Here is a 57,671-nt window from a genome sequence, read left to right as displayed (position 1 = left end):
CCTCCTGGGCGTGCAGGTGGGCGAGCACGACGGCGGGCATGGCCGCGCGCAGGCAGGCGAGCAGGCTCGCACCCGCCCCGGCCAGTTCCCCGGGCTCCGCGACCTCGGTCAATGCCTGCCACCACACGTCGGCGCCGATCAGATAGGCGGCGATCACCGCCTCCAGGGGCACGCGTTCCTCGGCCCGGCGCGCCGACCACTCGATGAGCCGGGTCAGGTCACCCGGGCCCATCGCGCCCTCGTCACGCAGTCCCCGCAGCAGCAGGCCGTGCACCGCCACGATCGACCGGGTCACCTCGCCGTCGAGGGTCTGGCGCGGCAGCGCCCCGTAGAACGGCACCTCCGCCGAGCAACGCGCGACCACGGCCGCGGTGAGGTCACCGGCCAGGGAGGCCATCCGGGCGTGGAGATCGGGCATCGGCGAATCGTCACATCGCCCGAACCCCGCCGTCAACGCGTCACAGCCGATCTTGGAGGCGTGGGCCGGGCGATACCCTGGAGCGGGTGGCAACGCCCACGGCCCCGCGGCCCCTCGGCGGTCGCGCGCCCGGCCCGGTTCCGGGGCCGGCCACGGATCTGAGGTCCAGTACCCGACCCTGCGGGTCGGGTACTGGACGCCGGAGTCGAGCCGGTATGTGGACGTCGACGGCAGGGTCCTGCCCCCGCCGGACGGCGGCGACCGCGTGGCGACACGCGTCGACCACGACGGTGCCCCGCTCGCGCTGCTGGTGCACGATCCGGTGCTGCTGGACGACCCCGAGCTGGTCGAGGCCGCCTGCGCCGCGGCCGCGCTGGCCCTGTCGAACGAGCGGCGGCCGTCTGGACCGTGTCGCTCTGCACGTACATCACGCGTGGAGCCTTCGCGGACGGAGCAAACCACCTCGCCCTGATCATTCCCAGCGTCGTGGCCGCCGGGCTGCTGGCGGTCAGCGCGAGACACCGCAATGACACACGACAAGCGCTGCAAGAACCTAAGAGGTATCCGCAGCTATAAGGCAAGATTACGAAACTATTTCGCAGGAGCCTTGTGGAACGAGGCATCGGAGTCCTACTGTCACCTCACCCTCGTGGCGTTCGCTCCGCCCCGAGTGCCTTCAGGTGTTCACCCCCCGACAGAAACGAGCATCCGATGTCACGGAGCATCACAGGAGCTGTGGCGAGATGGACCGGCAGGCCACCGCGAAGGGCGCCGGTGGTGGTCGCGGCGGTGGTCGCGGCCTCCGTCGGTCTCGGCGTCGGTCTCGGCGTCGTGCCCGGCGCCCCGGCCCTCGCCGGCACGGGCGGGGCACCGGCTCCCGTGGTGACGCGCGCCGCCCTCGACCCGTCGCTCGTCGCGGGCCGGGGCGCCGACGTCGCCTTCGCCGAGCAGGAGGCGGAGAACGCCACGACGAACGGCACGGTCATCGGCCCGGACCGCGCCGCGTACACGCTGGCGGGGGAGGCGTCCGGCCGCAGGGCGGTCAGGCTGACGCCGGGCCGGCACGTCGAGTTCACGCTGCCGAAGACGGCCAACGCGATCACCGTGCGCTACAGCATTCCGGACGCCCCCGACGGGGGCGGCATCACCGCGCCGCTCGACGTCACGGTGAACGGCAAGGGCAGGAGGGTGATGACCCTCACGTCGCAGTACTCGTGGCTGTACAACCAGTATCCGTTCACGAACGACCCGAACGCCGACCTGCTGCACCCCGACTGGTGGATCACCGAGTGCGCCTGCGTGCCCAGCGCCACGACACCCGCCCCGACGATCACCAAGCCGTTCCGCCCGACCCACTTCTACGACGAGCAGCGTCTCCTGCTCGGCAGGACGTACCGCGCGGGTGACAAGGTGCGGCTCACGGTCCCGGCCGGGAGCAACGCGGCGTGGACGGTCATCGACCTGCTCGACTCGGAGCTCGTCGGCGCGCCGCACGTCAGGCTCGTCGCGGCGAACGTGCTGGCGTTCGGCGCCGACCCGCTCGGCCGGCGCGACTCCGCCGACGCGATCGACAGGGCGATCGCCTTCGCCAAGCGCAACCGCCTCAAGGTCTACATCCCGCCGGGCGTCTACCAGGTGAACCGCCACATCATCGTCGACAACGTGACGATCGAGGGCGCCGGCAACTGGTACACGATCATCAAGGGCAAGGAGGTCACCCTCCCCGCCCCGGCCCCCGACGGCTCGGTGCACACCGGTGTCGGCTTCTACGGCAAGGACGCGGCGGACGGCGGCAGCAGGAACGTGCACCTGTCCGGCTTCGCGATCGAGGGTGACGTCCGCGAGCGCATCGACACCGACCAGGTGAACGGCATCGGCGGGGCGCTGAGCGACTCGACCGTCGACGGCCTCCACATCCACCGCACCAAGGTGGGCATGTGGTTCGACGGGCCGATGAGGAACCTGAAGATCACGAACAACATCATCGTTGACCAGATCGCCGACGCCCTCAACTTCCACGGCGGCGTCACGGACTCGGTCGTGTCGAACAACTTCACCCGCAACACCGGCGACGACGGCCTCGCCCTATGGTCCGAGAAGATCGCCAACGCCCGCAACACGTTCGACCGCAACACCGTGCAGACGCCGACCCTCGCGAACGGCATCGCCGTCTACGGCGGCACGGACAACACCGTCTCGAACAACCTCGTCGCCGACCCGATCCGCGAGGGCAGCGGCATCCACGTCGGCTCCCGCTTCGGCGCCGAGGCGTTCGCCGGAAAACTGTCGATCAAGGACAACACCACGGTCCGGGCCGGCACGTACGAGCTGAACTGGAACATCGGCCTGGGGGCCATCTGGCTCTACGCGCTCGACAAGAACATCGAGGCGGACATCCAGGTGGTCGGCAACCACTTCCTCGACAACACCTACAACGCGATCATGCTGGTCAGCGACTGGGGCGTGAAGGACCTCTACTCGATCACGAACGTCCACTTCAAGGACATCAGGGTCGACGGCACCGGCACCTCCGTGGTCAGCGCCCGGGTGAAGGGGTCGGCCTCCTTCGAGAACGTGGACGCCCGCAACGTCGGCGCGGTCGGCGTCAACAACTGCGGCTCGTTCAACTTCCCGCCCACCGGTTCCGAGTTCTCGCTGACGGACCTCGGCGGCAACGACGGGGGCGGCACCACCGGAGCCTGGCTCGCCCCGTGGATGCTGCCGAACACCATCACCTGCGACGACCGTCCGCCGGTCGTCGCGCCGCCGGCGCCGTCCCCGTGGTGATTCCGCGGTGATCCTTCGCCACGGCGCGTCTCCGACGTCGTCCACCTGATCGGCCGGTCGCCCGGGATCCCCCGGGCGGCCAGCCGTTCCCGGTACCCCGCCGAGGTACGCGTCTCCACGACGGGCGGCCCGACACCTCGGCGACCCGGTGGGCCGGTGACCGGTCAACGGAGCGTCAGACGCCGCGGCGCATCGCCCTGGTGCCGATCACCAGGCCCACCGCGGCGACGGCGCAGGCGCAGAGCGTCCCGTACAGCACCGACGGGTCCGCGAAACGGCCGGAGAACAGCGCCCGCTCCGCCTCGACGACGTAGGAGACCGGGTTCAGCGCGGCGACGGCCCGGAGCCACCCCGGGCCGGAGTCCACCGGCAGCAGCACCCCCGACAGCAGCATCAGCGGGAACACCACCAGCTGGGTGACCCCGTAGAACAGATCACCGCCCGGGCTGGACGCGATCGCGAGGGCGAAGGAGAGCGCGCCCAGGCCGATCCCGAACACGGTCAGCACCGCCAGGCCGGCCGGCACGCCCGCGAGGTGCGGGCGGAATCCCAGAGGCACCGCGAGGGCGATGATCAGCGCGGCCTGGGCCAGCAGGATGGCGAACTCCTTCATCGTCCGGCCGATCAGCATCGCCGTGCGGTTCAGCGGGGTGACCAGCATGCGCTCCATCGAGCCGCCGATCAGATCGATCAGCAGGGAGTATCCGGCCATCATCGGCCCGGACAGGCACATCATGATCAGAATGCCGGGCACGAACCACTGCCACGGCGAGCCCTGGCCCTCGAAGTTTCCCGTTCCTCCGAGGAGCGGGCCGAACAGGAACAGGAAGAGCAGCGGCTGGCCCATGGTGAAGAGGAGCCCGAGGGGTTCGCGCACCACGGGGGCGAACTCGCGGGAGAAGACGGTTGCGGTGTCACGGAAGAACTGCACGCTCACGATGTGGCCTTTCTGGCCGGTGGGGGGAGGGGGACGGTCAGACACCGCTCGTGCCGTTCGAGGGCTCGCCGGTCTCGGCAGGGGGCTCGCCGGTCTCGTCGCTCTCGCGCAGGCTGCGGCCGGTCAGCGCGAGGAAGACGTCGTCCAGCGTGGGACGGGCGGTCTCGGCGGTGGCGACCTTCACCCCGGACGACTCCAGCGACCGGAGATACTCCGGCAGTGCCGCGCCCGCGTTGGGCACCCGCAGCCGCACTGTCGTCCCGTCGACGGTGACCGCGCCGGGACCGGCGATCCGCCCGGCGATCCCGGCGGCCCTCGCCGCCCCCGGCTCGTCGTGGAGGGTGATCGTGACGCGGTCACCGGCCAGGTCGCTTTTCAGCCGCTCGGCCGTCCCGTCGGCGATGATCCGGCCGTGGTCGATGATGACCACCCGCTCGGCCATGCTGTCGGCCTCCTCCAGGTAGTGAGTGGTCAGGAAGAGGGTCGTGCCGTGCAGCTCGCGCAGCCGCAGGATGTGCCCCCAGATGTCGGCGCGGCTCTGCGGGTCGAGACCGGTCGAGGGCTCGTCCAGGAACAGCAGCTCGGGCCGGTGGACGAGCCCCAGGGCGATATCGAGGCGGCGGCGCTGGCCGCCGGACAGGGTGCCGGGCTTGCGGGCGGCCAGCGGCTCCAGGTCCAGCAGGCCGAGGATCTCGTCGGCCCGCCGGCGCGCCTCCGGCGGGCGGAGGCCGTAGCAGCGCGCCTGGGTCACCAGCTCGTCGCGGACGCGGAAGTTCTCGCCCGAGCCGCTCTTCTGGCCGACGTACCCGATGCGGGCGCGAACCCCGGCCGGGTCCGACACGACGTCGCGGCCCGCGACGATCGCGGTTCCCGACGTCGGCGGGAGCAGGGAGGTCAGCATCCGCAGGCTGGTGGACTTCCCCGCACCGTTGGGGCCGAGAAAGGCCACCAGCTGGCCCGCCTCCACATCGATGTCGAGGCCGCGTACGGCGTCGACGCTTCCCTTTCTCACCTTGAATCGCCGGGTCAGCCCTCGGGCATGGATCATCGTCCCCTCCTCGGGGTGGGCGCGGGCGGTGGGTGGCATGCCGAATGAACCCCTGGTCGGGGGCTCGGTCGGAGATGCTCCATCCTTGACCGGGCGATCCGCGTTTGGCAAACGTGAAACGTGTGTTCACGTTCTGCCTGACCTGCGGAAACGCGCCCTCACGCGGCGTGCCGCACGGCCTTGCCGATCTTCGCCCCGAGCCGGTCCAGGCGCCCTGACGTGGGCTTTTCGCGAATCCCGCAGAAGAGATGAAAAAGATGCGGATTTCCGCCGTGAGCCAGCCGGACCCCGTGCGTTCCGGCGGTCAGTTTCCCCCGGAACGCACGGCGACATGGGCGGGACCGGGCTCCGGGGAGTCCTCCCGGTGGCGCTGGAGCAGGCTGTCGAGCGCCCACGGGCCCGCGCCCAGTACGGCGATGAGCAGGAACGACCAGCAGAACATCGCCGAAGGCTCACCGCCGTTGCGCAGCGGCAGGAGCTCCTGCGGCAGGTGCACCACGAAGAACGCGTACGCCATCGAACCGGACGCGAGGATCGCGGCCGGACGGGTGAGGAGGCCGGCGAGGACGAGACCGCCGCAGAGCACCTGGACGAGCGCGGCCCACCAGCCGGGCCAGACCGCGAAATCGACGGCCCGGCCGGTGGCGGGGTTACCGCCGAAGACGCCGAACATCGACGCCACGCCGTGGCAGAGGAAAAGGAAGCCCGTCACCATGCGGAAGAGCGAGAGCACCGGCCCGCCGAATCGGTCGATCTTCATCGATTCACCCCTGTTCCCGCGACGCGAGGCCGACCCTCGTCTCAGCCTCGCATCGCCACCGCCAGGGAACGCGCCCCCGCGCGCGTCCTGGTGATCCTCTGCCAAGATTTGGCGTCGCCCGGGGACCCGGCACGGGGGAAGGCCGAGGCCTGCCGCTCTGCGTCGCCAACCGGTGCTCCAAGTAAGAACGTGAGGCGGTCCCGGCCACCGGCCGGGACCGCCTGCTTTCGGGCGTGTGCGGGAGGTACGGGTCAGAGGTCTTTCCAGGACAGGGCGAGCGTGGTGTGGCGCTTGCGGATGAGCAGCCCGCCGTCGGGCGGGTCACCCCGGTAGGCGTCGATGCGAAGCCCCGACGTCATGGGCCTGTCCGCCATGTCCCACGCCTGGATGTGGGCGACCAACTCGCTCGCCAGCCGCATCCTGTCCGGACCGTGGCCGCGCGCGATCAGGGTCCCGTCCGGTGACGGCTCCAGCAGGCAGAGGTTGTCGCGCTCGACGATGCCGACGGCCATCCTGAAGCCCGTCATGTCGAGCGGGGGCGAGGCCAGCCACCCGGGCCGCGCCTCCGAGATCGTGCACCAGCGGGGCTCGTGCACCGCGAGCCACAGGCTCAACCCGTCGAGGAGCTGGGAGAGGCCGGCGCTGATCTCGGTGGACAGCTCGACCACGGGTCCGTCGAGCGCCCCCAGCACGTCGCCGATCTCGCTCGCCTCGGGCAGCGAGATCGCCAGGTCGGACTCCCGGTCCAGCACCAGCGTCGTCTCCGGACCGGCGAAGGGGCCGCGCATCCGCATGAACCCGCAGGGCAGCACCGAACGGCTCGTCCAGTGCCCGTTGTCCCGCTCCATCGCCACCGAGCGCTGCACCCCCCGCAGGTCCAGCGGGGCGACGAGGCGCCCGCCGGGCGCGAGCTGATCCAGCCACGCCGGGGCGAGATCCCACACGCCGACCGTGGCGATCACCCGGTCGTAGGGCGCCTCCGGGGAGAACCCCTCTGCGCCGTCGCCGCACACCAGCCTCACCTCGGGGTGGCCCGCGGCCGCCAGGTGCTCACCGGCCGCCGCCACCAGGTCGGGGTCGATGTCGACGCTCACGACCAGGCCCTCCGGTCCCACCAGATGGGCGAGCAGAGCGGCGTTGTAGCCCGTTCCCGTCCCGATCTCCAGCACCCGCTGTCCCGGCCGCACGCCGAGCTGGTCGAGCATCAGGGCCATGATCGCCGGCTGGGAGGAGGAACTGATCGGGCGGCCCTCCGCGTCGCGCTTGGTCACGATCGCGTCGTCCTGGTAGACGGCCTCAGCCGCGAGCCGCGGCAGGAACACATGGCGCGGCACCGCCCGCAACGCGTCGGCCACGACCCTGCTGATGCCCCGCGTGCGTACCCGCGAGACCAGCTCTTCCCGTAACGCGTGCCACTCAGTCATCGCCGACCTCCGTGCCGTATGCGTAGTGCCCTGAGTTATATGCCCCCGCACATGTCGAACGTCTCCGTGGTGCGCCGTCTCCCGGCCCCCTCCGTGCTGGAATCGGGCGGGAAAGCGCACGGGTCCGGGCGCCGTGACGGTACCCCTCATACGGGTGCCGCGCAACGCCCACGCGGGCGCGAAATTTCTGCGCCCGATTGGCTGAGAATGGAAGAGAACGGCTTTAACATCCCAGCATGAACAGCGATTTCGACTTCCTGCACGGCACCTGGGACATAGACAACCGCAGGCTCCTCAAACCGCTGAGCGGAGAAGACGAGTGGGAGGAGTTTCCCAGCGTCGCCGTCTGCCGCGGTTTCTTCGACGGCGCCGGCGTCTTCGACGAGATCACCTTCCCCACGAAGGGCTTCAAGGGGGCGTCGATACGAACCTTCGACGTCGAACGCGAACTGTGGGCGATCTACTGGGTCGACAGCAAGACCGGAGTCATGCACAATCCCGTCTTCGGCAGGTTCGCCGACGGCAAGGGCGTGTTCCACGGCGACGAGACCCGCGAAGGCACGCCCATCCGGATGCGGTACACCTGGTCGGAGATCACGCCGACCTCGGCCCTGTGGGAGCAGGCGTTCTCCGCGGACGGGGAGAAGACCTGGGAGACCAACTGGACGATGAGGCATACCCGCCGCGCGTGACACGGCACAGGGCCCGGGTGGGTGGAGGGCGGAATCGGCCGCCCTCCACCTTCGGCCCTGGGAGCGTGGACCGCTGTCCGGCATTCGGGGGACGGAGCCGGACAGCGATGAATCTATGCGTCCACCAGCGCGATGTATGCGTAGAAATGCATGCTTACTGCAGGCAGAACTCGTTGCCCTCGGGATCGGTCATGACCGTCCAGTACTCGCCGTGCTCCTCCACCGTCCGCACCTCGACGGCCCCCAGCGCGACGAGCCGTCCCACCTCCGCCTCCACGAGCTTGCGGCGCTCCTCCAGCGGCGTGCCGGAAGGACCGCCCACGTTGACGTCCAGGTGGAGGCGGTTCTTGGCGGTCTTGCCCTCGGGCACGCGCTGGAAGTAGAAGCGGGGCCGCCCCTCGGCCGGGTCCACGATGGCGGACCGGTTGGAATGCTGCTCCTCGGGGATGCCCTGGGCGTTCGCCCAGGCCTCCCAGCTGTCGAACCCCTCGGGAGGCGGCTGGAGGCGGTAACCGAGGGCCTCCGCCCAGAAGGCGGCGAGCGACGGCGGATCGTGGGCGTCGAAAGTGAGCTGGATGTCCATGGAAACCCCTATGCCCACTCGGCGAGGATTCTGGCCTCCTTCTCGGGATCGATGCCGTGCCCGCGGAACGACCGCTCCGCCGGGGGGACGTCGCGCAGCCACGCCCAGGTGTCGCGTACGGTCTCGGCGACCGGGCGGCAGGTCAGCCCGGCCGCGAGGGCCTTCGCCGACGACGTCAGCCAGACCGCGGCGAACTCGGGATCGTCCGGCGCCCAGACGGGGAACTCCGTCCACGGCCGCACCTCCCGGTCGAGCAGGAACCGGTCGTCGGCCCAGACGAACTCGGCGTCGGAGCCGGTCACCGCGCGGCACTCGGCCAGCCAGCCGCCGTAGGTGACGTTGCCCGGCACCCCGCCGGCGAGGAACCGGTCGGCCTTCCCGGCCTCGGTGCGGTCGAGGACGAACGTGGCGAGGTCACGCACGTCGATGACCTGCATCGCGCGGTCCGGGTCGCCAGGTGCCAGGACCCGCCCGCCCCGGGAGATCCGGTCCAGCCACCAGGGCAGGCGGCCCACGTCCTCGTACGGGCCGAGGATGAGACCCGGCTGGACGATCAGAGCGTTGCCCTCGAAGCCCTCCTCCACCGCCCGCTCGCACCCCGCCTTGAGCATGCCGTACTCGCCGTCCTCCGGCCCCGCGTCCGGCGCGCACTCGTATCGTGGCGAGCTCTCGTCGCACTCCTTCACCGGGAAGTCGGCGAGTGCCGAGATGCTGGAGATGTACGTGTAGACGCCCGCCCGGCCGCTGAGCCGGCGCACCGACTCGCCGACCACCCTCGGGATCCTGCCCATGACGTCGATGACGGCGTCCCACTCCCGGCCCTCCACTAGGCGGTCCAGGTCGGCGGGCACCTCGCGGTCGCCCCTGACCGCCTCCACGCCCGGCAGGTCCACCCCGCTGCGCCCCCGGTTGAACGTCGTGACCTCGTGCCCGCGCCGCAGCGCCTCTTCCGTGATCGCCCGGCCGAGGAAGACCGAGCCACCGATGATCAGCATTCTCATAGCGCCTCATCCTGGGCGCCCGGCCGGTGCGTGACCACAGGCTTTCACCCGTGGCGCAAGGCATCCGCTCAGAGCGGACGGCTCGCGGTCGGAGGATGCTCCAGCAGGTGCACCCGGGCGGTGCCGATGTCGAAGTACATGCCGACCAGCTCCAAGTGCCCGGCCCGGAACAGCCGGTCCACCTGCGGGTAGGTCCGCAGGTTCTCCAGCTGCTGGATCACGTTGACCCGGCAGAGGCGGTCCAGCGGCCCGTCGTCCTCACCGGCGCTCTCGCCCGAGATGAACCTCGCCAGGGTGTGGTTGCCGTGGCGCATCCAGCGGCCGAACGCGGGCAGGCCCGCCGCCTTCTCGCCCCCGCTGAGCAGCGCGGCCATCGCCCCGCAGCCCGAGTGCCCGCAGACCGTGATGGTGCGGACGTTGAGCGAGCCCGTGGCGTACTCGATCGCCGCCGCCACCGAGTCGTCCGCCGGCACCGACCCCAGCCGGGGCACCAGGTTGCCGAGGTTGCGGACGGTGAACAGGTCGCCGGGACCGCTGGCGGTGATCAGGTTCGGCACGATGCGGGAGTCGGCGCAGGTGATGAAGAGATGCGAGGGCTCCTGCCCGCGGGCCATGTCGTGCAGGAGGGGGCGGACCAGCGGAGCCGTCCGCCGGTGGAACTCCCGCGCCCCGGCCAGCAGGTCGGGCACGGCGGGACTCACGGGGCCGTCGTCGCGGGGCGCGTGCCGGGCGGCGAGCAGCGGCTGGCGGTTCGTCCGCTGCCCGTTCCGCCGGTGGGACCAGGGCAGCCACCACCGGTCGGGAGCGCGGGGCGGCGTCTTGGCGGGGAACACCCGGACCCCGCTGGCCGCCATGGCGTACCACTCGTCGTGGATCTCGTCGATGTTCACGGTCCCGCCGGCGCGCTCGTACTCGTTCCGCCAGTCGTGGATGGCCTCGAAGGCCGCGTTGTCCATGAAGTCGATGTTCAGGTCGAGGTCGACCGCGGCCCCCGCGGGGATGGCCCGCAGCTCCGAGGTGAGCGTGGGCACCCCCAGGAAGGTCAGCGAGCCGGCGATCACCACGTGCCAGCGGCCGTCGGGCTCGGCCATGGCCCGCACGGTCACCCGGGTGAGGCGGCGCAACGCGAACAGCGCGGCGAGACCGAGGCCGACCAGCACGCCCTCGGCGAGACCGAGCAGCACCACCCCGGCCATCGTGACGACGTACACCGGGACCTCGCTGTGGCCGCGCAGGTTGCGCAGATGCCCCATGTTGACCATCTGCACGCCGATGAAGACCAGGAGCGCGGCCAGCGCCTCCATCGGGATCAGCGCGATCATCCACCCCAGCCCGACCGCGAACAGCAGGATCCAGATCCCGTGCATGATCGTGGACCACCGGCTGCGGGCCCCGGCGCGGACGTTGGTGGTGCTGCGGACGATGACCCCGGCCACGGGCAGCCCGCCCAGCGCGCCGGTCACCATGTTGGCCACGCCCTGGCCGGTGAGCTCCCTGTCGAGGTCGGAGCGCCTGCCGTCGTGCAGCTTGTCGACCGCCACCGAGCAGAGCAGCGACTCCACCCCGGCGAGCAGGGCCACGAGCAGCACCGCCCCGATGATCCCGTGCCAGTCGCCCTGGGGCCAGACGGGGCCGGCCCAGGAGTCCAGGCTGGCCGACAGGTCGATCCGGGTGACCTCCCAGCCGAGCGCCCAGGCGGTCACCGAGGCGACGAGCAGGGCCGCCAGCGGCGCCGGGAGGTTCCGCAGCTGCTGCGGCAGGCGGGTCCAGGCGACCAGGACCGCGATGGTCAGCAGACCGGCGAAGACCGCGTGCGTGTGATTGTGGATGATCTGGTGGGGCAGCTCGATCAGGTTCTCGATCGCGGAGCGCTGCGGGCTTCCGCCGAGCACCACGTGCAACTGGGCGAGGGCGATCACCACGCCCACCCCGGCCAGCATGCCGTGCACCACGGCGGGGGAGACCGCCAGCGCCGAGCGGGCGACCCGGCAGACGCCCAGCAGCAGCTGCAGGGCGCCCGCGAGCAGAGTGATCATGCAGGTGGCCCGCCAGCCGTACGTGACCACGAGATCGGCCACCACCAGGGAGAGCCCGGCCGCCGGCCCGCTCACCTGGACGACGGAGCCGCCCAGGAAACCCGCCACGACGCCGCCCACCACACCGGCGATGAGTCCCGCCGCAAGCGGCGCTCCCGAGGCGACCGCGATGCCCAGAGAGAGGGGTACGGCCACCAGGAAGACCACCAGGGAGGCGGGCAGATCATGTCGCAGCACGGGGGCGAGGCCACCCGCTGTCAGAACACCGTCGCTCTTCGTGTCCGTCTCCATGGGGCAGACCTTACGGTGCTGCCCCTCGCCATCCGGGTGTTTACCCGAGGCCTTTACGGAGGACGGAAAGAATCAGCGGTAATAGTCGGGGTAGTCGGGCTCCTGGGCCCGGTGGTGGTTGCCCCGAGAGCTTGCCCGGCCTCGTGCGTCGGAGCCGGTGGCCGCGGCCTCGGGGGCCGGCGCCGTGCCGTAGAGCTCGCCGTAGCTCGGCCAGCTCGCCGCGTCACTCCCGTTGGGAGTGCCGGGCTCCGGCCAGGCGGCCGGGCTGACCGGGCTGGCCTGTCGGGGCTCGTAGCCGTATCCACCCGGCGATCCGCCCGTCGCCGCCCCGCCCCGCGGGTCGGCCGGACGGTCCGGGGTGGAGGAGAAGGTCCGGGAGGGGCCGGTCGAGGTGGAGACCGCCGGGCTCGGGCCGGTGATCGCGTCGTCCTCGATGGTGGCCCAGCCCGAGCTGACCTCGTACGAGCCGGAGGGCGGAGCGCTGTAGACCGGCGTCTGGTAGGAGGAGTAGGAGGGGCCGGGGTCGTCGAGGATGTCGGCGGTGTTCGCCGCCGGCCAGCCTCCCGACGAGGGGTTCGTGGCCTGAGCCCACGGGTTGTCCGCCGGGTTGCCGGTCTTGGGCGGCTGCGACGGGGTGCGGTAGGAGGCGGCGAGCGGGTCGGGCGCGGCCGCGGCGGGGAAGCCGCCGCTGGTCGTGGGGCCCATGGGGGGCATCGGGGCACCGCCGCCGGGACCGGCGCCGGGACGGCCGCCGGCCGGGCCGGGCCGGGCGCCGGGAGCGCCGTTGCCGGCCGCGGTGGAGGCGGCGCCGCTGGGCCGGGAACCCGCGCCGTTCGCCGCGGAGCCCGCGCCGCGGCGGGAGTAGGAGCCGCCGAGCGGGTCGTTCAGCGGGTCGGGCCGGGTCGGGCCGTTGCCCTGGGCGGACCGGGGCGAGCCGCCGCCCTGGGCGGACCGGGGCAAGCCGCCGTTGCCCTGGGCGGTCGGCTGCGAGGACGCCCTGTTGCCGCCGCGACGGGAGCTCGCCCGCGAGGGGCGGGCCTCGCCGAAGGCGCCAGGAGTGGGAGCCGCGAAGGTCACGGTCTTCTGCTCGGCGAGCGAGGCGGCCGTGGGAGCCGGGTTCGGCTGGACCGGGGCCACCAGGTCGGAGAGACCGGAGGGCAGCGAGGCGGAGGCGATGGCCGGTTCGGCGGCGGGCCTGGCGGGTGGGGCCGAGGGGCGTTGCGGGGTGCCGCGGGACGGCTGGGGCCTGGTCGGCAGCGGGGCCTGCACGGTCACCGCGTCGGCGTCGACCTTCTGGTCGTCCTGCTCGACGGGACGGCTCGCGCCCATCCGAGCCGCCAAGGACCCTCCGAAACCGCCCTCGTCGGCCTGGAGCCGCGTCCAGTAGTCGTCGTCGTAGTCGTCCACCTGGCCGAACTCGTTCAGCCCGCGCTTGCCCCGCGAGCTCGGCGGCCGCGGCTGGCGTGGCGGCTTCGGCTCGTCGAACGGGGTCAGGTCGGGGGTGAAATGGTTCATCTTCGGTTCTCTGGTGGCGAAGTCGTCGCTGGACATGGTCGGAGTCAGCGCCTCCTTCTCCGCCATCTCCCGCAGACGCTCCGCGGGGAGTGCGCTCTCCCTGCGGTTCATCGACCGCATTCCCAGTGCCACGACGACGAGCACGAGGAGCACGACGGCGACCAGGCTTACTACGACCGCGATCATTGCACCACCCTCAAGGCCATGGCCTTACAGCGGCGCCGGTGAGGTCGCGCGGCCATCGACGCGACCTGCCCCCATGCATCACCTGCGCTCGGACATTGGATCTGATTGTGTCGGACCACTATGAGCGTTGTCACACCCTAAGTGAAGAATCGGTAACCATTACTACCTCCGGTGTTTGGCCAGTCACTCGATGTGCGCCGCGGTGAGCCGTCCCCAGGCGATCGTCTTGTCCGCGATGCTCTTCAAGGTCTTGTCGAGGAAGGTTCCCTTACGAAGATCGACCTTGCCGTCCAGCGCGTAGACAGTGAAACGATAGTTCTCCTGGGCGTCGCACGGAGGGCTATAGCCCACCTTGCCACTCGTCGTGCTCCCTTCGACGGCTCCCACCGGGACGCTACCCTCCGGTAGCTCATTAGTCCGCGGATCGATATCGAAAACGACCCAGTTCACCTCGCCGCCGGTCCGGGAGTTGTTGTCCACCACGATCGCGACGGACTTCGTTCCCTCCGGCACGCGGGACCAGCGGAGCGGCGGGTTACCGGCCGAACCCTTGCACGAGTAGTCGGACGGCAGGGGGCCGCCGTCTCTGACCTGAGGGCTGGAGACGGCGATCGGCTCCAGCTGCAACCGTTCCGTCGAGGCCATGCCGTTGGCCATCCCGCAGCCCGAGGACATGACGACGAGCGCCGCGGCCACCGTCACCTTCGAGATGTGCCGCGGGCGGCGCGTAGACGTTTTCGGCTGCCCCATGCCCGATGATGCTACGCGGGTCTGGAAGATGTGCAGACCGGATCGCGAGGTTCTGTTGCGGGGAAAAAGCCGGAAATATGGGAAAATCGAGGGACGGAAGGGGCTGGAGTGACTTCCAAAACGAGTTTCGCCCGCCCGCCGGAGTGGCGGGCCCGGAGCCTCAGTCGCCGCCCAGTTCCCGGTAGGGCTTCCTGAGCAGATCGACCAGAGGGATGTGCCGCACCTTGACCGCGGGCGGCTCGAGAGCCCGCAGCAGCAGGTCGGCCGGGGCTCCGGCGACGTCGGGCCGGGGCCGCAGGCGGTTCAGGGAGACGGCGGGGGAGTAGAAGTCCCCGATCCGCTCCTCGAAGGTCTGTTCCTCGGAAGTCCGTTTCTCGAAGGTTCGTTTCCCGGAGGTCCGCTCGTCGGCGGTTAGTTCCTCGGAGGTTCGCTCACCGGCGGTTAGTTCTTCGAAGGCCCGCTTCCTGGCGGTCCGTTCCTCAGAGGTTCGCTCTTTGGCGGTCCGTTCCTCGGAAGCTCGCTCCTTGGCGGTCCGTTCCCCGGAGGCCCGCCCGTCCAACGGCCTGCCGCCGGATCCGGTGTCGTCCATGTCAGCTCACCGCCCCGGGACCGAGCCGGAACAGCTCGCGCAGCTGGTCGGTGGACAGGTCGGTGATCCAGTCCTCGCCGGTGCCGACCACGCTCTGGGCGAGGGCCTTCTTGCGTTCGATCATCTCGTCGATCCGCTCCTCCAGCGTGTCAAGGCAGATGAACTTTCTGACCTGGACGTTTCTGGTCTGGCCGATCCGGAAGGCCCGGTCGGTCGCCTGGTCTTCGACGGCGGGGTTCCACCAGCGGTCCACGTGGACGACGTGGGTGGCGGCGGTCAGGTTCAGGCCGGTGCCGGCCGCCTTGAGCGACAGCAGGAACAGCATCGGCTCGTCGTCGTTCTGGAAGCGCTCCACCAGCGCGTCGCGTCTGCCCTTGGGCAGCCCGCCGTGCAGCCACAGCACCGGCCGGTCCAGGTGGGCGGCCAGATAGGGCTGCAGCAGGGCGCCGAACGCGGCGTACTGGGTGAAGACCAGGGCCTTGTCGCCCTCCTCGACGATCTCCTCGGCCAGCTCCTCCAGTCGGGCCAGCTTGCCCGACCGGCCCGCCAGCCGTGAGCCGTCCTTCAGCAGCTGGGCCGGGTGGTTGCAGACCTGTTTGAGCTTCGTCATGGTCGCCAGCACGTTGCCACGCCGCTCGATGCCGGTGGAGGCGTCGATCTTTCCCAGCATCTCGCCGGTCACGGCCCTGTACAGCTCCGCCTGCTCCGGGGTAAGGGTGCACCAGACCTTCATCTCCTGCTTGTCCGGCAGGTCGGAGATGATCGAGCGGTCGGTCTTGAGCCGCCGCAGCACGAACGGGCCGGTGGCCCGCTTCAGCGCCGCGGTGGCGTCGGGGTCGCGCCGGGTCTCGATCGGCTCCTGGTAGCGGGTCCTGAACCGTCTGGCCGGGCCGAGCAGGCCGGGGTTGCAGAACTCCATGATCGACCAGAGCTCCGCCAGGTGGTTCTCCACCGGCGTGCCCGTCAGCGCCAGCCGGGTGCGGGCGGGAATGGACCGCACCGCCCTGGACTGCTGCGCCGAGCTGTTCTTGATCGCCTGCGCCTCGTCGCAGACCACCCGCTCCCACCCGAGTCCCGCGAGCGCCCCCAGGTCCCGCAGCGCGGTGCCGTACGTGGTGACGACCAGGTCGGCCTCCCGCACGGCGGCGGCCAGCTCCTCGTCGCGCCTGCGCGTGCCGCCGTGGTGGACGTGGACGCGGAGCGACGGGGCGAACCTGGACGCCTCCTTCTGCCAGTTGCCGATCAGCGACATCGGGCAGACCAGCAGCGTCGGGGCGGGCGTACCGGTCTCGCGCTCGGCCAGCAGGAGCGAGAGGGCCGAGATGGTCTTCCCGAGGCCCATGTCGTCGGCCAGGATGCCCCCCAGGCCGAGCCCCGACAGGAAGCTCAGCCAGGACAGGCCGCGTTCCTGGTAGGGGCGGAGGGATCCGCGCAGCGCCCGGGGCGTGGCGACCGGGGTGAGACGGCGGTCGGCCTCGCCGGAGAGAAGGTCGCCCAGCAGGCCGTCCGCGTCGACCGCGATCAGCGGCAGCCTCTCGTCCCCGCCCTCCACGACCTCGCGGATCACCTCGCTGACGGTCCTCTCGCCGCCGCCGCGCTGCTCGATCACCTTGAGGGCGGCCTTGACCTGCTGGTCGTCCAGCTCGACCCACCGGTCCTTGACTCGTACCAGGGGGATGCGGAGCCCGGCCAGCCCGGCCAGCTCCTCCGCGCTGATCGTGTGGTCGCCGACGGCGACGTCCAGCCGGACGCTCACCCGCCCGCCGAGGCCGAACCCCTCGCCCCCGTCGTCGCTGCCGTCACCGCCGTCACCGGCGAGCGTTCGGGTGGTCAGCTTCAGGCCCAGCCCCTGCCGTCCGGCCCAGGCCGGCAGCCGTACGCCGTATCCCGCCGCCCTGAGCATGGGCGCGCCGTTGCGGAGGAACGAGAACGCCCAGGCCGTCTCGACCGTCAGGGCGACCGGCTCGGGGGCGCGCAACGCGACGTGGAGGTCGGGATGAAGGCGTACGGCCCGGCCGAGGCCGGCGCGGATCAGCTCCTCGGGCCGCTCGGGCAGCCACGGCGCCCGCTCGCCGGCCCGGATCCGCTCGGCCGACAGATACCGGGCGGGCCCGCGGTCCTCACGCCCCCGGCCGGTCCCGCCGTCCTCTCCGCTCCCGTCGCCTTCGCCTTCCCGGTCTCCCGGGTGCTCCGCGAGGCTTTCGCCTTCCCGGTCTCCCCGTCGCTCCCCGTCGCCTTCGCCTTCCCGGTCTTCCGAGTGCTCCGCGGGGCTTTCGCGTCCCCCGCCGGGGGCGGTGTCCAGGTCATCCGCCGGGGAGAGGCCGAACTCGACCCTCCAGGAGTCGCCGTCGTCGGCGGGTTCGATGAGCCGGAAGCAGACCCTGACCGGCCCGTCCAGCTCGTGCGCCGACGTGAGCCAGCCGGTCAGGGCCTCGCCGAGCTCCGTGACCTCGTCCTGCCTCGCACCGGGGAGCGAGGCGTCCTCGCCGGTCAGCGCGTACAGCCAGCGGTCGGGCAGGGCGGTCTTGGGGCCGGGACGGTTGCCGAGGATCAGGCGGCCGGGCAGCGAAAGCCGCGCCGCGCCGTCGACCAGGGCCTCCAGAACCTCGCCCAGCACCTCCCCGGCCGGTCTCTCGCGCACCGCCGCCCTGCACACCGGCGGCATCGCGCCGGCGAGGCCGGGCAGCGCGGCCAGGTCGGCGCCGGTCAGCACCGGGCGCCAGCGGGCCGCGTGGACGTCGCCCTCGAAGGCGAGCTGGGGCAGGATCCGGCCGCGCCGGACCAGGCCGCGAGCGTGCTCGGCGACCACCGCGAGGTAGCGCAGCGAGAGGGCGGGCTCCCAGGCGAGATCCTCGGCGCCGCCCGCGCTTCCGGCGGTGAGACCGGCGGGGACGGGGCCGAGGTCCGGCAGCGAGCCGAGCAGGCCGAGCGCGCCGGCCGGCCGGAACAGCAGGGCGGGAACCCGCCAGGCGGAGATCCTCGGATTCCGGGCCCGGCTCGCCAGGCCGGACTCGGGAGAAGGCAGCGGGCCCGAGGTCGAACCGGGGAGCAGGACGACCAGCTCCCCCTCGACGACCGTGGTGTTCATCAGGGTCACAGCGCTCCCGCCGCTCCCGCCGCTCCCGCCGCTCCCGCCGCTCCCGGCACTCGTGACGCCCGGGATACGCGCGACGGCGGGGACGCCCGTGGCTCCAGGGGTGCCCGGGACGGCCCCCTGGAGGCCCGTCCCGCCCCCGCGGCCCCCGCCCGCACCTCGGGGGAGGACCCCACCCGAAACTTCGCTTAGAGGCTCATTCACGGCTTCTTTTGATAAATCCCCCGAAACGCCACCGAGGGCGGCGGCCAGCGCGGTCGTGGACGCCGCGAAGGGGTGCGGGCGCAGGGCGGCGCGGGAGACGGACGCGGGGGTCCGGACGGTGTCCTCCGCCCAGACCCCCACGAACCCGTCCACCCACACGCCATGGACCACGAGCACGTGTGACCACCCCTGGTTCTTCGTCGCATAGCGGGCGTCACCCCCGAGCCCGGCCTGCCGACAGACTAGACGTGGCTGCGGAACGCGCGGATCGCCAGCGGGGCGAAGACCACGGCGAAACCCGCGGCCCAGAGCAGCGAGAAGAAGGTGGCCTGGCCGACGTCGCCGCCGATGAGCAGGCCGCGGATGGCGTCCGCCAGATGCGTGACGGGGTTGATGTCCGACCAGGTCTTCAGCCAGGACGGGAAGGTGGCGGAGGGCACCAGCGCGCTGCTGGTGAAGGTGAGCGGCATCATCGTGGAGAAGGAGATCATCTGCACCTTCTCGGGGCTGGAGGCCTTCAGGCCGATCAGCACCGACATCCAGGACATCGCCAGGGCGACCACGACCAGCAGGGCCAGCGCACCCAGCAGGCCGAGGACGCTGGTGGTCACCCGGAAGCCCAGCACCATGCCGAAACCGATCAGCAGGGCGAACGCCCACACCTGCTTGACGGTGTCGGCGATGATGCGTCCCGACAGGGGCGCGGTGCGGGCGATGGGCAGGCTGCGCAGCCGGTCGAAGACGCCCTTGGTGATGTCGGTGTTGAGGCCGATCGCGGTGGACAGCGTGTAGAACAGGGCGTTCTGCACGAGCAGGCCGGGCAGGGCGAACTGCAGGTAGTCGCCGGTGGATCCGGAGATGGCGCCACCGAAGACGTAGGTGAACAGCAGCAGGAACATGATGGGCTGGATGCTCAGATCCAGCAGCTCCCACGGGTTGTGCTTGATCTGGACCAGGCTGCGCCAGGCCAGTGTCATGGTCTGCTGCAGCGTGGCCAGGGGAGTGACGCGCCTGGCGGCCACCTGCGGGATGGTCGTCGTCAGCGTGGTCATGCGAAGATCTCTTCTTTCTGAGGGGTGCCCTCGTCCTTGGGGTCGCTCTCGTCGTCGGGCAGGCGGCCGGTGAGGGACAGGAAGACCTCGTCCAGGCTGGACTTGCGCAGCGCGAGCTCCGAGGCGATGACGCCCTGGTCGTCGAGGAGGCGCACGATCGCGGGGACGACCGCGGGATCGTGGACGGGGGCGGTGGCCCTGCCCCCGTCGAGATCGGGCGCCTCGCCCAGCACGTCGGCCATGATCTTGCCCACCAGGTCGAGGTGCTCGGCCCGCAGGGGGCGCACCTCCAGGACCTGGGCGCCGGTGGTCGCCTTGAGCTGGTCGGAGGTGCCGGAGGCGATGACCTTGCCGTGGTCGAAGACGACGATGTCGTCGGCGAGCTGGTCGGCCTCCTCCAGATACTGGGTGGTGAGCAGCACCGTGACGCCGTCGGCCATCAGGCCGCGCACCACGCTCCACAGGTCGGTGCGGCTGCGCGGGTCGAGCCCGGTGGTGGGCTCGTCGAGGAAGAGCACCTGGGGGCGGCCGACCAGGCTGGCGGCCAGGTCGAGGCGGCGGCGCATGCCGCCGGAGTAGGTCTTGGTGGCGCGCCCGCCGGCGTCGGACAGGTCGAAGCGTTTCAGCAGCTCGCTCGCGCGTGCCCGGGAGTCGGCACGGGTCATGCCCAGCAGGCGGCCGATCATCATCAGGTTCTCGACGCCGGTGAGCATCTCGTCGACGGCGGCGTACTGGCCCGTCAGGCCGATCAGCGAGCGCACCTGGTGTGCCTGGCGCGTCACGTCGTAGCCGCCGACGCTGGCGGTGCCGCCGTCGGGGCGCAGCAAGGTCGCCAGGATGCGCACCGCGGTGGTCTTGCCCGCCCCGTTGGGGCCCAGCACGCCCAGCAGCCGCCCCTGTGGCACGACGAGATCCACCCCGTCCAGCGCTCGGGTCTCCCCGTAGCGCTTCACCAGGCCCTCGGCCTGGATCGCATAGGTCATCGCTCGCACCTTTCAGTAATCATCGGACCTCCAGCATGCACTGCGGCCCCGACACTTTTTGAGCCTCAGCTGGGCCGGAGACGGGGAAACCTTGGTTGATCGCCGAAATGCGGCCGACGGGGGGCGTCCTGCCGAGGCGCCCGTTTCCCGGCCCGCCGCGCCGCTCTCCCCGGTGCCCGGGGGAGTCCCTTCCGTGACGCCGCCGGAACGCCCTGCCGGGACAAGAGCGTTTAGGCTGACAGCGTGAGCGACCGAGCCGATGAGCACAGCGCCGCCTCCGAGGAGGCCAAGGCGGCCGGTCTGCCGGGTGAGCGCCGCGCCGGCGCTCCCGGGCGCACCGGCGTCTCCCTGCGCGCCCCCGCCAACCCGGTCTCCCGCAAGGCCATCCTGCTGTGGTTGCTGGAGGGACTGTTCTGGTCCGTTCTCCTGGCCGGGGGTTCCTTCTTCCTGGCCGGGTGGATCGACGAGGACCCGTGGTCCTGGCTGCCCGGGTGGGCGCTCGACAACATCCGGTGGCTGCCGTGGCTGGTGGTGCTGCTCCTGGTCCCGGGCACGCTCGTCGAGCCGTTCTGGCGGTACGCCGTGCACCGGTGGGAGCTCAGCGGGGACGTCGTCTACGCCCGTTCCGGGTGGCTCAGCAGGGAATGGGTGTTCGTCCCCGTCAGCAGGATCCAGACGGTCGACAAGGCGCAGGGCTGGTTCGAGCGCCTGCTGGGCCTGGCCACGGTCGAGATCCGCACCGCCTCCCACGCGGGCTCGTCCACCATCAAGGGTCTTGAGTACGAGGTCGCCGCCGGACTGGCCGAGAGCCTCGCCCGCCGCGCGGAAGAGCTCAGGGACGACGCGACATGACCGAATCCTCCTCCGGCTCCAGCCGTCCGCCGACCGACCGTCCGCCGGCCGCACACGTGCCTGAGGGGCGTCCGCCGGCTGGACCCGACCCGCAGGCCGGGCCGGACGGTCCCGCGGCGGGCGCGTGGACCGCCCCCGACGACGGCGGCGCCCCGGGTTCCCTCGGTGGCGTGCCGGGCCACCCGCCCGTCCAGGGCGGTGACGGGCCGGGTCTCCCGCAGGTGCCCGGCGGCGACGGGCCGGGTCTCCCGCGTGTGCCCGGCGGCGAGGTGGCCGCGGGAGCCGTACCGGGAGGGGCCCCGGTCCCGCCGGGCGCGGAGGGGACGGGAGGCGTGCCGGCGGAGAGGACGCCGACGGAGAGGCCCCTGCGGCTCAGCCCGAAGGTGCTGCTGACCGATCCGATCAGGATGCTGCCCTCGCTCCTCCTGCCGCTGGCCGGTGTCCTGTTCCTCGGCGGTTTCTCCCTCGGGTCGTTCGGGTGGGCGGCGATGGCCGTCGTCGGCTCCGTCGTGTTCGCGGCCGTGCGCTGGGCCACCTTCACCTACCAGATCGTCGGCGACAGGCTGGAACTCACCCGGTCGCTGATCAGCAGGTCGGTGCGGACGATCCCGCTGGAGCGGATCCGCGGCGTCGACGTCAGCGCCCCGCCGCTGCACCGCCTGCTCGGCATCGCCGTCCTGCGGATCGACACCGGCGCGGGCGGAGACGAGAAGCAGGAGGGCGAGCTCGACGGCGTCACCGTCGAGGAGGGGGAGCGGCTCAAGGCCGTGCTGCTCTGGCACGCGCGCGCCCGGACGGCGAGACGCGTCCGGGCGCGCGGGGCGGCTTCGGCGGCAGGGACCGCCTCCGGTTCCACCGAGCTCACCGCCGGCGTGCCCGGCCCGCCCGGCGTGCCCGGCCCGCCCGGCGTGCCCGCCGGGGCGCGGAAGGGAGCGGCCGGATCCTCCGCTCGCCACGAGGTGGGCGACACGACCCCCGACCGGGTGTTCTTCGTGATGCCGTGGAAGTGGCTCGCGTACGGCCCCCTCTCCGGCGCCTACCTGCTGACCCCGTTCGCGCTGGTGGCCGGTGCCGTGGGCCTGGCGTTCCAGTGGGGCAGCGAGTTCAGGATCGACAGGCGGGTCGTGGTGGGTGTGGGGGAGTGGATCTGGCAGCATCCGCCCCTGCTCGTCGCGGCCGTGGTGCTGCTGGTCCTGGCCATGCCGGTGATCGCTGTGATCATGTACGCGGTGTTCAACTGGGACTTCACCCTCCGCGCGAGCGAGGGATACCTGATCGCCGGGCGCGGTCTGATCACGCGCAGGAGCGTGTCGCTGGAGCGGCGCAGGGTGCGGGGGTTCGAGTTCGTCGAGGGACCGGCCGAGCGCCGGGCGGGGCTCGGCCGCGCGTGGGCGATAGTGACCGGTCTCGGCGACTCGGAGACCCGGGGCCAGCTGATGCCCGTGGCCCCGAGGGACATCGTGCTCGACGTGGTGGGCGAGGCGGTCGGCCCGATCGCCACCGGGCTGCGGCCGCACCCGCCGGCGGCGCGCAGGCGCAGGCTGTTCCGGGCGATCTTCCCGTGGGCGGTGATCGCCGCCTGCACGGTGCCGGCCGCCCTGCTGTGGTCGGGGCTCTGGTGGGTTCTCGCGGCGCCCGCCCTGCTCCTCGCGCTGCTGGGCGTACCACTCGGCCTCGACCGGTACCGGTCCCTCGGTCACACGTACGACGGGAGCCGCCTGTCGGTCCGGTCGGGGTCGCTGCGACGCTCCCAGGCGGTGGTGGAGGAGCGGGCCGTGGTCGGCTGGACCCTGAGCCAGACCTGGTTCCAGCGCCGCGCCGGCCTGCTGACCGTGACCGCGGGCGTGGGGGCGGGCGCCGGCGGCTACGCGGCCCTCGACGTCGGCGAGGCCGAGGGGCCCGCCTTCGCCGCGGAGGTGACCCCCGCCTGGCTCACCCCGTTCCTCATTCCGGATATCCCAGATATCCCAGATACTCCGGACGCCGCTGCCGCTCCGGACGCCGCCGGGGGCGGCTGACATACGACGAGGCGGGGACGACCGGTGTCCCGGTCGTCCCCGCCTCGCGCGGTGCGGTCAGTCCTGGCGGCGAGCGCCGAACATGATCTCGTCCCAGGTGGGCACGGACGCGCGCCGTCCCCGGGACTTCTTGGCAGGCCGCGCCGGAGCCGGTGCCGGCTTCGGCGGCTCCGCGGGCTTCTCCGCCGCGGGCTTGTCGACCTTGGTCTCCTGCATTGCCCCCGTGTCCCCCTGTGTCTCTTGCCTGCCCGGCTCGGCCTTGGCCCGCTCGTCCACGCTGACGCGCGCCGCCGGTACAGCTATCGAACCCTCCTGGGCCGATCCGGTCTCCGGCGCGGGTTCGGAGGCGGGGGTCTCCTTCGCCGCGACGGTCTTCTCCGCTTTCGCGGAAGCCTGCTCGACGGTCTTTCCGGCGGCGGGGGATCGCTGGTCGGCGGGGCCGGACGGGACGGCGGCCGGAGCGGGCTCGGCCGGCTCGGGCGTGGCCGCCGCGGGGGGCGGCGAGGGCTTCGCGACCTCGGCGACCTCGGCGACCTCGGGAGTCTTCACGACCTCCGGGGTCTTCGCCACCTCCGGTGCCCGCACGACCTCCGGCGCCTTCGCCGCCGCGGGCTCGGCCACGGTCTCCGGCCCGGTGACCGCTTCCCCGGGGGGAGTGGCCGGTCCGTGCTCGGGAGACGGCTCTCGCGGGATGACCTGCTCCCCCGTGACGGATCCGTGCGCGGCGGGCGCCGGTTCCGGCGCGGCCACCGCAGGCGGTTCGGCCGCCGTCGCGGCGGGCTGAGGCGCTGGGACGGGCCGCGGCGCGACGGGCGCCGGGGGCTCCGGCTCCGGGGCGGTGAGCGGCTCGTACGCGGCCGGTGTGACCGGCTCGTACGCGGCCGGCTCGTACGTGACAGGCTCGTGCGCCGCCGGGGTGACCGGCTCGTACGGGGGCGGGTACGGGGCGAGGGGCTCGGGCAGCACCGGCTCGGGGGGCCTGACCCGCGTGACGGGGTCGGCACCCTGGGCCGCGGGGGAGGCTGGCTCGGGGGCCCTTTCCTGCTGGTGCCCGGCCGGGTCGGGAGCGCGCAGCGGCGGCACCGACACCCTCGGCGCCTCGTATCCGGCGGGGAGCGGGGGCATGGGCGGCTGCTGGTAGGCGGCAGGGGACGCCGAGGGCGCCGAGGGCGCTGCCGGCGCGGGGGGCGTCGAGGACGCGGGGGGCGCTGAGGGCTCGACCTGGGCGTAGGCGGGCCGGGGCTGGACAGGGGTCTCGTGCCGCAGGACCGAGGGGAAGGCCACCGGTGGCTGGTTCAGCGGCTCGGGGGCCAGCGGCGGCACCGGCGCGAGCTTGGCCACGCGCGGAACGAACGGCGTGACCGTGGTGTCCTCGAACGGCTCGACGTCCTCGCCGCTGGACAGCCGCAGGGCCTCGTCGTCGTGGGGCGTGATGTGGCGCCGGCGCGGGTCGAAGAGCCACTCGGCGTTGCGCGTGTGACCGTTCCACACGAAACCGAGCTTGATGCGCCACATGTTGTCGTCCCGCTTGGCGGAGTCCCACTCGATCTCGTCGGCGGGGACGCCACGGCGGGTCAGCCGCTCGGCGACCAGGTCGCCGAGGGTGGGACCGGGAGCGGAGTCGCCGGGCAGGCGTACGGCGCAGCGCTGCGCCTGCTGTGCCATGTACTCACGTTCCTGGAGCACGGGGCCCTCGAACCACCGCACGCGCTCGACCGGGATTCCCGCCGTGTTGGCGATCTCCTCCGCGGTCTCGCCGGCACGGATCCGGGCCTGGATCTCCTTGGGGCGCAACGGACTCTCCACTTCGATCTCGTACTGGCCGAGACGGGAGAAGTTGCCGCGGACGGCAGCACGGAGCCGGTCGTCGACGGGCAGCGTGAACCGGGTTCCCCGGCCGGCTGTCGCCAGCACGAGATAGGTCCCGTCCTCACTCACCGCGACGAGTCGGAGCTCCTGCATGCGAGTCCCTTCGTCGTCGTGCTCAATCTTCCCCCGGACCCTTGAGTCTCTCGCGTGTGCCGGTTGCCTGCCAGCACCGTACCCGGCATGTCCGAACATCGCCTTCCTGGATGGGGCTCGCAGCGATGTGACGCCGGTCACATTTGCTCCATTCATCTAATTACAGGGCACCGGTCTGGAGCAGCAACTTCGGGGTCCTCAAGGGATTCTCACGGATAACACCGGGAACCGCTGCGGACTTCCACCAAGAACCGGGAGATGGCGGTGAGGCCGGTCCGCCGGTCCAGGGCGGGTATGCCGCGATTGCGGCGATATGCGGGGGCCGGTCGTCGCGGTCCGTGACGACGGGACGCGGCGGCGGCTGACATGGACGGCGGGAGAAGGTCATCTCCAGCGGACTCCCTCGGGGTCGAGCGGCACGGGCGTCTGCGAATCTGCCCCTCGTGCGCGCCAGGGAACGACGGGACACGCGGACGCGTCGCTCTTCGAGCGAGCCTTTGCGCCACCCTTTACCGAAAGCTGGCGAGAAGCGGCCGATTCGGGGGAACGGGGCGCGACCCGGGGACCGTGCGACGGGGGAGGCGGAGGGCGCCGTCCCTCAGCCCAGGACGGTGTCGAGGTGGTCGTTGGCGAAGACGCGGCCCGGGTCGAGAACATCCCGTACCGCCAGGAAGTCAGCGAAACGGGGATAGACCTGTGCCAGGTAGGCCGCGTCGCGGGTGTGCAGCTTGCCCCAGTGCGGCCGGCCGCCGAGCCTCGTCATGATCTCCTCGACGCCCTCGAAGTAGGCCGGGTTCGGTGTCGGCCGGTAGACGTGGCAGGCGAGATAGGCCGAGTCCCTGCCGTAGGCGGTGGACAGCCAGGCGTCCGAGGCCGGGGTGACCCGCACCTCGATCGGGAAGCTGATCTTCCATTCCCGCCGTTCCAGCAGGTCGCGGACCTCGCGGAGGGCCTGCCCGAGGTGCTCGCGCGGGATGGCGTACTCCATCTCCAGGAAGCGCACCTCCCGCACGCTCGTGAAGACCCGGTGCGAGGCGTCGGTGTGGGCCGAGGCCGACAGCGTGGCGGCCGAGAGCGCGTTGAGCCGGGGGATGGCGCCCGGGTAGCGTCCGCCGACCCCGCACAGCGCGCCGAACAGGGTGTTCTCCATGAAGTGGTTGTCGAGCCAGTATCTCAGCGCGGCCGGGGGCCTGGCCGGTCCGGGGCTGCGGTTGTTGCGCTTGGTCAGGCAGGTGTCGGTGTGCGGTAACCAGAAGAAGTCGAGGTGCTCGTTGCCGGCGACGAGCGTGTCGAGGGAGCCGAGGATCGCGGTCAGCGTCATCGGCTCCCGGACGCAGCGCAGCAGGAAGGCGGGCTCCACCCGGAAGGTCACCGCGGTCACCACGCCGAGCGCGCCCAGGCTCACCCTGGCGGCGTCGAACAGGTCCCGCTCGGCCACCCCGCGGATCTTCCCTTCGCCGTCGCCGCGGACCGTGACGATCTCCCCGTCGGCGAGCACCATCTCCAGCGCCAGCACCTGGTCGGCCATCCCGCCGACGTCCCTGCCGGTGCCGTGGGTACCGGTCTGGATGGCCCCGGCCACGGTCTGGGCGTCGATGTCGCCCATGTTGGCCAGGGCCAGGCCCATCCGGTGCAGCTCCCGGTTGAGGGCGCAGACCGTCGTCCCGGCCTCGGCCGTCACCCAGCCCTCACCGCTCTCGCGGATCCCGGTCAGCGCGCCGGGACGCAGCAGGAGGCCGTCGGTGAGCGCCACCGGGGTGAAGGAGTGGCCGGTGCCGGTCATGCGTACCCGGCGGCCCGCCGCGGCGGCGTCCCGCACGGCCCGCGCGACCTCCTCGGCGGAGGCGGGCGCGCGGACCTCCGCGGGGGTGGCGGACTGGTTCCGGGCCCAGTTGCGGAAGGTCTCGCCCATGGTCACTCCTGCCCCGCGGGCGGCACCCGGCCGGCCGGGTGCGCCGGCGCCCCGCTCGGGGGGAGGCTCGCCCGGGATCAGGGGGGTCGCCGCCGGCTCACGTTCGTGTGGTTCGCCAGCGAATATGAACGATACTCACGATCACTGCTGGGCGACAGGGGTTCGCAGCCAGGCGGAGCCGCCGACGCCGATCGTCACGGCCAGCAGGGCGCAGGCGAAGGAGAATCCGTAGGCGTTGGAGGCGCCGAACGTGTCGGTGAGCCTGCCCCCCGCCCACGCGCCGATCGCCACGCCGAACCCGACCGAGGTCGAGATCCACGACATCCCCTCGGTGAGCAGGCCCGCCGGGACCAGCTGCTCGGTCAGGCTGTAGCCGGTGATGATCGTCGGGGAGATGGCCAGCCCGGCCAGGAACAGCGCGCCCGCCATGAGCCTGATGTCGCCGATGAGCATGATCGGGGTCAGGCCCGCCGCGAACACCGCGAGCGAGCGGACGAACCTGCTGCTCAGCGGGATGCTCCACCGCCGCGCGCCGTACCAGAGGCCGGAGACCAGGCTCCCGCCGGCGAACGAGGCGAGCAGCAGCCCGGCCGCGGCCTTGGCGCCCCGTTCCTCGGCGAACGCGACCGTGATCAGGTCGACCGAGCCGAACACCGCCCCCATCGCCAGGAACGCGCCCGACATCAGGGCCACGCCGGGGATGGTGATCGGGGTGCCCGAGCCGGTCTCCCTGGGGCGGACGGGCGGCTCCGTGCCGCGCTGCAGGGCGAAGGCGATGCTGCCCGCGACCGTGCAGGTCAGAGCCACGATCAGGCCCGCGTACGGGTTGATCATGGTGGCCAGGGCGGTGACCAGCGCCGGGCCCGCGACGAAGATGACCTCGTCGGCGACCGACTCGAAGGAGAACGCCGTGTGCAGCCTCGCCGACCCGGCCAGCAGGTGCGACCAGCGGGCCCTCACGAGCGAGCCGAGCGAGGGCGCGGTCGCGCCGACCACGACGCCGGTGGCGAAGAGCGTCCAGCGGGGGGCGCCGTGGTGGGCGCAGAGCATCATGCCGGCCAGCGTGGCGCCGTGCGTCAGCGTGAGCGGGATGACTACTCTGGCCTGGCCGAACCTGTCCACCAGGCGCCCCGACAGCGGGGCCGCGACGGCCAAGGAGACGCTGACGGTGGCCGCGACCGCGCCCGCCGTCGCGTAGGAGCCGGTGAGCGCCTTGATGAGCAGGATGATGCCGATGCCGAGCATCGACATGGGCATCCGCCCGAAGAATCCCGCGACGACGAAACCCTTGACGCCGGGCGTGCTGAAGAGCCCCCGGTACGGCCCGACCACCGATCATCTCCTTGCTGCCCCGCGCGTGGAACAGGCCGACGATTTCGCACAGAGCCGCCGATCGGCAAGTGTTTTTCCGGGCAACGGCTCACGACACGGTCCGTTGGAGCTAACGTGAGCGCGGTGTCACGTCTTCCCGGGTTGCGGTTGTTCGTCCCAGTAGCAGTGGTCATGACCGCCCTTCTCGCCCTCGGCGGCGTCGCGCTCGCGGTGATCAACGCCGGTCGCCCCTCCGCTCCCGCCGCCTCCGCGGCCTTCGGCGAGAGCGCCGTCGTGGAGTCCCGCATCAGGGACCTGTCGGCGATAGCGCCGGTGGCCGCCCCTCCCACGGTCCCGGCGGGCTCGGCGAACCCGAACCCGAACCCGAACCCGGACTCCGAGCTGGATCCGGACGCTCCGGCCGGAGAGGACCCGGCTCCGCAGAACCCGGACCCGCGGGATTCGGGCTCGCGAGACCCCGCCTCCCCGGGACCGACACCCGGGCCGGAAGCCGGGCGGACCCCCGTCCCCGAGCCGGGGACGACGGGAGCTCCCGGACTCGCATCCACCCCGCCCAGGCTGCTGGTCATCTCCCCCTCGACGCTGACCGAGCAGACCAAGGAGGACATCTCCCGGCTCAAGTACGTCCAGAAGGTCGACTCCTTCGACGGCGGGGCGGTCAAGGTGTCCGGGGTCGGGCTCAACCTCATCGCGGTCGATCCGGACCGCTTCCGCGCGTGGGCCCCCAGGGCCGTCGCCGAGCAGCAGGGGATCTGGAACGCCCTCACCAGGGGGGAGTTCGTCGCCGACAGCGCGGCGGCACGCCGCCTCGGACTGGTCCTCGGCTCGGAGTACCAGGTGGACGGCGGCCCCCGGCTGCGGGCAGCGGCCTCCGCCGGGTTCGGCCTGCCCGGCGTGGACGGCATCGTGGGGGAGGAGACCGGCCGCAGGCTGGGCCTGCTGCCGGGCGTGGCGCTGCTCGTGCACAGCTCGGAGAAGGCCGCAGGCGTCCTCAGGACGCGGGTGGGCAGGCTGCTCGGCCCGGGTTCCCAGGTGGTCGCCGTCGGCGCCCGCACGGTGAAACCCACCCTGAAGCCCACCACCGGCGCGACGACCGGGAGGGCGGGCACCGGCCGGGTGCGGCGGGTCGCGGTCGGCAGGCCGGGCAGCTACCTGGAGCTCTACCGCAAGGCGGCCGGAGTCTGCCCGGGGCTCTCCTGGACGGTCCTGGCCGCGATCGGCCAGGTGGAGAGCTCGCACGGGCGCAACAACGGCCCCTCCTCGGCGGGCGCGCAGGGACCGATGCAGTTCATGCCCGCCACCTGGAAGGCCTACGGGGTGGACGGCGACGGCGACGGCATCGCCGACATCTGGAACCCCTACGACGCGGTCCCCGGCGCGGCCAATTACCTGTGCGCCAACGGGGCGGGCCGGGGCGGCAAGAAGCTGGAGAAGGCCATCTGGTTCTACAACCACTCCTGGTCGTACGTCGCCAAGGTCATGGGCATCTCCCGGGGCTACGCCGCCGCCTACCCCTGAGGTGCCCGCGCCCGTCTCCAGGGCACCCGCGACCGGCCGGCCGTGCCCGCGACCGGCCGCGCCCATGACCACTCGCGGCCCCGTGACCGCCCAGAGCCCCGCCACCGGGTCAGAAGCGAAGCCAAGGCCCCCATGAACGCCAGGGCCCCATGACCGCCTGCGGTCGCACGGTCACCCGCGGCGGCGCGGCGGGGCCGGGCAGCAGGTGGCCGCGCACGCGACGGGCTCGGGCTCGGCGAGCAACTCCCCGACCATCGAGACGAACCGCGGGTGGGTGCCGGCCGTGGACGCCCTGACCAGCGGCAGGCCGATCTTCCTCGCCGTCTCCGCGGCCTCCACGTCGAGGTCGTAGACGACCTCCATGTGGTCGGAGACGAAGCCGATCGGCACCAGCACCACCGCCGGGGCGTCGACCTCCAGCAGGTGGTCGCAGACGTCGGGTTCCAGCCACGGGATGTGCGGGGCGCCGCTCCGGCTCTGCCAGACCAGGTCCCACGCCCTGCCGCCACCGTCGCCACCGTCGCCGCCCTCGTCGTCGCCGCTCACCTCGGCGGTGACCAGCGTCGCCGCCCGGCGCAGCTGCGCCTCGTACGCCCCGCCGCCGGGTCCGGCCGTCGCGGCCATCGAGGTCGGGATGCTGTGCGCGGTGAAGACCAGCCGCGCGGAGTCCCTGAGCCCGGCGGGCAGCCGGTCCAGGGCCTCGCGGGTGCGGTCGGCCATCGCCGCGACGAACCCGGGGTGGTCGAAGTAGTGCCGGAGCTTGACGACCTCCGGGGCACCCTCGACCGCGGCCCTGGCGAACGAGATGTCGTCGATGTACTGGCGGCAGGCCGAGTACGAGCTGTAGGCGGCGGTGACGAAGGCCGCGGCCCTGCGCACGCCGTCGGACGCCATCCGGCGGAGCGTGTCCTCCAGGTAGGGATGCCAGTTGCGGTTGCCCCAGTAGACCGGAAGGTCGATGGTCGGCTCCACGGCCGCGATCAGGTCGCGGCACTGCTGGTTGATCGGGCTGGCCCCGCCGAAGCGCTGGTAGTGCGCCTCGACCTCCAGCAGCCGCTCACGCGGGATCCCCCTGCCCCGGACCACGTTCTCCAGGAACGGCATCACGTCGTCCGGCTTCTCCGGTCCCCCGAACGAGACGACGAGAAGCGCGTCGTAGTTCCCCATGGCATTCATCAAACCGCATGCCGGGGTGTCCTCTTGCCTGGTCACCTTGAGTAGTTCGTTATCAACAAGGTTTGTGGATGCATGTTCGGATGCATGTTCGGAGACGATCGCCGAGGTAGGTTCGAAACCGTGACCCCATTTAACGACATCCGCGATTATGTCGGCGTGCCGCGGGTGGCATCCCTGCGGCTATCCCTCGATGGAGCGCGCTTGGTCAGCGTGGTGCAGGCGCTCAATCCCGACGGAAAATCCTACGGAACCTCCCTGTGGGAGATCCCTCTCGACGGACGCCGGCCGTACCGGCTGACCAGATCCGTCAAGGGCGAGGCGGGGGCCGCGTTCACGCGGGACGGCGACCTGCTCTTCGGCTCGCGCCGGCCCGACCCGACCGTCAAGGAGGCCGACGAGGAGGTCCCCGCGCTCTGGCTGCTGCCCGCGGCGGGAGGCGAGGCCCGGCAGGTCGCCTCCCGGCCGGGGGGCATCGCCGGATTCGTGACCGGCGGGAAGACCGTGGTCTTCGGCTCCGACGTGCTCCCCGGCGACGAGGCGGACGAGGCCGAGCGGCGCAAGACCCGCAAGGACGCGGGGATCAGCGCGATCCTGCACGAGAGCTACCCGGTGCGCTACTGGGATCACGACCTCGGCCCCGGAGAGCCCCGGCTGTTCGCGGGCACCCTGGGCGACGGCGAGCGGCTGACCGAGGTCAGGGACCTCACCCCGCAGCCGGGCAAGGCGCTGTCCGGCCCCAGCGCGTGCGACGTGACACCGGACGGCTCCACGGTCGTGACGACCTGGGGCGTGTCGATGCCGCGGGGCGAGCTCCGCTTCGAGTTGGTCGCCATCGACACGGACGACGGCGGCGCCCGGCGGATCCTGGCCGCCGCGGACGAGCACGACTTCGACGGGCCGGTCAAGATCTCCCCCGACGGGCGCCTGGTCGCGTGCGTCAGGAACAACCACGCCGACATCGACCGGATCCCCGAGAGCACCCTGTGGATCGTCGACATCGCCACCGGAGAGGGCCACCCGGCGGGCGGCGAGCTCTGGCCGTCCGACATCGCCTGGGCGCCCGACTCCCGCTCGCTGCTCGTGGCCGCCGACGACCGCGGCCGCCGCCCGATCTTCCGGGTCCCGGCCGACGGGTCCGCGCCGGAGCGGCTCACCTCCGACGACGCCGCCTACTCCTCGCTCAACGTCGCGCCCGACGGTGCCGTCTACGCGCTGCGCAGCGCCGTGGACGCTCCCGCGGCCCCGGTCAGAGTGGCCCCGGACGGCACGGTCGGGAAGCTCGCCTCCCCCGCTCCCGAGCCGGAGCTGCCCGGCACGCTCACCGAGGTCACCGTGACCGCCGACGACGGCGCGGAGATCAGGGCCTGGCTGGTGCTGCCGGAGGGCGCCTCGGCGGAGAACCCCGCCCCGCTCCTGCTGTGGATCCACGGGGGCCCGCTGTCCAGCTGGAACGACTGGTCCTGGCGCTGGAACCCGTGGATCATGGCCCAGCACGGTTACGCCGTGCTGCTGCCGGATCCGTGCCTGTCCACCGGTTACGGGCCGGACATGATCCGGCGCGGCTGGGCCGACTGGGGTCCGCGCACCCACGCCGACCTGATGGCGATCACCGACGCCGCCCTGGAGCTGTCCCAGGTCGACCCCGCCAGGACCGCCGCCATGGGCGGCTCGTTCGGCGGCTACATGGCCAACTGGGTCGCCGGGCACACCGGCAGGTTCAAGGCGATCGTCACCCACGCCTCGCTCTGGAACCTCGACCAGTTCGCCGGCACCACCGACGCGTCCATGTACTGGCAGCGCGAGTTCGGCTCCCCGGGAACCAGCCTGTACGCGAAGCTCTCCCCGCACCTGGCGCTGGAGAACATCTCCACCCCGATGCTGGTCGTCCACGGGGACAAGGACTACCGGGTGCCCATCGGGGAGGCGCTGCACCTGTGGTGGGACCTGCAGCGCTCGGAGGTGGAGTCGAAGTTCCTGTACTTCCCCGACGAGAACCACTGGGTGCTCAAGCCAGGCAACGCGGTTGTCTGGTACGAGACCGTTCTGGCCTTCCTCGCGCAGCATGTCCTCGGGCGCGAGTGGAAGCGCCCGGAGTCGCTGTCGTGAGCCCGGCGCGGCGAGCGGGGGTCGCCGTGCGGCGGGGGCGGGCCGGGCAAGGACCAGGGGGACGGGCGGGGAATGCCGTACGCCCGGCTGGGCATATGGGGGCGGCGGGTGCCGTCGTGGACCCGTTGGAACGAGTGAGGAGCGGATCGTGGACAGCGCCGTGACCTTCGGCCGGCTGGCGGAGGAGATCGCCAGGGAGGCCGGCGAGATGCTGCTGGCCAAGCGGCCGCCCCGTCCCGAGGTGCTGGCCACCAAGTCCAGCCCGACCGACGTGGTGACCGCCCTCGACCGGGCCTCGGAGGAGCTCATCCGAGACAGGATCAAGGCGGTCAGGCCCGACGACGCGATCCTCGGCGAGGAGGGCGGTCCCACCGGCGAGGGCAGGGTCCGCTGGGTCGTCGACCCGATCGACGGGACGGTCAACTTCCTGTACGGGGTGCCCGAGTGGGCGGTCAGCATCGCGGTCGAGGTGGACGGCGAGGTGATCGCGGGAGTGGTCAACGTCGTGCCCCGCGGCGAGGTGTTCACCGCCGTCAGGGGCGGGGGCGCGTGGCTGGCGGGGGAGCGGCTGAGCTGCAACACCGGCGTACCGCTGGAGCGGGCGCTGATCGCCACCGGGTTCGGCTACGAGAGCGGGCGGCGCGAGGTGCAGGCGGAGGTGCTCCGCCACGTGCTGCCCCGGGTGCGCGACATCCGCAGGGGCGGCTCGGCCGCCTCCGACCTGTGCGCGGTGGCGGCGGGGCGGGTGGACGGCTACTACGAGCGCGGCCCCCAGTACTGGGACTACGGGGCCGGCGGCCTCATCGCCGCCGAGGCGGGGGCCAGGGTCGGCGGGCTGGAGGGCAGGCCGGCCGGCCCCGGCCTCACCCTGTGCGCGGCACCCGGCCTGTTCGAGGAACTGCACGACCTGCTGCTCCCGCTCGACCCGGAACGCGACGCCTGACCCCGGGAGGGGCGCCGGCGGTCCCGGCTCCGGCCCGTGAGGGGCCCCCGGCCCCGGTCGGTAGGGCTTCCGGCCCCCGGTCGATGGGGCTTCCGGTCGGTGGGGCTTCCGGTCGATGGGGGCGAGGGGAGAAGGGCACGAAAAAGCCCCCCGGCCGGTGGGCCGGGGGGCTCCTTCCCGTCAGCGCTGGATGGGGACGCCGTTGTCTGTGGCCAGACGGTGGAGATCCTCGATCTCGGCGGTGAAGGTGTCGGCGAGGTAGTCGTCGCCGGAGGTCCTGGCCTCCTGCAGATTCCTGCGTGCCTGGTCGAGGCGGTGTTCGATTGTGGTGGTGAACTCGCCCATCTCACCTTCTTTCTCACGGGCTCATGGGGACGGAAGATACCGCGATAGAGACTGGAACCGGCTGTACCCAGGGTGAACCACGAGCTAAACCTGTGTGTTTCCGACATCACACGGAGTGCCCGCTCCTGTGAGGGCCTTACCGTGTGCTTACAGGTGGTGAGGGGAGAATGGGGAGCCGGGCCGGCGGTTGCTCAGGGAATGTGACGGGAGGTGCCATAAGCCGTGCGAGTGCTTGTGGTGGAGGATGAGCGGGTGCTCGCCGACGCGATCGCGACCGGGCTCCGGCGCGAGGCGATGGCCGTGGACGTGGCCTACGACGGCGCCGGGGCGCTGGAGCGGACGGGATACATCGACTACGACGTCATCGTCCTGGACAGGGACCTGCCCAAGGTGCACGGCGACGAGGTCTGCCGCCGCCTCGTGGCCTCCCGCACCGCGTCCAGGATCCTCATGCTGACCGCCTCCGGCGACGTCGACGACAAGGTGGAGGGGCTGGGGCTGGGCGCCGACGACTACCTGGCCAAGCCCTTCGTGTTCGTCGAGCTGGTCGCGCGGGTGCGGGCGCTGGGCCGCCGTTCGGCCCCGGCGCTGCCGCCGGTGCTGGAGCGGTCGGGGGTCCGCCTGGACCCGGGCAAGCGGCTGGTGACCAGGGACGGCGCCGAGGTCGCGCTCACCAAGAAGGAGTTCGCGGTCCTGGAGGAGCTGATGCGCGCCGAGGGCGCGGTCGTCAGCCAGGAGGACCTGCTGGACAAGGCGTGGGACGAGAACATCGACCCGTTCACCAATGTGGTGCGCGTCACCATGATGACGCTGAGGAAGAAACTGGGCGAGCCTCAGGTGATCGAGACGGTGCCCGGGGTCGGGTACAAGTTGTGAGCACTCCGGCAGGCGGGGGAGAGGAACGCCCGAGGTTCGTCCCGGTGGGCGAGAACCGCGAGTCGGTGCCGACCCACCCGATGATCAGCCCCCATTCCGAGCGGGGCGCCTGGAAGAGCGAGCGGCTGGAGTCCGGGCCCCCCGCGAGGGAGGGGAGGTCGGCCGAGCGGCCCCCGCCGCCGGCCGGCCCGCCCGCGTGGGACGGGCCGCCCCCGGTGGGTGCCGCCCCGGCGCCGCGGACCCCGCTGGCCCGGCTACGGGCGATCATGGACCGGCTCAGCATCCGGTGGCGGCTGACCATCACCTACGCCGTGCTGTTCTTCACGGCCGGCGCCCTGCTGATGGCCGTGATCTACCTGATGGTGGGCTGGGCGCTCTACGGGGCGTGGCCGCCCTTCCCGTACGACGAGCTGAGGCAGCTCGTGGGGCCGGACATAGCGACCAACTTCAAGCAGGAGTGGTACTGGCAGCAGCACGTCGCGATCACCGGGGCGCAGCGGGAGATGCTGGCCCGCTCGCTGCTCGCCCTGCTGGGAGTCGGCATCCTGGCCGTCATCATCGGCTACATCGTCGCCGACCGGGCGCTCAAGCCCATCCAGCAGATGACCGCCACGGCCCGCAAGCTGTCGGGCTCCACGCTCGCCCACGAGCGGATCGACCTCAAGGGGCCCGACGACGAGCTGAAGGAGCTGGCAGACACCTTCGACGCGATGCTGACCAGGCTCAATGTGGCCTTCGACACACAAAGAAGATTCGTGGCCAACGCCTCGCACGAGCTCCGCACCCCCCTGACGATCAACCGGACGGTCCTGGAGATCGCCCTGGGCGATCCGGAGGCGTCGGGTGACCTGAAGGCGCTGGGCCGCACGCTCCTGGAGGTCAACGCCCGCAACGAGCGCCTGATCGAGGGCCTGTTGCTGCTGGCCCGCAGTGAGCGCGAGCTGAGCGTGCGCAAGCCGGTGGACATGAAGGACGTGGCCGAGACCGTCGTCGACCAGCTCGCCGCGCGGGCCGAGGAGGCCGGGGTCACCGTGATCCCCGAGCTCCGCAGTGCCGAGACCGTCGGCGATCCGGTGCTGCTCGAACGGTGCGTGGCCAACCTGGTGGAGAACGCGATAAAGCACAACCTCTCCGATTCCGGACGTCTGTGGGTCAGGACGGGAATGGTGGAGGGTGCCTTGGTTGTTCAGGTGGCCAACACGGGGCCGCATGTGCCCGCGTACGAGGTGAACAGCCTTTTCGAGCCGTTCCGGCGGCTCAACGCCGACCGGGTCGACTCGGACAAGGGGGCGGGGCTCGGGCTGTCCATCGTCCGCGCGGTCGTGCGCGCCCACGGGGGCAACGTGACCGCCGTACCCAGGGACGGAGGAGGTCTGGTGGTCACCGTGCGACTTCAGTCACGTTGATCCGGCGGGGGGCGTCTCGTTCACGCCGTACATGTGGTTGGATGTGCCGTCGAACACGGTGGTGCATGCCGCCGATGCTGTGGTTTACGCCATATTTGGCTAACCGTGGCCATTGGCAGTACGTCCCTCACGTGTAGGGAGGTTCAGTGACCATTCCGGCGGGGTACCGAAGCAGGAATCTCTCTGGCGGATCGGGCACAAGTCGTGCCTCTCGAACGTTACACACGCGCGAGTGAGCGCAGACAGATAGATGAGGGGGATGGAGCAGACCGATGGCTACCGATTACGACAGCCCACGCAAGACCGACGACGACCTCAGCGAGGACAGTCTTCAGGAACTGCAGGCCCGCCGTACCGACAAGTCCTCGGGCAGCATCGACATCGACGAGACGGATCTCGCCGAGTCGCTCGAACTGCCGGGCGCGGACCTGTCAAATGAGGAGCTCTCGCTCCGGGTGATTCCTCGTCAGGCCGACGAGTTCACCTGCGCGCGCTGCTTCCTGGTGCACCACCGCAGTCAACTCGCCGTTGAGAAGAACGGCCAGCAGATCTGCCGGGAATGCGCGGCTTGAGATGATTCCGATGGCCTGTCCGAGGTGTGCTCTTCCAGGTATGGGTAGGGCCTCAGGACAGCCTTGAGGAGGTTCCGAGACATGACGTCAGAGAACAGGCGGACCGGTGCCGCGCCGGACGACTCCACGGCCGAGGAGTCGGACGGCGCGCCTGATCACAAAGGGGCCGCGGACGCCGGTCCCGATCACGAAGTGGCCGCAGAAGCCGGTCCCGATCACGAGGGGGCCGCGGACGGGGGGTCCGGCCGGAAAGTGCCCGTGGACGACGGTCCCGATCACAGGGCGGCCGCGGACGACGAATCCGAGCGGGAGGCGGCCGCGGGCGGCCGGTCCGACCAGGAGGTGGCCGAGCTCGTCGGCAGGCTCGCCGATCCGGGCGACATGGACGGGGCCGAGCGGCGGCGGCTGCTCGGCCGTCTCACGAAATCACTGGCACGAGGGGCGAAGAGGGCCAAGGAGTCGGGAGAGGGCCGGGGCCGCTGGCTGACCGACGTGTTCATGGCCGTGGCGCCCCGCATCCCCATCCGCGATCTGCACACCCTTTCCGAGCATCATCACGGTCTCACCTCCGAGGCGCTCGCCGACGATCTGGTACGCACCGCGACCAAGGCGACCATGGCGGTCGGAGCCATCGGCGGGGCCGTCGCCGCCGCCGAGTTCGCCGCTCCTCCCCTCCTGCTCTCCGCCCCCGCCCAGCTCGTGGCCGAGACCCTCGTCGTGGCCGCGATCGAGGTCAAGCTCATCGCCGAACTCCACGAGGTGTACGGGATCCAGGTGCCGGGCACCGGCTCCCAGCGGGCCATGGCCTTCGCGATGGCCTGGTCCAAGCAGCGCGGTGTCGACCCCATGGCACCCGGGACGATGACCGTCGCCCTGGGCACCGCGGCCAAGACCGCCCTGCGCAACAGGCTGATGCGCACCCTCGGGCGCCATCTCACCACCTTCGGCCCGTTCCTCACGGGCGCCGTGGCCGGAGGGTTCCTCAACCGCGCCGCCACGAAGAAGCTCGGCGAGGTCGTACGGGCCGATCTGAGGGTCCACCGTGCCCTCCCGCCTGGGAAGTCATAGAAACCTCTCAAACGGGTAGTTAATTCAGTAAGCCCCCGACTACCTGGAGGAATCTGTGCTGGGCCGCAGCGCATTTGTGATCGTCGCCAACCGTCTCCCCGTCGACCGAGTCGGTGAGGACATGTGGCGGCGCAGTCCCGGCGGCCTCGTCACCGCGATCGCCCCCGTCCTGCAGCGCAGGGAGGGGGCCTGGGTCGGCTGGCACGGCGCCCCCGACGAGAACCTCGAACCCTTCGAACACGACGGCATGCAGCTCGTCCCCGTCCCGCTGTCCGAATCCGAGGTCGAGCTCTACTACGAGGGCTTCTCCAACGCCACCCTCTGGCCGCTTTACCACGACGTGGTCGCCGCACCCGTTTACTCCCGGGTCACCTGGGAGGCCTACCGCACCGTCAACGAGCGCTTCGCCGAGGCCGCGGCCGCGGAGGCCGCGGAGAACGCCGTCGTGTGGATCCAGGACTACCAGCTCCAGCTGGTCCCGGCCATGCTGCGCAAGCTCCGCCCCGACCTGCGCATCGGCTTCTTCCTGCACATCCCCTTCCCGCCGGTCGAGCTGTTCTCCCAGCTGCCGTGGCGGCGCGAGATCGTCGAGGGCCTGCTCGGCGCGGACATGGTGGGGTTCCAGCGCCCCGGTGGCGCGTCCAACTTCATCCGGCTCTGCCGCCGCCTGCTCGGTCTCCAGCACCACAAGCACGAGATCTACGTGGAGGACCGGGTGGTGCGCGCCGGGGCGTTCCCCATCTCCGTGGACTTCGGCGAGCTCGACTCCCTGGTCAGGGAGCCGCACATCATCGCCAGGGCCAGGGAGATCCGCGCGGAGCTGGGCGACCCCGAGTGCCTGCTGCTCGGCGTCGACAGGCTCGACTACACCAAGGGCATCGGCCAGCGCCTGAAGGCGTTCGGCGAGCTGCTCTCCGAGGGGGCGATCAAGCCGGGTGAGGCGGCGTTCGTGCAGATCGCCACTCCGAGCAGGGAACGCGTCGAGGAGTACATGCGGCTGCGCGACTCGATCGAGCTCCAGGTCGGCCGGATCAACGGCGAGCAGGGGGAGCTCGGGCAGCAGCCCGTGCAGTACATGCACCAGTCGTACGGCCGGGACGAGCTCGCCGCGCTCTACCTCGCGGCGGACGTGATGGTGGTGACGCCGCTGCGCGACGGGATGAACCTGGTCGCCAAGGAGTACATCGCCTGCCGCAACGACCTGCGCGGCGCCCTGGTGCTCAGCGAGTTCGCCGGGGCGGCCGACGAGCTGCGCCAGGCGTTCATGGTCAACCCCTACGACGTCGACGGCCTCAAGCGGGCGATGCTGACCGCGATGCGGGCCACCCCGCACGACCTGTCACGCCGGATGCGGTCGCTGCGCCGGAGGGTGTCCACCTACGACGTGGACCGCTGGGCGCAGGAGTTCCTCACCTCGCTGGAGTCCACGGGATCCACGGGGTCCTCGGAATCCACGGCGTCCACGGGTTCCCAGCTGTCCCCGGAGGCCCTGGGGCCATCGGAGACCCCGGAACCCTCCTGACCTCTCGCCGGGAACACCGGGAGACATCGGGAGACATCGGGAGACATCGGGAGACGCGGCGTCGCCGCGGGGGCACGGCCCCCGCGGTGCGGTCGCCGTCAGGTGGTGACCTCCCTGGCCGCGTCCTTCACGGCCTTCCACGCGTCGTAGCGCTTCCTGGCGGTGCGGGCGACCACGATCTGCGTCACCTGCATGCCGACCCCCATCACCACGGCGTAGCCGATCGCCTCGCCGAGGCTGATCTCCAGGGACTCGTTGTCGACGGGCGGCTTCCTGCCGGTGGCCTTCTCCCAGGCGAACCCGATGGCCTTCTTCGCCCCCCACGCGGTGGCGAGGCCCAGGAGGCCGCCGATGGCCCTCCACGCCATGTCCTGCTTCTCGGTCTTGTCGGCCATGTAGGTCCTCCCGTTTGCGGTTCGCCCCAAGAACACTAGTCTCCCCGAGCGCCGCATCGCGTGAAGCCATACCATAGGGAGGCATGACACAACAGCGACCGCGTTCTGCGCCCATGCCCGAGAAACCGACTCTCGATGGCCTGGAAGCCGTATGGGCGGGCCGCTGGGAGACCGAGAAAACCTACCGTTTCGACAGGTCGCGCACGCGCGGGGAGATCTACTCGATCGACACCCCGCCGCCGACCGTCTCCGGCTCCCTCCACGTCGGCCACGTCTTCTCCTACACCCACACCGACACCATCGCCCGCTTCCAGCGCATGCGCGGGCGTGAGGTCTTCTACCCCATGGGCTGGGACGACAACGGCCTGCCCACCGAGCGCCGGGTGCAGAACCACTTCGGCGTGCGCTGCGACCCCTCCGTCGCCTACGACCCCTCGTTCGAGCCCCCGGCCAGACCCGACCCCAAGCGGCAGATCCCGATCTCGCGCGGAAACTTCATCGAGCTGTGCGAGCGGCTCACCGTCGAGGACGAGAAGGTGTTCGAGGAGCTCTGGCGCCGCCTGGGCCTGTCGGTCGACTGGTCGCTGACGTACGCCACCATCGGCGACGCCGCCCGCACCGCCTCCCAGCGCGCCTTCCTGCGCAACCTGGCCAGGGGGGAGGCGTACGTGGCCCAGGCGCCCACGCTGTGGGACGTCACCTTCCGCACCGCCGTCGCCCAGGCCGAGCTGGAGGACCGCGAGTGGCCCGGAGCCTTCCACCGGCTGGGCTTCGGCCTGTCGCAGGAGCAGCGGGCCAGGGGGTTCGGCGACCGGGTCTGGATCGAGACGACCCGCCCCGAGCTGCTGCCGGCCTGCGTCGCGCTCGTCGCCCACCCGGACGACGAACGCTACCGGCCCCTGTTCGGCACCACGGTCAGGACGCCGCTGTTCGGCGTCGAGGTGCCGGTGCTCGCCCACCACCTGGCCGAGCCGGACAAGGGCACGGGCATCGCGATGATCTGCACCTTCGGCGACGTCACCGACGTCGTCTGGTGGCGCGAGCTCGACCTGCCCACCCGCGCCGTCATCGGCTGGGACGGCAGGCTGCTGCCGGACGCGCCCGAGGGCGTGCCGCGGGAGCCGTACGCGGAGCTGGCGGGGCGGACCGTGCACGGCGCCCGCGAGCGGATCGTGGAGCTGCTGCGCGCGTCGGGCGACATGGAGGGCGAGCCGCGCGCCGTGAAGCGCGCGGTGAAGTTCTACGAGAAGGGCGACCGGCCCCTGGAGATCGTCACCACCCGCCAGTGGTACATACGCAACGGCGGGCGCGACCTCGCCCTGCGCGACGCGCTCCTGGCGCGCGGCGCGGAGCTGTCCTGGCACCCGCCGCACATGCGGGTCCGCTACGACAGCTGGGTGCAGGGGCTGGCGGGCGACTGGCTGATCTCCCGGCAGCGGTTCTTCGGGGTGCCCATCCCGGTGTGGTACCCCCTGGACGACGAGGGCGAGCCCGATCGTTCCGCGCCGATCGCGCCGCCCGAGTCCGCGCTGCCGATCGACCCGTCCACCGACGTCCCGCCCGGCTACACCGAGGACCAGCGTGGCAAGGCGGGCGGCTTCATCGGGGACCCGGACGTCATGGACACCTGGGCCACCTCCTCGCTGACGCCGCAGATCGCCGGGGGCTGGGAGCGCGACCGGGACCTGTTCGAGCGGGTCTTCCCGATGGACCTGCGCCCGCAGGCCCACGAGATCATCCGGACCTGGCTGTTCTCCACCGTGGTCCGCGCCCACCTGGAGCAGGGCACCCTGCCCTGGAGCGACGTCGCGATCTCCGGATGGATCCTCGACCCCGACCGCAAGAAGATGTCCAAGTCCCGGGGCAACGTGGTCACCCCGCTCGGCCTGCTGGAGCAGTACGGCTCCGACGCGGTCCGCTACTGGGCGGCCGGCGGCCGTCCGGGCACCGACACCGCGTTCGACACCGGTCAGATCAAGGTCGGCCGCCGGCTGGCCATCAAGATCCTGAACGCCTCCAGGTTCGTCCTGGGCCTGGGCGAGGGAGGCGGGGAGGTCACCGAGCCGATCGACCTGTCGATGCTGGCCCGGCTGTCGGAGGTGGTCCACGAGGCCACCGAGGCCTTCGAGGGCTACGACTACACCCGCGCGCTGGAGCGCACCGAGCGGTTCTTCTGGGAGTTCTGCGACGACTACCTGGAGCTGGTCAAGGCCAGGGCCTACGACGACGCCCCCGGTGGGAGTGGCGGGAGCGATGCGAGCGCGGCGGCGCGTTCGGCGCACGCGGCGTTGCGCGAGGCGCTCGACGTCATGCTCCGGCTGTTCGCCCCGTTCCTGCCCTTCGTCACCGAGGAGGTGTGGTCCTGGTGGCGTGAGGGCTCGGTGCACCGGGCCGCCTGGCCCCAGGCGCGCGAACGGGAAGGCGATCCCGAGCTGCTGCCCGCGGTGGCCGCCGTCCTCGGCCGGGTCCGCAAGGCCAAGTCCGACGCCCGCCTCTCCATGCGCGCGGAGGTCGCCCGGCTGACCGTCACCGGCGCGCGGGTCGACCTCGTGCGCCGGGCGCAGGACGACCTGTGCGGCGCGGGCGTCATCGACGAGTTCGTGCTCCAGGAGGGCGAGGGGGACCTGCTGGTGGAGGTCACCCTCACCTGACCGGCGGGCGCGCACGCGAATCTGTCCTCGCCGTCGGGGAATCCTGCCTTACGGTCGAGGCAGGACAGGTGAGAGGAGGACAGGCATGCCGCCAGGATGTGGCAACTGCAGCTGCTACCTCGAAGACAGGGTGATCTCCCGCCCGCCGGACGAGCGCTGACCTCAGCCGGGTGAGCGCCCGCCCCTGACCGGGCGGGCGCTCAACCCGGCCGCCTCCGCCGGTGGGCGCGTTCCCGGCGGGCGTCGCGCGGCCGGCTGCCGGGCAACAGCAGCGCAGGCCCGCGCGTAGCCGCAGGTCCGGGCCGGCTGGAATCCCCCGGACCCGTCCGTGGGAGCGCTTCGAAACCCTCGCGCATTTCCCTTCCAGGCGTGACAGTCTGGATCACGTGATCTCCGATCGGGAACGCCTGACCAGCCTGGTGCCGCGCACGTTGCTGCGCATCGCGATGTGGAGCCTCTGCCTGATCATCATCGGCTGGGCCGTCTTCTACTTCGCGCAGTTCATCGCGACGTTGCGCATCGTGGTGCTGCCGGTGGCCATCGCGCTCCTGCTGACCGCGCTGCTGTTCCCGCTCACCAGGCGGTTCGGCGCGATGGGCATGCGGCCCATCTACGCGACCTGGCTCACGATGATCATCGCGCTCACCGTGCTCGGCGGCACCGGCTGGATCATCGGGGTGCGCGCCAACGACGAGTTCCCCGGCCTCGTCGACCAGGTGCGCCAGACGGCCAAGACCGTGGAGAACTGGCTCTACACCGGGCCACTGCACCTGCAGCCGACCCAGATCACCAGCTGGGTCGACGAGATCGGCAAGCAGATCACCACCCAGCGCAACCAGATCACCCAGACGGTCCTCACCGGCGCCACGGTGGCGCTGGAGGTGCTGGCCTCCATCGTGCTGCTGCTGTTCGTGACGTTCTTCCTGCTCAAGGACGGCGACCGGATCTGGTCGTGGTTCCTGAAGGGCTTCGGCGACGTCGCGCCCCGCGTCGACATGGCCGGGCGGGCCGCCTGGGTGACGCTCTCGCACTACGTGCAGGGCACGGTCGCGGTGGCCGCCGTGCACGGCGTGATCATGGGTATCGTGCTCGCGGGGATGGGCGTGCCGCTCTGGGCGCCGCTCGCGGTGATGATCTTCCTGGCCAGCTTCATCCCCATCGTCGGCATCTTCTTCGCCGGTGCCGTGGCCACCCTGGTCACCCTCGGCGCCAAGGGCCCGATCTACGCCCTGATCTTCCTCGGCATCCTGCTCGTGGAGCAGCAGCTGGAGAACCACGTGCTCCAGCCGCTGATCGTCGGCAGGGTGCTCCACTTCCACCCGTTGGCGATCATCCTGGTGCTGGCCGTGGGCGGCATCCTGGCGGGCATCGCCGGGGCCGCCGTGGCGGTGCCGGTGGCTGCCGTGATCTACCGGGCGCTGCCCGAGCTCATGGGCGGTTCCCATCTGGCGCTGCCACCGGCACCGCCACATCCCGATTCCGGCGGGCCCGTTCCCGGCGGCTCCGATTCCGGTGGCCCTGATTCCGGCGGCCCCGGCCCCGGCGATCCGGGTGATCCCGGCGGCCCGGCACCGTCGGGTGCGGCGGGAAAACCGGTGAATGAGGAATCACCGCAGCCCAGGGGGTAACGTTCTGCCCCGTGACCCGTTCCGCCCTGACCACCCCCCCGCCGGATGCGACCCGCCCGAGGCCGCTTCCCGGCGCGCCCGCTCCCGGCACCCCGCTCGGCCCCCACTACAGCCGCTGCTTCGGCTGCGGCGCCGGACACCCGAACGGCCTGCACCTGACCGCCCTCACCCCTGACGGGGTCACGGTGGTCGCCGAGTTCACCGTGGAGGAGACCCACCAGGGCGCGCCCGGCCTGGCGCACGGCGGCGTGCTCGCCGCGGCGATGGACGAGGTCATCGGTATGTCCGTGTGGCTCTTCCAGCGCCCCTACGTCACCGGGCGGCTGGAGACCGACTATCTCGCGCCGGTTCCGGTCGGCACCGTCCTGCATCTTCGCGCCTGGTGCAACGGCATGTCGGGCAGGAAGGCGTACCTTGAGGCTGAGGGCCGGATCGGTTCCCCGGACGGCCCGGTCGCCGTGCGGGCCGCGGCGCTCTTCATCGAGGTGGCCATGGAACATTTCGCCAAGCACGGCGACATCCAGACGATCGCCGACGAGCACCACGAGTACGAGGTGAACCCGTGACCCACACCGTCGAGGTGTTGATCCACCGGCTCGACGCCGACCTGCCGCCGCCCTCGTACGCCCACCCGGGCGACGCGGGCGCCGATCTCCACGCGGCCGAGGACGTCGAGCTCCTCCCCGGAGAGCGGGCCGTGGTCGGCACCGGGCTGGCGATCGCCCTGCCCGACGGGTACGCCGCGTTCGTCCACCCGCGCTCGGGCCTGGCCTCCAGGCACGGCGTGACGCTCGTCAACGCGCCAGGCACCGTCGACGCGGGATATCGGGGCGAGATCAGGGTGACGCTGATCAACACCGACACCAAGAACGCCGTACGGCTGCGCAGGGGAGACCGCATCGCGCAACTGGTGATCCAGAAGGTGGAGAAGGCGGTGTTCCACGAGGTGGACCGGTTGCCGGGATCGGCGCGAGGCGCCGGCGGGTTCGGGTCCACCGGCCGCTGACAGGGAGCGAACCCGGCGAGGTGGGCGAGGTGGGCGAGGTGGCCGGTGGTGATCGGGGACCGGAGCGCGCCTCCGGCCCGCGGGGCCGCCCGCCGCCGTGCCCGGCGGAGGACGAGTGATCAGTGAATCTTCAAGGAGCGTGAGGAAAGTGTTCGGACGTAACCGCCGTGAGAAGTCCCCGGCCGCCAAGGCCGCCAAGGCCGTGGTGGAGGAGGTCGAGCAGGTCCCTTCGCGGGAGTCGGGGCCGTGGGACGCCGACGAGCCCCATCCCGAGCGGGAGCGGGTCGACCTCGGAGGCATGCGCCTGCCGGTCGATGCCGGTTTCGAGGTGCAGCTCAACCTGGCCGGTGACCAGATCGTCGGCGCGGTGGTCCTGTTCGAGGGGAGCGCCCTGCAGGTGCACGCCTTCGCGGCGCCCAAGCGGAGCGGGATCTGGGACGAGGTCAGGGCCGAGCTGGCCGAGGGGGTCAAGAGCGCCGGGGGCACCGCCGAGGAGCGGGAGGGGGCGTTCGGCGTCGAGTTGGCCGCCAGGATCCCGGCGGAGGGCGGCGAGCAGCCGGTCCGCTACATCGGGGTGGACGGGCCACGCTGGTTCCTGCGCGCGGTGATCAGCGGGAAGGCCGCGGAGGACGCCGGGGTCGCCGCGACGCTGGAGGGTGTCGTCCGGGACATAGTCGTGGTACGCGGTGACGAGCCGATGGCACCCAAGGAGGCGATCGAGCTCCGGCTGCCGCCCGAGGCCAGGCAGGCCGCGGAGCAGCAGGCCGCCGGGGGCGACGTGCCCGACCTCAACCCGTTCGACCGCGGGCCGGAGATCGCCGAGATCCGCTGACGGGCCCGATCGCGTACGCTGGTTCGACTCGTGTGTGAAGGAGAGGTCCGTGGGTTCTCAGGAGCCGCATAAACAGAGCGGTCTGCGGGGATTCTTCCGCCGGTTGACCGCCGGTCAGGCCGAATTGGAGGCCGACGAGCTCCAGCAGGACCTCGACCGCCACGGCGCCACGCCCATCGTCTCGTGCGGCATGCGCCGCCGCTTCTGCGTGACCGGCACGCTGCGGACGGTGACACTGCGCCCCCGCGGGGGCGCTCCGGCGCTGGAGGCCGAGCTTTACGATGGTTCCGATGTGATCGACCTGATATGGCTGGGCCGAAGGAAGATCGCGGGCATCGAGCCGGGGCGCCTGGTGCTGGCGGAAGGACTCGTCAGCGTGCAGGATGGCCGCAAAGTCATGTTCAATCCGAGATACGAGCTGCGCCCCGCGGGCGGTGCGTGAGTGATTGACGATCACGAGACGGTGAGCGAGAAGATGACCACCACCGGCGAGACCACCGCGCACGACACGGTCGAGGCCGCGATCCGCAGCCAGCTTGCCAAGGCCTTCGGCGGAGTGCGGGGCGTCATCGAGGCCGCCGTGCCCACCATCGCCTTCACCGGCATGTGGGTCGCCACCTCCAACCTGAAGCAGTCCCTGATCGTCAGCATCTCGGCCGCGGTGCTGCTGCTCGTCGTGCGGCTGCTGCAACGCTCGACGCCGCAGTTCGTGGTCAACAGCCTGATCGGCATCGGCATCGGCGCGTTCTTCGCCTCCCGCACCGGCCAGGCGGAGGACGTCTTCCTGCCGGGCATCCTCTACAACGCCGGCTACTCCGTGGTGATGCTGCTGTCGATCGTCACCCGATGGCCGGTGGTGGGCTTCCTCATCGGATCCGTCACCGGCGACCCGACCGCGTGGCGCGCGGATCCGGCCGTGGTGAAGCTGTGCACCAGGCTCACCTGGCTGCTGATGATCCCGTGCGTGGTCCGGGTGGCGGTGCAGCTCCCCGTCTACCTGATCGGCCGGGACGACGCCGTCGCCGAGCTGGGCATCCTCAAGATCGCGATGGGCTGGCCGCTCCAGGTCGCGGCATTCGCCGCCATGGTGTGGCTCCTGGCCCGGGGCAGGACCCCGGTGCGCCCCGCGGTCTCCTGACCGCGGGGCCCGGTCCCGGGTCCGCCGCCCTCCGCGCCGTCGCGGAGGGCCTCCCTTTCACCGCCGGCGCGGCCCTTCCCGCCTGCTCCGGGTCCAGGCCGGGAACGGCGTGCGGTGCGGGGGGATCCCGGCTCGGCACCTCCTCCGGGCCCAGGCAGGGAACCGGGCGGGAGCGGCGTGCGGTGCGGGAGATCTCGGCTCAGCGGGGCGTGCGGTGGGGGGATTCCGGCTCAGCGGGGCGTGCGGTGCGGGGACAGGAGCTCGGCCAGCTCCTCCTCGACCTCCTGGCTGGCCACGAACATCAGCTCGTCACCGGCCTCCAGCGGGTCGTCGGCGGTGGGCACCAGCACCCGGCCCTCGCGCAGGATCGCGACCAGGGCGGTGTCGTTGGGCCACGGCACCGAGCCGGCGCGCTGCCCGACGACCGGCGCGTCCTCGGGCAGGGTGAGCTCGACCAGGTTGGCCTGCCCCTGACGGAAGGTCATCAGCCGCACCAGGTCGCCGACGCTGACCGCCTCCTCGACCAGCGCGCTCAGCAGGCGCGGGGTCGAGACGGCCACGTCGACGCCCCACGACTCGTTGAACAGCCACTCGTTCTTGGGGTGGTTGATCCTGGCGACCACGCGCGGCACGCCGTACTCCGTCTTGGCGAGCAGCGACACCACGAGGTTGACCTTGTCGTCGCCGCTGGCGGCGACGACCACGTGGCACTCGGCCAGGCCCGCCTCGTCCAGCGAGGAGATCTCGCAGGCGTCGGCGAGCAGCCACTCCGCCCGCGGCACGGTATCGATCTTGATGGCCTTGGGGTCGATGTCGACGAGCAGGACCTCGTGGCCGTTCTCCAGGAGTTCGGCGGCGATCGACCGGCCGACCGCTCCCGCGCCGGCGATGGTGACGCGCATCAGTGCTCCTCCTCCGGCGCCCCGGACAGCACCTTGTTGATGCGGTCCATGTCGGTCTCGACCGCCATGACGTGCAGCACGTCGCCCTCCTGCACCACCGAGTCGTTCTTGGGCAGCAGGGTGTCGCCGATCCGGTTGATGAACGCCAGGCGGGTGCCCGCCGCCGCCTCCAGATCCCTCGTCGGGGTGCCGATCCAGCCGGGGTGGTAGGCCACCTCCGCCAGCACCACGCACCCGCTGGGGTCGCGCCAGAGCGGCTCGGCGCCCTCGGGCAGGACGCGGCGCAGGATCTGGTCGGCGGTCCAGCGGACCGTGGCCACGGTGGGGATGCCCAGCCGCTGGTAGACCTCGGCGCGCCGGGAGTCGTAGATCCTCGCCACGACGTTGTCCACGCCGAACGTCTCGCGGGCGACCCTGGCGGAGATGATGTTCGAGTTGTCGCCGCTGCTCACCGCCACGTAGGCGCCCGCGGCCTCGATGCCGGCCTCCTCCAGGACGTCCCGGTCGAACCCGATCCCGGTCACCCTGCGACCCCTGAACCCCGCCCGCAGGCGGCGGAACGCCTGCGGGTCACGGTCGATGATCGCGACCGAGTGGCCGCTGTCCTCGAGGATGTGCGCCAGGGTCGAACCGACCCGGCCACACCCCATGATCACGATATGCATGCTCCCCCGCCGGTCGCTGTGAGGCGGATCTTGATCCCGATGTATTCAGCCAGTATGGACCGCCCCAGGAGTGCCGCGTGAGTGGGGCCGAGGAATAACGGCTAGCATCTGCAGACGTGTCGAAGGTGACGGACCTTGTCAAACGCCTTTTCATCGGGCGGGCGCTGCGCAGCACGCAGCTGCACGAGCAGCTGCTTCCCAAGCGCATCGCGCTGCCCGTCTTCGCGAGTGACGCCCTCTCCTCCGTGGCCTACGCCCCGCAGGAGATCCTGGTCATCCTCTCTCTCGCCGGAGTCTCCTTCTACCACTTCAGCCCCTGGGTCGCCGTCGCCGTCGTGGTGGTGATGCTCACCGTCGTGGCGTCGTACCGGCAGAACGTGCACGCCTACCCCAGCGGGGGCGGCGACTACGAGGTCGCCACCGTCAACCTCGGCCCGAACGCGGGCCTGACCGTCGCCAGCGCCCTGATGGTCGACTACGTGCTGACCGTCGCGGTCTCGGTCGCCAACGGCGTCGACTACGTGGGCGCCACCATCCCGTACGTCGCCCAGCACAAGCCGCTGGTCGCGATCGTCATCGTCGTGCTGCTGACGATCGTCAACCTGCGCGGCATCCGCGAGTCGGGCGCGGCCTTCGCGATCCCCACCTACGCCTTCATGTTCGCCGTCCTCGGCCTGGTCGCGTGGGGCGGTTTCCGGGTGCTCGTCCTCGGCGACGAGCTGCACGCGCCCACCTCCGGGTACGAGATCATCGCCGAGCAGTCGAACCTGACCTCCTTCGCGGCGGCCTTCCTGATCCTGCGCGCGTTCTCCTCCGGCTGTGCCGCCCTCACCGGCGTCGAGGCGATCAGCAACGGCGTGCCCGCCTTCCGCAAGCCCAAGAGCAAGAACGCCGCGAACACCCTGCTGATGATGGGCCTGGTCTCGGTGACCATGTTCGTCGGCATCATCACCCTGGGGCTGGCCTCGGGCGTCAAGGTCGCCGAGCCCTCCGTCGCCTACCGCGACGTCCTCATCGACGGCAGGCCCGCCGGAACCGGCTACTACCAGCAGCCGATCATCGCCCAGGTGGCGGACGCGGTCTTCGGCAACGGCTCGCTGCCCTTCTTCGTCATCGCCGCCGTCACCGCGCTGATCCTGTTCCTGGCCGCCAATACCGCCTTCAACGGTTTCCCGGTGCTCGGATCGATCCTGGCCCAGGACCGCTACCTGCCCCGCCAGCTGCACACCCGGGGAGACCGGCTCGCCTTCTCCAACGGAATCGTGATCCTCGCCGCCGGGGCCTGCCTGCTGCTGTGGGGCTTCGACGCCGACGTCAGCCGCCTGCTCAACCTCTACATCGTGGGCGTCTTCGTGTCGTTCACGCTGAGCCAGATCGGCATGGTCAGGCACTGGACGCGGCACCTGAGGACCGAGGGCGACCTGAGGGTCCGCCACCAGATGCACCGCTCGCGGACCATCAACTTCTTCGGCGGCGTCATGACCGGCGTGGTGCTGGTGGTGGTGCTGGTCACCAAGTTCACCCACGGGGCGTGGATCGTCTGCGTGGCCATGCCGGTGCTGTTCCTGATGATGAAGGGCATCCACCGCCACTACGAGAACGTGGCCGCCGAGCTCGCCGTCGCCGAGGACTCCCAGGTGGACGAGTCGATGCTGCCCGCGCGCAACCACGCCATCGTCCTGGTCTCCAAGATCCACAAGCCGACCCTGCGCGCCCTCGCCTACGCCCGCGCCACCCGCCCCTCCAAGCTGGAGGCGATCACCGTGGGGGTGGAGGGCCCCGAGGCCAGGGCGCTGCAGGAGGAGTGGGAACGGCGCGGCATCCCGGTGCCGCTGAAGATGCTCGACTCGCCCTACCGCGAGATCACCCGGCCGATCCTGGAGTACGTCAAGTCGCTGCGCCGCCGCTCGCCCCGCGACGTGGTGAGCGTCTACATCCCCGAGTACGTCGTCGGCCACTGGTGGGAGCACATCCTGCACAACCAGAGCGCGCTGCGGCTGAAGGGCCGCCTGCTGTTCCAGCCGGGTGTGATGGTCATCAGCGTGCCCTGGCAGCTGCACTCCTCCGACCGGCTCAAGGGCCGCCCCGAGCCCTTCGCACCGGGCGCCGTACGCCGTCCGCGCCAGGAGGCGGCACGGGACGAGGACGTCAAGGCATAACCTTTCGTATGCGCTCCTGACGCGAGGAGGCTCGACCGACGACGGATTTTCCCTTGGGGGCAACGACCATGGCCATCGAACTGACCGTAGGACCGGTTGCGCACGGTGGCTGGTGCGTCGCCCGCCACGACGGCCGGGTCGTCTTCGTGCGGCACGCGCTGCCCGGCGAGCGGGTCACCGCCGAGATCACCGAGGAGACCTCCCGGTTCCTGCGGGCCGACGCGGTCGAGATCCTGGAGCCCTCCGCCGACCGGGTGACCCCGCCGTGCCCGTTCGCGGGCCCCGGCCGCTGCGGCGGCTGCGACTGGCAGCACGCCTCCCTCGACGCCCAGCGTCGCCTGAAGGCCGACGTGGTGGCCGAGCAGCTCAAGCGCCTGGCCTCGATCGACTGGAAGGGCACCGTCGAGGAGGTCCCCGGAGCCCCGGACGGGCTCGGCTGGCGCACCCGCGTCCAGTTCGCCGTCGACCGCGAGGGCGGCCTGGGCCTGCGCCGCCACCGCTCCCACGACGTCGAGCCGGTGGACGCCTGCCTGATCGCCCACCCCGAGGTGGAGAACGTCGGCGCCGAGGTCATGAACTGGCGCAACGCCTCCTCGGTCGAGGTCATCGCCTCCACCACCGGCGACCAGGCGGTCGTGGTCGCGCCCAAGCCCCGCCGCACGGTGGCCGTGCCCGACCTAGACACGAGCGTGGCCGTCTTCGTCGACGAGGGCAAGGGCCGCAGCCGCGTCGTCCACGGCCGCAACCATCTCGTCGAGCGCGTCGCCGAGCGCGACTTCCAGGTCACCGGCAGCGGCTTCTGGCAGGTGCACCCCGGCGCCGCCGCCACCCTGCTCGACGCCGTCATGGAGTTCGCCGCCCCGCAGCCGGGGGAGTGGGCCCTCGACCTCTACTGCGGCGTCGGCCTGTTCGCCGCCGGGCTGGCCGAGGCGGTCGGTCCCGAGGGGGCCGTGTTCGGCGTCGAGTCCGAGTCCGTGGCGGTCCGCGACGCCGAGCGCAACCTCCGCGACCTTCCCCAGGCCCGCTTCGCCAGGGGACGGGTGGAGAACGCCCTCGACCGCTTCGGTATCGAGCGCGCGGACCTGGTCGTCGTCGACCCGCCCAGGGCCGGGCTGGGCCGCGACGTCGTCGACCGCGTGACCACCCTCCAGGCGACCCGGATCGTGTACGTCTCCTGCGACCCGGCCACCCTCGCCCGCGACCTGGCCTGGTTCGCCGAGCGGGGCTACCGCCTCGCCGATCTGCGGGCTTTCGACGCCTTCCCGATGACCCATCACGTGGAGTGCGTGGCGCACCTGGTCAGCGAAACGGTCTAGGTTCTGACCTGGGAAAACGCAATGAATGGTGTTTCATCAAGTCCCCGGATGCCCCCCGTTAAACCAAGATCATGACGCATGAGTGACGCATGATCTTGGAAACACCCCGCGACTGGTTCGGTCGCGGGGCGTACGAGAACCCCGGCCCGGGCTCACAGGGTCGGGGCTCTCGCGTCTGACGCAACTGCCGGCCCGCTCGGCGACGAACGTCCCGAGCCCGCGGACGGAGTAGGCGATGTCCCCAGGCTGAGACCCTCGGGGCGACTCACCCTGGAACCTTATAGGTTGCCGAACATCCGGAAAAAGGTGACCTTTATCTAGGTTCCGCACTTCGGGTCATCCGAATGGAAAGAGCGGAATGTCGGTCAGCGTATGCGACCGAAGACCAGGATTTCTGTCCTGGCGGTCGCCACGGTCATCACGTTCTCCACACACCTCTGGGTAGGAGCATTCATGACACTGGTGAGGAAAATTCTCGCGGGGACGGCTCTGTGCGCGTCGGCGCTTCTGGTCCCCGCCGCCGTCGCGACGCCGGCGTCCGCGTCGACCTCGGCATCTGCGTCGATGTCGGGTCCCGTCTCCATCGCCGCGAACAGCTGCGGCCTGCCGACGAGCGCCAGGCCGCCGAGCAGGTTCATCAGAAGCTGGAGCGACTGCAACACCTGCATCAGAGAGGCCTACAAAAGGTCGAACCCCACCCTCGGCCTCCGGTACTACTGCACCTACAACCCGAGTAACAACCTGAACGACCTGCACCAGTACCTCGGTTAGCCGCAAGAGCCTGCGGCCCCGCCATCGGCCTGGCCTGAATCTGTTTCGTGAAGGAATCCGGGCCGCACACCATGTGCGGCCCGGATTTCGTCATCTCCCGGCGAATCACGTCAAGGCGCGGAAAGAGGACTGGAAGGTGAACGCCACGGCCGGGGACCGCGCTGCGCGCAGGCCCGGGGACCGCGCTGCGAGGTCCCAGCTGACCTGCGAGAACGAGGTATCGTGCAAGGGAGCCGGGTGCCTCTTGGTGAGGGGGAAGACACGTGGCGACGCTCCTGTCGATCAACGTCGGCCTGCCCAGGGACGTCCCGTGGCACGGCACGACGGTGCACACCGGGGTGTGGAAGCGGTCCGTGGCCGGGCCGCGCACGGTACGCCGTCTGAACATCGACGGGGACGGCCAGGGAGACCTTCGGGGGCACGGCGGCGAGCACCGCGCGGTGCTGGTCTACCAGATCGACTCCTACCGGCACTGGCAGGAGGAGCTCGGCCGCGACGACTTCGTCTACGGCCAGTTCGGGGAGAACTTCACGGTCGACGGGCTGCCCGACGACGAGGTGTGCGTCGGCGACCGCTACCGCGTCGGGGAGGCGGTGTTCGAGGTCACCCAGCCCCGGGTCACCTGCTACCGGGTGGGCCTGCGGATGAACGAGCCGCGGATGGCGGCCCTGATGGTGTCCCACCGGCGTCCCGGGTTCTACCTCCGGGTGATCACCGAAGGGCGGGTGGAGGCGGGCGACGAGATCGTCAAGGTCACCTCCGGACCGGAGGCGATGTCCGTCGCGGAGATCGACGCCCTGCTCTACCTGCCGGGCCACCCCCGCGACCGGCTGGAGCGGGCGCTGCGCATCCCCGCACTGAGCGAAGGCTGGCGGGCGTCCCTGCGCGCCCTGCTCGACCGGCCTGATGACAGGGGCACGAAGAAGGGATCGGCGGGGAACCCGGGGCTGACACCCGTCGCGGCCGGGCCGCCGCCCGCCTGGCAGGGGTTCCGGCCGCTGCGGATGACCCGGATCGACGCCGAGAGCCGCAGCGTGTTCTCACTGACCCTGGAGGCCGTCGACGGGGAGCCGCTGCCCGCCGCCCTGCCGGGCCAGTTCCTCACCGTACGGCTGCGCCCCGAGAGCGGCGGCCCGCCGGTCATCCGTAGTTACTCGCTGTCCGGCCCTCCTGACGCCGGTCGCTACCGGATCAGCGTCAAGCAGGAGGCCAGGGGTGTCGCCAGCACCTATCTCCGCACCCACCTGAGTGTCGGCGACCTTCTCGAAGCCGCGGCGCCGCGCGGCACGTTCACCCTGGAAGAAGGCGATGCTCCGGTCCTGCTGCTCTCGGCGGGCATCGGCGCGACCCCCGTCCTCGCCATGCTGCACGCCCTCGCCGTCGCCCGCTCGACCCGCGAGGTGTGGTGGCTGTACGGCACGCGCGACGGTACGGAACACCCGTTCGCCGCGGAGAGCGGCGGCCTTCGCGCCCTGCTTCCCAACGCGCACGAGCACGTCTGCTACAGCCGGCCCGCGCCCGGCGACCGCCAGGGAGTCGACTACGGCACGGCGGGACGGCTGTCGGTCGAACTGCTCGGCCGCCTCGGCGTCCCGCACGCCGCCGACGCCTACCTGTGCGGTCCTCCCGCCTTCATGCGCGACCTGCCGCCCGCCCTCGTCGCCTCCGAACTCGCCCCCGCGAGCGTCCACACGGAGGTCTTCGGCGCGGAGGCGGCGCTGACGCCGGGAGTGACCCCGGTGGCCGCCCGCCCGCCGCACCCACCCGCCGGCGCGCCGGGAGCCGGGCCCGCCGTCACGTTCGCGCGCAGCGGCCTCACCGTCTCCTGGAACCCCGCCTACGAGAGCCTGCTCGACCTCGCGGAGGCGTGCGATGTGCCGACCCGCTGGTCGTGCCGTACCGGGGTCTGCCACACCTGCGAGAGCGGTCTGCTGTCCGGCGCGGTCGGCTACTCGCCGGAGCCGGTGGAGGCCCCCGCCGACGGCAACGCGCTGATCTGCTGCTCGCAACCCCGCGAGGACCTCATCCTCGACCTCTGACGCCCTGTCCCGCCGTCGTGCCCGCCCGGCGGCGGGTTTCACCGGCCTCCCGGCGTGCTCGCGTCGTGGACCAGCAGGGCGATCTGGACCCGGTTGTTGAGATCCAGCCGGGTCAGGATCCGTGACACGTGCGTCTTCACCGTCGGCAGCGCCAGATGCAGCTCCCGCGCGATCTCCGCGTTGGAGCGGCCGCGCCCGACCGCCAGGGCCACCTCCCGCTCCCGCTCGGCCAGCAGCGCCAGCCGGGCCTGGGCGGCGGCGGCCCGGTCCTCCTGCTCGGAGCCGTCCGTCACCTGCTCGATGAGGCGGCGGGTGACGGCGGGGGAGAGCACCGGATCTCCGGCGGCCACCGTTCGCACGGCCGTGACGATGTCCTGCGGCGGGGTGTCCTTGAGGAGGAACCCGGCCGCGCCGGCGCGCAGCGCCCGCAGTACGTGCGCGTCGGTGTGGAAGGTGGTCAGGACCAGCACCTCCGGGGCGCCGGGCCGGGCCCGGAGCCTCTCGGTGGCGGCCAGCCCGTCGACGCCCGGCATCCGGATGTCCATCAACACCAGATCGGGTCCGTACGCGGCGACCAGGGCGGGCACCTCCGCCCCGTCGGCGGCCTCCGCGACGATCTCGACGTCCGGGGCCCCGCCCAGCATCAGGCGCAGCCCGGCCCGCACGATCGCGTCGTCGTCGACCAGCAGGACGCGGATCACCCCGTCCCCCTCCTCAGCCCCGGCCCGTGACGGACGCGATGTCCGTCGCGGGCCAGGGTAGTGAGGCGTGGACCAGGAAACCACCGTCGGCGGGACCGGCCGTCAGCTCACCGCCCGCCAGGCGGGCCCGTTCGGCCAGCCCGATCAGCCCCTGCCCGACGCCCCCGCCCCCGCCCCCGCCCGCGCCGGAGGCCGGAGCCGGTCCGGGCGGCGGCGCGTTACGGACCTCCACCGTCAGCCCGCCCGCCGGGCCCCCGGTCACCTCCACCGCGACCGCCGCGCCGGGCGCGTGCTTGCGTGCGTTGGTCAGCGCCTCCTGGACGATCCGGTACGCCGTGCGCCCCACCACGGGCGGCGGCGCCGGTCCTTCCGGCGGCCCGGTCAGCTCGATCCGGCCGCCCGTCGCCCGGGCCTCCGCCACCAGCCGGGCCAGGTCCGCCAGTTCCGGCTGCGGACGCTCACCCTCCTCGGGTCCGGCCCGCAGCACCCCGATCACCTCGCGCAGGTCGCGCAGGGCCAGGTGGGCGCTCTCCCGGATCACCCCGGCGGCCCGCGCGATCTCCTCCCTGGGCGCGCCCGGGTTGAACTCCAGCGCCCCCGCGTGCACGCTCAGCAGCGACAGCCGGTGACCGAGCACGTCGTGCATCTCGCGGGCGATCTCCTCCCGCGTCTCCCGCCGGACCCACTCGGCGCGCGACTCCGCGTCCGCCTCGGCCAGTTCGGCACGCTCTCGCAGCGAGGCGATCAGCTGCTGCCGGGAGCGCCGGAACAGCCCCCACCCGATGGCCCCGGCGATCAGCGCGAAGTACGTCAGCGCCGAGTCCGCGCGGGCCTCGGGCAGCTCCGCCACCTGCCACAGGAAGACGGGCAGCGGCGCGAAGGCCAGCGCCGCCACCCACGCCGTGACCCGCCACGGCCGGGTCGCGGCCACCGTGAACACCGCCACCATCGCCGGGCCGGTCAAGTAGTGCGCCTGGGTGCCCGCGAGCAGCAGCGTCACCGCCAGCGACACCGGCCAGCGCCGCCGCAGGAGCACCGCCGCGCACCCCAGCCCGCCGGCCACCTGGTCGGCGTCCCGCCACACGGGATCGAGGTCCTCGGGGATCGGGACGGACTGCGAGCTGACGGCGGCGAAGCAGGCGGCGAAGAGGAACAGCGCCAGGTCGGCGACCCAGTCGCGGCGGGTGCGGTGGATACGGCGCATACTTCGAAAACCTACGCGCCCCCCGCCCGCGACCGGGCGTCCAGGCCGCGGCCGGATACTTAAGTACGACTCCCGGCCCGCCGGCGGCCGACCTCGGTCACCACCCGGCCGTCCTGAGCCCGATCCGGTGCCCGCGGCCTCGCGTCTACCGTCGGGCCATGACCTCCACCTCGAAGTCCCCCCTGGCCGCCCTGGCCGGCCTGATCTGCTTCGTCCTCGTCGTCGGCGGCACGAGCGGCCTCCTGCACGAGTGGTTCGGCTGGATCCACTTCATGGGCTTCGTCCGTTTCCTCGTCCCCGGCGGCT

Annotated in this window: 48 protein-coding genes and 1 pseudogene (2 of these 49 cut by a window edge); 24 read left to right on the top strand and 25 right to left on the bottom strand. The window is 71.7% G+C overall.

Going from position 1 to position 57,671, the window contains the following annotated elements:
• Nucleotides 1–418: the 5' portion of a PucR family transcriptional regulator gene (locus ACTOQ2_RS19460; RefSeq protein WP_440101072.1), read on the bottom strand. Its footprint begins 695 nt before the window's first position; 418 of the gene's 1,113 nt are visible here — the first part of the coding sequence; the start codon lies at nt 416–418; the stop codon falls past the left edge of the window.
• A gap of 217 nt (nt 419–635) precedes the next feature.
• Here ACTOQ2_RS19460 and ACTOQ2_RS19455 point away from each other — a divergent pair, with 217 nt between their 5' ends.
• Both ACTOQ2_RS19455 and ACTOQ2_RS19450 read left to right on the top strand, forming a co-directional pair.
• Complete coding sequence (locus ACTOQ2_RS19455) at nt 636–890, top strand: hypothetical protein (protein ID WP_440101070.1); 255 nt, start codon at nt 636–638, stop codon at nt 888–890.
• 263 nt (nt 891–1,153) lie between these two features.
• Nucleotides 1,154–3,205, top strand: a complete 2,052-nt coding sequence (locus tag ACTOQ2_RS19450) for a glycosyl hydrolase family 28-related protein (protein ID WP_440101068.1) — start codon at nt 1,154–1,156, stop codon at nt 3,203–3,205.
• A gap of 175 nt (nt 3,206–3,380) precedes the next feature.
• Here the strand turns inward: ACTOQ2_RS19450 and ACTOQ2_RS19445 are convergent, their stop codons facing one another.
• The 4 genes from ACTOQ2_RS19445 to fxlM all read right to left on the bottom strand — a co-directional run bounded on the left by ACTOQ2_RS19445 (nt 3,381) and on the right by fxlM (nt 7,374).
• On the bottom strand, nt 3,381–4,142 hold the full coding sequence (locus tag ACTOQ2_RS19445) for an ABC transporter permease (RefSeq protein WP_440101066.1): 762 nt from the start codon (nt 4,140–4,142) through the stop codon (nt 3,381–3,383).
• A gap of 37 nt (nt 4,143–4,179) precedes the next feature.
• On the bottom strand, nt 4,180–5,190 hold the full coding sequence (locus ACTOQ2_RS19440) for an ATP-binding cassette domain-containing protein (RefSeq protein WP_440101064.1): 1,011 nt from the start codon (nt 5,188–5,190) through the stop codon (nt 4,180–4,182).
• A 304-nt stretch (nt 5,191–5,494) separates the two neighbouring features.
• Nucleotides 5,495–5,950: a DoxX family protein gene (locus ACTOQ2_RS19435; RefSeq protein WP_440064375.1), complete on the bottom strand. Its 456-nt coding sequence runs from the start codon at nt 5,948–5,950 to the stop codon at nt 5,495–5,497.
• A 251-nt stretch (nt 5,951–6,201) separates the two neighbouring features.
• Nucleotides 6,202–7,374, bottom strand: a complete 1,173-nt coding sequence (fxlM, locus tag ACTOQ2_RS19430; protein WP_440101062.1) for a methyltransferase, FxLD system — start codon at nt 7,372–7,374, stop codon at nt 6,202–6,204.
• Nucleotides 7,375–7,610: 236 nt separating this feature from the next.
• On the opposite strand from fxlM, the gene ACTOQ2_RS19425 reads away from it, so the two are divergent.
• The gene (locus ACTOQ2_RS19425; RefSeq protein WP_440101060.1) at nt 7,611–8,066 is read left to right on the top strand and encodes a hypothetical protein; all 456 of its coding nucleotides are present in this window, start codon (nt 7,611–7,613) and stop codon (nt 8,064–8,066) included.
• A gap of 154 nt (nt 8,067–8,220) precedes the next feature.
• Here the strand turns inward: ACTOQ2_RS19425 and ACTOQ2_RS19420 are convergent, their stop codons facing one another.
• From ACTOQ2_RS19420 to ACTOQ2_RS19380, 9 genes and pseudogenes are all read right to left on the bottom strand, one after another.
• Nucleotides 8,221–8,649 carry a VOC family protein gene (locus tag ACTOQ2_RS19420; protein WP_440064369.1) on the bottom strand — a complete coding sequence of 143 codons (429 nt, stop codon included), beginning with the start codon at nt 8,647–8,649 and terminating at the stop codon, nt 8,221–8,223.
• An 8-nt stretch (nt 8,650–8,657) separates the two neighbouring features.
• Nucleotides 8,658–9,650: an NAD-dependent epimerase/dehydratase family protein gene (locus ACTOQ2_RS19415; RefSeq protein WP_440101059.1), complete on the bottom strand. Its 993-nt coding sequence runs from the start codon at nt 9,648–9,650 to the stop codon at nt 8,658–8,660.
• A gap of 68 nt (nt 9,651–9,718) precedes the next feature.
• Nucleotides 9,719–11,977, bottom strand: coding sequence for a SulP family inorganic anion transporter (locus tag ACTOQ2_RS19410; RefSeq protein ID WP_440101057.1), 2,259 nt, complete (start codon nt 11,975–11,977; stop codon nt 9,719–9,721).
• A gap of 72 nt (nt 11,978–12,049) precedes the next feature.
• Nucleotides 12,050–13,678 carry a hypothetical protein gene (locus ACTOQ2_RS19405; protein ID WP_440101055.1) on the bottom strand — a complete coding sequence of 543 codons (1,629 nt, stop codon included), beginning with the start codon at nt 13,676–13,678 and terminating at the stop codon, nt 12,050–12,052.
• A gap of 183 nt (nt 13,679–13,861) precedes the next feature.
• Complete coding sequence (locus ACTOQ2_RS19400) at nt 13,862–14,428, bottom strand: YbhB/YbcL family Raf kinase inhibitor-like protein (RefSeq protein ID WP_440101053.1); 567 nt, start codon at nt 14,426–14,428, stop codon at nt 13,862–13,864.
• Nucleotides 14,429–14,439: 11 nt separating this feature from the next.
• Nucleotides 14,440–14,814, bottom strand: a pseudogene (locus ACTOQ2_RS19395) (hypothetical protein); the annotation flags it as partial.
• 204 nt (nt 14,815–15,018) lie between these two features.
• Nucleotides 15,019–18,105: an SNF2-related protein gene (locus tag ACTOQ2_RS19390; RefSeq protein ID WP_440101116.1), complete on the bottom strand. Its 3,087-nt coding sequence runs from the start codon at nt 18,103–18,105 to the stop codon at nt 15,019–15,021.
• A 452-nt stretch (nt 18,106–18,557) separates the two neighbouring features.
• The gene (locus ACTOQ2_RS19385; RefSeq protein WP_440101051.1) at nt 18,558–19,367 is read right to left on the bottom strand and encodes an ABC transporter permease; all 810 of its coding nucleotides are present in this window, start codon (nt 19,365–19,367) and stop codon (nt 18,558–18,560) included.
• Nucleotides 19,364–20,350 (bottom strand): ATP-binding cassette domain-containing protein, encoded by a 987-nt coding sequence (locus ACTOQ2_RS19380; RefSeq protein ID WP_440064359.1) that lies wholly within the window; start codon nt 20,348–20,350, stop codon nt 19,364–19,366. The genes ACTOQ2_RS19385 and ACTOQ2_RS19380 overlap by 4 nt, the downstream gene beginning before the upstream one ends.
• A gap of 243 nt (nt 20,351–20,593) precedes the next feature.
• Between ACTOQ2_RS19380 and ACTOQ2_RS19375 the strand changes: the two genes are divergently transcribed.
• Together ACTOQ2_RS19375 and ACTOQ2_RS19370 are read left to right on the top strand one after the other, a co-directional pair.
• A complete protein-coding gene (locus tag ACTOQ2_RS19375; RefSeq protein WP_440064357.1) occupies nt 20,594–21,202 on the top strand; it encodes a PH domain-containing protein in 609 nt (202 codons plus the stop codon).
• Nucleotides 21,199–23,220, top strand: coding sequence for a PH domain-containing protein (locus ACTOQ2_RS19370; RefSeq protein ID WP_440101049.1), 2,022 nt, complete (start codon nt 21,199–21,201; stop codon nt 23,218–23,220). The genes ACTOQ2_RS19375 and ACTOQ2_RS19370 overlap by 4 nt, the downstream gene beginning before the upstream one ends.
• A 57-nt stretch (nt 23,221–23,277) precedes the next feature.
• Here the strand turns inward: ACTOQ2_RS19370 and sepH are convergent, their stop codons facing one another.
• The 3 genes from sepH to ACTOQ2_RS19355 form a co-directional block, all read right to left on the bottom strand.
• Nucleotides 23,278–25,182, bottom strand: coding sequence for a septation protein SepH (gene sepH, locus ACTOQ2_RS19365; protein ID WP_440101047.1), 1,905 nt, complete (start codon nt 25,180–25,182; stop codon nt 23,278–23,280).
• A gap of 598 nt (nt 25,183–25,780) precedes the next feature.
• Complete coding sequence (locus ACTOQ2_RS19360) at nt 25,781–27,094, bottom strand: D-arabinono-1,4-lactone oxidase (RefSeq protein ID WP_440101046.1); 1,314 nt, start codon at nt 27,092–27,094, stop codon at nt 25,781–25,783.
• Between the two features lie 141 nt (nt 27,095–27,235).
• On the bottom strand, nt 27,236–28,426 hold the full coding sequence (locus tag ACTOQ2_RS19355) for an MFS transporter (RefSeq protein ID WP_440101044.1): 1,191 nt from the start codon (nt 28,424–28,426) through the stop codon (nt 27,236–27,238).
• Nucleotides 28,427–28,549: 123 nt separating this feature from the next.
• On the opposite strand from ACTOQ2_RS19355, the gene ACTOQ2_RS19350 reads away from it, so the two are divergent.
• Nucleotides 28,550–29,944: a lytic murein transglycosylase gene (locus tag ACTOQ2_RS19350; RefSeq protein ID WP_440101042.1), complete on the top strand. Its 1,395-nt coding sequence runs from the start codon at nt 28,550–28,552 to the stop codon at nt 29,942–29,944.
• 171 nt (nt 29,945–30,115) lie between these two features.
• Here ACTOQ2_RS19350 and ACTOQ2_RS19345 read toward each other — a convergent pair whose 3' ends face one another.
• Nucleotides 30,116–31,111: a ferrochelatase gene (locus ACTOQ2_RS19345; RefSeq protein ID WP_440101040.1), complete on the bottom strand. Its 996-nt coding sequence runs from the start codon at nt 31,109–31,111 to the stop codon at nt 30,116–30,118.
• Between the two features lie 93 nt (nt 31,112–31,204).
• Between ACTOQ2_RS19345 and ACTOQ2_RS19340 the strand changes: the two genes are divergently transcribed.
• On the top strand, nt 31,205–33,226 hold the full coding sequence (locus tag ACTOQ2_RS19340) for a S9 family peptidase (protein WP_440101038.1): 2,022 nt from the start codon (nt 31,205–31,207) through the stop codon (nt 33,224–33,226).
• 208 nt (nt 33,227–33,434) lie between these two features.
• Nucleotides 33,435–34,169 (top strand): inositol monophosphatase family protein, encoded by a 735-nt coding sequence (locus tag ACTOQ2_RS19335; protein ID WP_440064771.1) that lies wholly within the window; start codon nt 33,435–33,437, stop codon nt 34,167–34,169.
• Between the two features lie 180 nt (nt 34,170–34,349).
• Here the strand turns inward: ACTOQ2_RS19335 and ACTOQ2_RS19330 are convergent, their stop codons facing one another.
• Nucleotides 34,350–34,514: a hypothetical protein gene (locus ACTOQ2_RS19330; RefSeq protein WP_362681299.1), complete on the bottom strand. Its 165-nt coding sequence runs from the start codon at nt 34,512–34,514 to the stop codon at nt 34,350–34,352.
• A gap of 222 nt (nt 34,515–34,736) precedes the next feature.
• On the opposite strand from ACTOQ2_RS19330, the gene ACTOQ2_RS19325 reads away from it, so the two are divergent.
• The 5 genes from ACTOQ2_RS19325 (at nt 34,737) to ACTOQ2_RS19305 (ending at nt 39,958) form a co-directional block, all read left to right on the top strand.
• Entirely contained in the window at nt 34,737–35,390 is a 654-nt protein-coding gene (locus ACTOQ2_RS19325) for a response regulator transcription factor (protein ID WP_350946642.1), read from the top strand.
• 80 nt (nt 35,391–35,470) lie between these two features.
• Nucleotides 35,471–36,796 carry a sensor histidine kinase gene (locus ACTOQ2_RS19320; protein WP_440064769.1) on the top strand — a complete coding sequence of 442 codons (1,326 nt, stop codon included), beginning with the start codon at nt 35,471–35,473 and terminating at the stop codon, nt 36,794–36,796.
• Between the two features lie 272 nt (nt 36,797–37,068).
• Nucleotides 37,069–37,368, top strand: a complete 300-nt coding sequence (locus ACTOQ2_RS19315) for a DUF4193 domain-containing protein (RefSeq protein WP_030914836.1) — start codon at nt 37,069–37,071, stop codon at nt 37,366–37,368.
• Nucleotides 37,369–37,449: 81 nt separating this feature from the next.
• Entirely contained in the window at nt 37,450–38,436 is a 987-nt protein-coding gene (locus tag ACTOQ2_RS19310) for a hypothetical protein (protein WP_440101036.1), read from the top strand.
• 55 nt (nt 38,437–38,491) lie between these two features.
• Entirely contained in the window at nt 38,492–39,958 is a 1,467-nt protein-coding gene (locus ACTOQ2_RS19305; RefSeq protein ID WP_440101034.1) for an alpha,alpha-trehalose-phosphate synthase (UDP-forming), read from the top strand.
• A 98-nt stretch (nt 39,959–40,056) separates the two neighbouring features.
• Here the strand turns inward: ACTOQ2_RS19305 and ACTOQ2_RS19300 are convergent, their stop codons facing one another.
• The gene (locus ACTOQ2_RS19300; protein WP_440064337.1) at nt 40,057–40,353 is read right to left on the bottom strand and encodes a DUF4235 domain-containing protein; all 297 of its coding nucleotides are present in this window, start codon (nt 40,351–40,353) and stop codon (nt 40,057–40,059) included.
• 113 nt (nt 40,354–40,466) lie between these two features.
• Here ACTOQ2_RS19300 and valS point away from each other — a divergent pair, with 113 nt between their 5' ends.
• The 7 genes from valS to ACTOQ2_RS19265 all read left to right on the top strand — a co-directional run bounded on the left by valS (nt 40,467) and on the right by ACTOQ2_RS19265 (nt 47,608).
• Nucleotides 40,467–43,004 (top strand): valine--tRNA ligase, encoded by a 2,538-nt coding sequence (valS, locus tag ACTOQ2_RS19295; RefSeq protein WP_440101032.1) that lies wholly within the window; start codon nt 40,467–40,469, stop codon nt 43,002–43,004.
• 386 nt (nt 43,005–43,390) lie between these two features.
• A complete protein-coding gene (locus ACTOQ2_RS19290; RefSeq protein WP_440101030.1) occupies nt 43,391–44,632 on the top strand; it encodes an AI-2E family transporter in 1,242 nt (413 codons plus the stop codon).
• Between the two features lie 11 nt (nt 44,633–44,643).
• Entirely contained in the window at nt 44,644–45,198 is a 555-nt protein-coding gene (locus ACTOQ2_RS19285; protein WP_440064331.1) for a PaaI family thioesterase, read from the top strand.
• The gene (dut, locus tag ACTOQ2_RS19280) at nt 45,195–45,638 is read left to right on the top strand and encodes a dUTP diphosphatase (RefSeq protein ID WP_440101028.1); all 444 of its coding nucleotides are present in this window, start codon (nt 45,195–45,197) and stop codon (nt 45,636–45,638) included. Before ACTOQ2_RS19285 ends, dut begins: the two co-directional genes overlap by 4 nt.
• 148 nt (nt 45,639–45,786) lie before the next feature.
• Nucleotides 45,787–46,470 carry a DUF3710 domain-containing protein gene (locus ACTOQ2_RS19275; RefSeq protein ID WP_440101026.1) on the top strand — a complete coding sequence of 228 codons (684 nt, stop codon included), beginning with the start codon at nt 45,787–45,789 and terminating at the stop codon, nt 46,468–46,470.
• A 49-nt stretch (nt 46,471–46,519) separates the two neighbouring features.
• Nucleotides 46,520–46,912 (top strand): OB-fold nucleic acid binding domain-containing protein, encoded by a 393-nt coding sequence (locus ACTOQ2_RS19270; RefSeq protein ID WP_344744598.1) that lies wholly within the window; start codon nt 46,520–46,522, stop codon nt 46,910–46,912.
• 33 nt (nt 46,913–46,945) lie between these two features.
• Nucleotides 46,946–47,608 carry a DUF3159 domain-containing protein gene (locus ACTOQ2_RS19265; protein ID WP_440064767.1) on the top strand — a complete coding sequence of 221 codons (663 nt, stop codon included), beginning with the start codon at nt 46,946–46,948 and terminating at the stop codon, nt 47,606–47,608.
• 230 nt (nt 47,609–47,838) lie between these two features.
• Here ACTOQ2_RS19265 and ACTOQ2_RS19260 read toward each other — a convergent pair whose 3' ends face one another.
• A complete protein-coding gene (locus tag ACTOQ2_RS19260) occupies nt 47,839–48,510 on the bottom strand; it encodes a potassium channel family protein (protein ID WP_329084000.1) in 672 nt (223 codons plus the stop codon).
• Nucleotides 48,510–49,175, bottom strand: a complete 666-nt coding sequence (locus ACTOQ2_RS19255; RefSeq protein WP_362681267.1) for a potassium channel family protein — start codon at nt 49,173–49,175, stop codon at nt 48,510–48,512. Before ACTOQ2_RS19255 ends, ACTOQ2_RS19260 begins: the two co-directional genes overlap by 1 nt.
• Before the next feature lie 116 nt (nt 49,176–49,291).
• On the opposite strand from ACTOQ2_RS19255, the gene ACTOQ2_RS19250 reads away from it, so the two are divergent.
• Complete coding sequence (locus tag ACTOQ2_RS19250; RefSeq protein ID WP_440101025.1) at nt 49,292–51,334, top strand: APC family permease; 2,043 nt, start codon at nt 49,292–49,294, stop codon at nt 51,332–51,334.
• Between the two features lie 68 nt (nt 51,335–51,402).
• Entirely contained in the window at nt 51,403–52,650 is a 1,248-nt protein-coding gene (locus ACTOQ2_RS19245; protein ID WP_440084840.1) for a class I SAM-dependent RNA methyltransferase, read from the top strand.
• Between the two features lie 365 nt (nt 52,651–53,015).
• On the opposite strand, the gene ACTOQ2_RS19240 is transcribed toward ACTOQ2_RS19245, so the two are convergent.
• Entirely contained in the window at nt 53,016–53,318 is a 303-nt protein-coding gene (locus ACTOQ2_RS19240) for a hypothetical protein (protein ID WP_440101022.1), read from the bottom strand.
• A 366-nt stretch (nt 53,319–53,684) separates the two neighbouring features.
• Here ACTOQ2_RS19240 and ACTOQ2_RS19235 point away from each other — a divergent pair, with 366 nt between their 5' ends.
• Entirely contained in the window at nt 53,685–55,460 is a 1,776-nt protein-coding gene (locus tag ACTOQ2_RS19235; protein ID WP_440101020.1) for an MOSC domain-containing protein, read from the top strand.
• A 38-nt stretch (nt 55,461–55,498) separates the two neighbouring features.
• Here ACTOQ2_RS19235 and ACTOQ2_RS19230 read toward each other — a convergent pair whose 3' ends face one another.
• Nucleotides 55,499–56,161 carry a response regulator transcription factor gene (locus ACTOQ2_RS19230; protein WP_440101018.1) on the bottom strand — a complete coding sequence of 221 codons (663 nt, stop codon included), beginning with the start codon at nt 56,159–56,161 and terminating at the stop codon, nt 55,499–55,501.
• A 13-nt stretch (nt 56,162–56,174) separates the two neighbouring features.
• A complete protein-coding gene (locus tag ACTOQ2_RS19225) occupies nt 56,175–57,365 on the bottom strand; it encodes a sensor histidine kinase (RefSeq protein ID WP_440101016.1) in 1,191 nt (396 codons plus the stop codon).
• 158 nt (nt 57,366–57,523) lie between these two features.
• Here ACTOQ2_RS19225 and ACTOQ2_RS19220 point away from each other — a divergent pair, with 158 nt between their 5' ends.
• A protein-coding gene (locus ACTOQ2_RS19220) for a hypothetical protein (RefSeq protein WP_440101015.1) crosses the window boundary here: on the top strand, nt 57,524–57,671 show its 5' portion. Its footprint extends 89 nt past the window's final position; 148 of the gene's 237 nt are visible here — the first part of the coding sequence; it begins with the start codon at nt 57,524–57,526; its stop codon lies off the right edge, out of view.

Source organism: Streptosporangium sp. H16, from assembly GCF_051918855.1.
Lineage (GTDB): Bacteria > Actinomycetota > Actinomycetes > Streptosporangiales > Streptosporangiaceae > Streptosporangium.
Note: the sequence above shows the minus strand (reverse complement) of the source record. Positions and strands in the feature narration are given on the sequence as shown.

Coding starts and splice junctions, on each gene's coding strand:
- ACTOQ2_RS19440 (WP_440101064.1), bottom strand. CDS start 5,190: ATGATCCATGCCCGAGGGCTGACCCGGCGATTCAAGGTGAGAAAGGGA.
- ACTOQ2_RS19435 (WP_440064375.1), bottom strand. CDS start 5,950: ATGAAGATCGACCGATTCGGCGGGCCGGTGCTCTCGCTCTTCCGCATG.
- fxlM (WP_440101062.1), bottom strand. CDS start 7,374: ATGACTGAGTGGCACGCGTTACGGGAAGAGCTGGTCTCGCGGGTACGC.
- ACTOQ2_RS19425 (WP_440101060.1), top strand. CDS start 7,611: ATGAACAGCGATTTCGACTTCCTGCACGGCACCTGGGACATAGACAAC.
- ACTOQ2_RS19420 (WP_440064369.1), bottom strand. CDS start 8,649: ATGGACATCCAGCTCACTTTCGACGCCCACGATCCGCCGTCGCTCGCC.
- ACTOQ2_RS19415 (WP_440101059.1), bottom strand. CDS start 9,650: ATGAGAATGCTGATCATCGGTGGCTCGGTCTTCCTCGGCCGGGCGATC.
- ACTOQ2_RS19410 (WP_440101057.1), bottom strand. CDS start 11,977: ATGGAGACGGACACGAAGAGCGACGGTGTTCTGACAGCGGGTGGCCTC.
- ACTOQ2_RS19405 (WP_440101055.1), bottom strand. CDS start 13,678: ATGATCGCGGTCGTAGTAAGCCTGGTCGCCGTCGTGCTCCTCGTGCTC.
- ACTOQ2_RS19400 (WP_440101053.1), bottom strand. CDS start 14,428: ATGGGGCAGCCGAAAACGTCTACGCGCCGCCCGCGGCACATCTCGAAG.
- ACTOQ2_RS19390 (WP_440101116.1), bottom strand. CDS start 18,105: ATGAACACCACGGTCGTCGAGGGGGAGCTGGTCGTCCTGCTCCCCGGT.
- ACTOQ2_RS19385 (WP_440101051.1), bottom strand. CDS start 19,367: ATGACCACGCTGACGACGACCATCCCGCAGGTGGCCGCCAGGCGCGTC.
- ACTOQ2_RS19380 (WP_440064359.1), bottom strand. CDS start 20,350: ATGACCTATGCGATCCAGGCCGAGGGCCTGGTGAAGCGCTACGGGGAG.
- ACTOQ2_RS19370 (WP_440101049.1), top strand. CDS start 21,199: ATGACCGAATCCTCCTCCGGCTCCAGCCGTCCGCCGACCGACCGTCCG.
- sepH (WP_440101047.1), bottom strand. CDS start 25,182: ATGCAGGAGCTCCGACTCGTCGCGGTGAGTGAGGACGGGACCTATCTC.
- ACTOQ2_RS19360 (WP_440101046.1), bottom strand. CDS start 27,094: ATGGGCGAGACCTTCCGCAACTGGGCCCGGAACCAGTCCGCCACCCCC.
- ACTOQ2_RS19345 (WP_440101040.1), bottom strand. CDS start 31,111: ATGGGGAACTACGACGCGCTTCTCGTCGTCTCGTTCGGGGGACCGGAG.
- ACTOQ2_RS19340 (WP_440101038.1), top strand. CDS start 31,205: ATGTTCGGAGACGATCGCCGAGGTAGGTTCGAAACCGTGACCCCATTT.
- ACTOQ2_RS19335 (WP_440064771.1), top strand. CDS start 33,435: ATGCTGCTGGCCAAGCGGCCGCCCCGTCCCGAGGTGCTGGCCACCAAG.
- ACTOQ2_RS19330 (WP_362681299.1), bottom strand. CDS start 34,514: ATGGGCGAGTTCACCACCACAATCGAACACCGCCTCGACCAGGCACGC.
- ACTOQ2_RS19320 (WP_440064769.1), top strand. CDS start 35,471: ATGATCAGCCCCCATTCCGAGCGGGGCGCCTGGAAGAGCGAGCGGCTG.
- ACTOQ2_RS19315 (WP_030914836.1), top strand. CDS start 37,069: ATGGCTACCGATTACGACAGCCCACGCAAGACCGACGACGACCTCAGC.
- ACTOQ2_RS19310 (WP_440101036.1), top strand. CDS start 37,450: ATGACGTCAGAGAACAGGCGGACCGGTGCCGCGCCGGACGACTCCACG.
- ACTOQ2_RS19300 (WP_440064337.1), bottom strand. CDS start 40,353: ATGGCCGACAAGACCGAGAAGCAGGACATGGCGTGGAGGGCCATCGGC.
- valS (WP_440101032.1), top strand. CDS start 40,467: ATGCCCGAGAAACCGACTCTCGATGGCCTGGAAGCCGTATGGGCGGGC.
- ACTOQ2_RS19265 (WP_440064767.1), top strand. CDS start 46,946: ATGACCACCACCGGCGAGACCACCGCGCACGACACGGTCGAGGCCGCG.
- ACTOQ2_RS19260 (WP_329084000.1), bottom strand. CDS start 48,510: ATGCGCGTCACCATCGCCGGCGCGGGAGCGGTCGGCCGGTCGATCGCC.
- ACTOQ2_RS19255 (WP_362681267.1), bottom strand. CDS start 49,175: ATGCATATCGTGATCATGGGGTGTGGCCGGGTCGGTTCGACCCTGGCG.
- ACTOQ2_RS19245 (WP_440084840.1), top strand. CDS start 51,403: ATGGCCATCGAACTGACCGTAGGACCGGTTGCGCACGGTGGCTGGTGC.
- ACTOQ2_RS19240 (WP_440101022.1), bottom strand. CDS start 53,318: ATGCAGGTGTTGCAGTCGCTCCAGCTTCTGATGAACCTGCTCGGCGGC.
- ACTOQ2_RS19225 (WP_440101016.1), bottom strand. CDS start 57,365: ATGCGCCGTATCCACCGCACCCGCCGCGACTGGGTCGCCGACCTGGCG.